The 51,310-nt window shown below is 72.2% G+C and carries 49 protein-coding genes and 1 pseudogene; 27 read left to right on the forward strand and 23 right to left on the reverse strand.

The annotated features are described in order from the left end of the window. The 3 genes from ABEA77_RS25490 to ABEA77_RS25500 all read left to right on the forward strand — a co-directional run. Positions 1–345: C40 family peptidase (locus ABEA77_RS25490; RefSeq protein ID WP_345652103.1), on the forward strand; the 345-nt coding region annotated here is incomplete at its 5' end. Positions 346–489: 144 nt separating this feature from the next. Next, positions 490–885 carry a hypothetical protein gene (locus ABEA77_RS25495; RefSeq protein WP_345652106.1) on the forward strand — a complete coding sequence of 132 codons (396 nt, stop codon included), beginning with the start codon at positions 490–492 and terminating at the stop codon, positions 883–885. A gap of 152 nt (positions 886–1,037) precedes the next feature. Beyond that, on the forward strand, positions 1,038–2,213 hold the full coding sequence (locus ABEA77_RS25500; protein WP_345652109.1) for an IS701 family transposase: 1,176 nt from the start codon (positions 1,038–1,040) through the stop codon (positions 2,211–2,213). Here the strand turns inward: ABEA77_RS25500 and ABEA77_RS25505 are convergent. Beyond that, the gene (locus ABEA77_RS25505; protein WP_345652112.1) at positions 2,189–4,165 is read right to left on the reverse strand and encodes a helix-turn-helix domain-containing protein; all 1,977 of its coding nucleotides are present in this window, start codon (positions 4,163–4,165) and stop codon (positions 2,189–2,191) included. The two genes, ABEA77_RS25500 and ABEA77_RS25505, sit on opposite strands and share 25 nt — an antisense overlap. Before the next feature lie 404 nt (positions 4,166–4,569). Here ABEA77_RS25505 and ABEA77_RS25510 point away from each other — a divergent pair, with 404 nt between their 5' ends. Continuing rightward, on the forward strand, positions 4,570–5,223 hold the full coding sequence (locus ABEA77_RS25510) for a methyltransferase (protein WP_345652115.1): 654 nt from the start codon (positions 4,570–4,572) through the stop codon (positions 5,221–5,223). Positions 5,224–5,307: 84 nt separating this feature from the next. Here ABEA77_RS25510 and ABEA77_RS25515 read toward each other — a convergent pair whose 3' ends face one another. After that, on the reverse strand, positions 5,308–6,423 hold the full coding sequence (locus tag ABEA77_RS25515; RefSeq protein ID WP_345652118.1) for a transaldolase family protein: 1,116 nt from the start codon (positions 6,421–6,423) through the stop codon (positions 5,308–5,310). A 309-nt stretch (positions 6,424–6,732) separates the two neighbouring features. Between ABEA77_RS25515 and ABEA77_RS25520 the strand changes: the two genes are divergently transcribed. The 11 genes and pseudogenes from ABEA77_RS25520 to ABEA77_RS25570 all read left to right on the forward strand — a co-directional run. Beyond that, positions 6,733–7,221 carry a cupin domain-containing protein gene (locus tag ABEA77_RS25520; protein WP_345652121.1) on the forward strand — a complete coding sequence of 163 codons (489 nt, stop codon included), beginning with the start codon at positions 6,733–6,735 and terminating at the stop codon, positions 7,219–7,221. A gap of 69 nt (positions 7,222–7,290) precedes the next feature. Beyond that, the gene (locus ABEA77_RS25525) at positions 7,291–8,952 is read left to right on the forward strand and encodes an FAD-binding oxidoreductase (RefSeq protein ID WP_345652124.1); all 1,662 of its coding nucleotides are present in this window, start codon (positions 7,291–7,293) and stop codon (positions 8,950–8,952) included. A gap of 8 nt (positions 8,953–8,960) precedes the next feature. Beyond that, positions 8,961–10,427 carry an MFS transporter gene (locus ABEA77_RS25530; RefSeq protein WP_425588386.1) on the forward strand — a complete coding sequence of 489 codons (1,467 nt, stop codon included), beginning with the start codon at positions 8,961–8,963 and terminating at the stop codon, positions 10,425–10,427. Between the two features lie 69 nt (positions 10,428–10,496). Further along, the gene (locus tag ABEA77_RS25535; RefSeq protein WP_345652126.1) at positions 10,497–11,258 is read left to right on the forward strand and encodes an SDR family NAD(P)-dependent oxidoreductase; all 762 of its coding nucleotides are present in this window, start codon (positions 10,497–10,499) and stop codon (positions 11,256–11,258) included. Between the two features lie 252 nt (positions 11,259–11,510). Next, positions 11,511–12,677, forward strand: coding sequence for a 3-deoxy-7-phosphoheptulonate synthase (locus tag ABEA77_RS25540; protein WP_345652130.1), 1,167 nt, complete (start codon positions 11,511–11,513; stop codon positions 12,675–12,677). A 17-nt stretch (positions 12,678–12,694) separates the two neighbouring features. Further along, a complete protein-coding gene (locus tag ABEA77_RS25545; RefSeq protein WP_345652133.1) occupies positions 12,695–13,465 on the forward strand; it encodes a 2,3-dihydro-2,3-dihydroxybenzoate dehydrogenase in 771 nt (256 codons plus the stop codon). 85 nt (positions 13,466–13,550) lie between these two features. Continuing rightward, positions 13,551–14,192 (forward strand): isochorismatase family protein, encoded by a 642-nt coding sequence (locus ABEA77_RS25550; protein WP_345652136.1) that lies wholly within the window; start codon positions 13,551–13,553, stop codon positions 14,190–14,192. Continuing rightward, positions 14,189–16,081, forward strand: a complete 1,893-nt coding sequence (locus tag ABEA77_RS25555) for an anthranilate synthase family protein (RefSeq protein ID WP_345652140.1) — start codon at positions 14,189–14,191, stop codon at positions 16,079–16,081. The genes ABEA77_RS25550 and ABEA77_RS25555 overlap by 4 nt, the downstream gene beginning before the upstream one ends. Beyond that, positions 16,078–16,410 carry a hypothetical protein gene (locus ABEA77_RS25560; RefSeq protein ID WP_345652143.1) on the forward strand — a complete coding sequence of 111 codons (333 nt, stop codon included), beginning with the start codon at positions 16,078–16,080 and terminating at the stop codon, positions 16,408–16,410. Before ABEA77_RS25555 ends, ABEA77_RS25560 begins: the two co-directional genes overlap by 4 nt. 48 nt (positions 16,411–16,458) lie before the next feature. Then, positions 16,459–17,646, forward strand: coding sequence for a 3-hydroxybenzoate 6-monooxygenase (locus tag ABEA77_RS25565; RefSeq protein WP_345652145.1), 1,188 nt, complete (start codon positions 16,459–16,461; stop codon positions 17,644–17,646). Between the two features lie 24 nt (positions 17,647–17,670). Next, a pseudogene (locus ABEA77_RS25570) lies at positions 17,671–18,120 on the forward strand (chorismate synthase); the annotation flags it as partial. Positions 18,121–18,146: 26 nt separating this feature from the next. Here the strand turns inward: ABEA77_RS25570 and ABEA77_RS25575 are convergent. The 5 genes from ABEA77_RS25575 to ABEA77_RS25595 form a co-directional block, all read right to left on the reverse strand. Continuing rightward, complete coding sequence (locus tag ABEA77_RS25575) at positions 18,147–19,220, reverse strand: glycoside hydrolase family 172 protein (RefSeq protein ID WP_345652151.1); 1,074 nt, start codon at positions 19,218–19,220, stop codon at positions 18,147–18,149. Between the two features lie 92 nt (positions 19,221–19,312). Beyond that, a complete protein-coding gene (locus tag ABEA77_RS25580; protein ID WP_345652246.1) occupies positions 19,313–20,098 on the reverse strand; it encodes a carbohydrate ABC transporter permease in 786 nt (261 codons plus the stop codon). 146 nt (positions 20,099–20,244) lie between these two features. Beyond that, positions 20,245–21,192, reverse strand: coding sequence for a carbohydrate ABC transporter permease (locus tag ABEA77_RS25585; RefSeq protein WP_345652154.1), 948 nt, complete (start codon positions 21,190–21,192; stop codon positions 20,245–20,247). Positions 21,193–21,336: 144 nt separating this feature from the next. Next, entirely contained in the window at positions 21,337–22,689 is a 1,353-nt protein-coding gene (locus ABEA77_RS25590; RefSeq protein WP_345652157.1) for an ABC transporter substrate-binding protein, read from the reverse strand. Positions 22,690–22,803: 114 nt separating this feature from the next. Next, positions 22,804–23,838: a LacI family DNA-binding transcriptional regulator gene (locus ABEA77_RS25595; protein WP_345652160.1), complete on the reverse strand. Its 1,035-nt coding sequence runs from the start codon at positions 23,836–23,838 to the stop codon at positions 22,804–22,806. A gap of 276 nt (positions 23,839–24,114) precedes the next feature. Here ABEA77_RS25595 and ABEA77_RS25600 point away from each other — a divergent pair, with 276 nt between their 5' ends. After that, positions 24,115–25,986: a sensor histidine kinase gene (locus tag ABEA77_RS25600; protein WP_345652162.1), complete on the forward strand. Its 1,872-nt coding sequence runs from the start codon at positions 24,115–24,117 to the stop codon at positions 25,984–25,986. A gap of 213 nt (positions 25,987–26,199) precedes the next feature. Here the strand turns inward: ABEA77_RS25600 and kdgD are convergent, their stop codons facing one another. Both kdgD and ABEA77_RS25610 read right to left on the reverse strand, forming a co-directional pair. Next, positions 26,200–27,129, reverse strand: coding sequence for a 5-dehydro-4-deoxyglucarate dehydratase (gene kdgD, locus ABEA77_RS25605; RefSeq protein ID WP_345652165.1), 930 nt, complete (start codon positions 27,127–27,129; stop codon positions 26,200–26,202). A gap of 209 nt (positions 27,130–27,338) precedes the next feature. Continuing rightward, positions 27,339–28,514, reverse strand: coding sequence for an L-talarate/galactarate dehydratase (locus ABEA77_RS25610; RefSeq protein ID WP_425588387.1), 1,176 nt, complete (start codon positions 28,512–28,514; stop codon positions 27,339–27,341). A gap of 200 nt (positions 28,515–28,714) precedes the next feature. Here ABEA77_RS25610 and ABEA77_RS25615 point away from each other — a divergent pair, with 200 nt between their 5' ends. Together ABEA77_RS25615 and ABEA77_RS25620 are read left to right on the forward strand one after the other, a co-directional pair. Continuing rightward, positions 28,715–29,590: a LysR substrate-binding domain-containing protein gene (locus tag ABEA77_RS25615; RefSeq protein ID WP_345652170.1), complete on the forward strand. Its 876-nt coding sequence runs from the start codon at positions 28,715–28,717 to the stop codon at positions 29,588–29,590. Between the two features lie 262 nt (positions 29,591–29,852). Next, positions 29,853–31,136 carry an MFS transporter gene (locus tag ABEA77_RS25620; protein ID WP_425588388.1) on the forward strand — a complete coding sequence of 428 codons (1,284 nt, stop codon included), beginning with the start codon at positions 29,853–29,855 and terminating at the stop codon, positions 31,134–31,136. 68 nt (positions 31,137–31,204) lie between these two features. On the opposite strand, the gene ABEA77_RS25625 is transcribed toward ABEA77_RS25620, so the two are convergent. From ABEA77_RS25625 to ABEA77_RS25645, 5 genes are all read right to left on the reverse strand, one after another. Further along, a complete protein-coding gene (locus tag ABEA77_RS25625) occupies positions 31,205–31,915 on the reverse strand; it encodes a response regulator (RefSeq protein ID WP_345652176.1) in 711 nt (236 codons plus the stop codon). Positions 31,916–32,033: 118 nt separating this feature from the next. After that, positions 32,034–32,900, reverse strand: coding sequence for a universal stress protein (locus ABEA77_RS25630; protein ID WP_345652179.1), 867 nt, complete (start codon positions 32,898–32,900; stop codon positions 32,034–32,036). Between the two features lie 37 nt (positions 32,901–32,937). Beyond that, positions 32,938–33,411 carry a universal stress protein gene (locus tag ABEA77_RS25635; RefSeq protein WP_345652182.1) on the reverse strand — a complete coding sequence of 158 codons (474 nt, stop codon included), beginning with the start codon at positions 33,409–33,411 and terminating at the stop codon, positions 32,938–32,940. Positions 33,412–33,494: 83 nt separating this feature from the next. After that, positions 33,495–33,737, reverse strand: coding sequence for a DUF397 domain-containing protein (locus tag ABEA77_RS25640; protein WP_345652185.1), 243 nt, complete (start codon positions 33,735–33,737; stop codon positions 33,495–33,497). Then, entirely contained in the window at positions 33,734–34,537 is an 804-nt protein-coding gene (locus tag ABEA77_RS25645) for a helix-turn-helix domain-containing protein (protein ID WP_345652188.1), read from the reverse strand. Before ABEA77_RS25645 ends, ABEA77_RS25640 begins: the two co-directional genes overlap by 4 nt. A 69-nt stretch (positions 34,538–34,606) precedes the next feature. On the opposite strand from ABEA77_RS25645, the gene ABEA77_RS25650 reads away from it, so the two are divergent. Then, entirely contained in the window at positions 34,607–35,074 is a 468-nt protein-coding gene (locus ABEA77_RS25650; protein ID WP_345652190.1) for an ATP-binding protein, read from the forward strand. Positions 35,075–35,076: 2 nt separating this feature from the next. Here the strand turns inward: ABEA77_RS25650 and ABEA77_RS25655 are convergent, their stop codons facing one another. The 4 genes from ABEA77_RS25655 to ABEA77_RS25670 form a co-directional block, all read right to left on the reverse strand. Further along, complete coding sequence (locus tag ABEA77_RS25655; protein WP_345652192.1) at positions 35,077–36,642, reverse strand: serine/threonine-protein kinase; 1,566 nt, start codon at positions 36,640–36,642, stop codon at positions 35,077–35,079. 118 nt (positions 36,643–36,760) lie between these two features. Further along, positions 36,761–37,177 carry a DUF3592 domain-containing protein gene (locus ABEA77_RS25660; RefSeq protein ID WP_345652194.1) on the reverse strand — a complete coding sequence of 139 codons (417 nt, stop codon included), beginning with the start codon at positions 37,175–37,177 and terminating at the stop codon, positions 36,761–36,763. A 67-nt stretch (positions 37,178–37,244) separates the two neighbouring features. Further along, on the reverse strand, positions 37,245–37,712 hold the full coding sequence (locus ABEA77_RS25665) for a hypothetical protein (RefSeq protein ID WP_345652196.1): 468 nt from the start codon (positions 37,710–37,712) through the stop codon (positions 37,245–37,247). Positions 37,713–37,954: 242 nt separating this feature from the next. Beyond that, the gene (locus tag ABEA77_RS25670; protein ID WP_345652199.1) at positions 37,955–38,572 is read right to left on the reverse strand and encodes a TetR/AcrR family transcriptional regulator; all 618 of its coding nucleotides are present in this window, start codon (positions 38,570–38,572) and stop codon (positions 37,955–37,957) included. 111 nt (positions 38,573–38,683) lie between these two features. Between ABEA77_RS25670 and ABEA77_RS25675 the strand changes: the two genes are divergently transcribed. Further along, positions 38,684–40,222 (forward strand): FAD-dependent oxidoreductase, encoded by a 1,539-nt coding sequence (locus ABEA77_RS25675; protein WP_345652202.1) that lies wholly within the window; start codon positions 38,684–38,686, stop codon positions 40,220–40,222. A 131-nt stretch (positions 40,223–40,353) separates the two neighbouring features. Beyond that, on the forward strand, positions 40,354–40,548 hold the full coding sequence (locus ABEA77_RS25680) for a hypothetical protein (protein WP_345652205.1): 195 nt from the start codon (positions 40,354–40,356) through the stop codon (positions 40,546–40,548). A gap of 101 nt (positions 40,549–40,649) precedes the next feature. Here ABEA77_RS25680 and ABEA77_RS25685 read toward each other — a convergent pair whose 3' ends face one another. After that, positions 40,650–41,342 carry a LuxR C-terminal-related transcriptional regulator gene (locus ABEA77_RS25685; protein ID WP_345652208.1) on the reverse strand — a complete coding sequence of 231 codons (693 nt, stop codon included), beginning with the start codon at positions 41,340–41,342 and terminating at the stop codon, positions 40,650–40,652. 97 nt (positions 41,343–41,439) lie between these two features. Continuing rightward, on the reverse strand, positions 41,440–42,768 hold the full coding sequence (locus ABEA77_RS25690; RefSeq protein ID WP_345652211.1) for a PspC domain-containing protein: 1,329 nt from the start codon (positions 42,766–42,768) through the stop codon (positions 41,440–41,442). A 136-nt stretch (positions 42,769–42,904) separates the two neighbouring features. Between ABEA77_RS25690 and ABEA77_RS25695 the strand changes: the two genes are divergently transcribed. Together ABEA77_RS25695 and ABEA77_RS25700 are read left to right on the forward strand one after the other, a co-directional pair. Then, entirely contained in the window at positions 42,905–44,515 is a 1,611-nt protein-coding gene (locus ABEA77_RS25695) for a PspC domain-containing protein (protein ID WP_345652214.1), read from the forward strand. Beyond that, on the forward strand, positions 44,502–44,765 hold the full coding sequence (locus ABEA77_RS25700; RefSeq protein ID WP_345652217.1) for a hypothetical protein: 264 nt from the start codon (positions 44,502–44,504) through the stop codon (positions 44,763–44,765). Before ABEA77_RS25695 ends, ABEA77_RS25700 begins: the two co-directional genes overlap by 14 nt. Here ABEA77_RS25700 and ABEA77_RS25705 read toward each other — a convergent pair. Further along, positions 44,672–45,202 carry a DoxX family protein gene (locus tag ABEA77_RS25705; RefSeq protein ID WP_345652220.1) on the reverse strand — a complete coding sequence of 177 codons (531 nt, stop codon included), beginning with the start codon at positions 45,200–45,202 and terminating at the stop codon, positions 44,672–44,674. The two genes, ABEA77_RS25700 and ABEA77_RS25705, sit on opposite strands and share 94 nt — an antisense overlap. Before the next feature lie 202 nt (positions 45,203–45,404). After that, a complete protein-coding gene (locus tag ABEA77_RS25710) occupies positions 45,405–46,328 on the reverse strand; it encodes an NADP-dependent oxidoreductase (protein WP_345652223.1) in 924 nt (307 codons plus the stop codon). 69 nt (positions 46,329–46,397) lie between these two features. Between ABEA77_RS25710 and ABEA77_RS25715 the strand changes: the two genes are divergently transcribed. Next, complete coding sequence (locus tag ABEA77_RS25715; RefSeq protein WP_345652226.1) at positions 46,398–46,973, forward strand: TetR/AcrR family transcriptional regulator; 576 nt, start codon at positions 46,398–46,400, stop codon at positions 46,971–46,973. Positions 46,974–47,036: 63 nt separating this feature from the next. Here ABEA77_RS25715 and ABEA77_RS25720 read toward each other — a convergent pair whose 3' ends face one another. Then, on the reverse strand, positions 47,037–48,311 hold the full coding sequence (locus ABEA77_RS25720) for a hypothetical protein (protein ID WP_345652233.1): 1,275 nt from the start codon (positions 48,309–48,311) through the stop codon (positions 47,037–47,039). 481 nt (positions 48,312–48,792) lie between these two features. On the opposite strand from ABEA77_RS25720, the gene ABEA77_RS25725 reads away from it, so the two are divergent. From ABEA77_RS25725 to ABEA77_RS25735, 3 genes are all read left to right on the forward strand, one after another. Continuing rightward, a complete protein-coding gene (locus tag ABEA77_RS25725; protein ID WP_345652235.1) occupies positions 48,793–49,140 on the forward strand; it encodes a MerR family transcriptional regulator in 348 nt (115 codons plus the stop codon). A 304-nt stretch (positions 49,141–49,444) separates the two neighbouring features. Next, entirely contained in the window at positions 49,445–49,648 is a 204-nt protein-coding gene (locus ABEA77_RS25730; protein WP_345652238.1) for a cold-shock protein, read from the forward strand. Between the two features lie 238 nt (positions 49,649–49,886). Next, the coding region (locus tag ABEA77_RS25735; RefSeq protein WP_345652240.1) for a DEAD/DEAH box helicase at positions 49,887–51,310 on the forward strand (1,424 nt) is incomplete at its 3' end.

The following is a 51,310-nucleotide window of genomic DNA, read 5'->3' on the forward strand; positions in this document are numbered from 1 at the left end:
CAGGCCGCGGCCGCCGTCGCCTTCGCGTACAGCGCGCTCGGCAAGCCGTACGTGTGGGGCGCGACCGGCCCGAACGCCTTCGACTGCTCAGGTCTGACGCAGGCCGCCTGGCGGGCGGCGGGCGTGTCGCTGCCGCGCACCACCTACACCCAGATCAACGTGGGGCGCCGCGTCGCGAAGTCCCAGCTCGCCCCGGGTGACCTGGTGTTCTTCTACTCCGGGATCAGCCATGTCGGGCTGTACGTCGGCGGCGGCAAGATGATCCACGCCCCGCACCCGGGCGCGCCGGTTCGGGTGGCACCGGTCGACGAGATGCCGTTCGCGGGCGCCGCCCGTCCGGCGTAGCCCGGGAGGCCGGTGCCCGGCGCCCGGGTCAGGATGGGCGCGGACACGCCGTCCGCGCGCCGGGCACCCGTCGGCGGGCGGCGCGTGCGAGCACCCGCACAGCCGCACAGCCGCACAGGGGGCCGGCCAGAAGGGACGACCGCCGTGAGACGAGCCACCGCCGTGCGAGTCGCCGGTGCCTGTCTGGCCGCCGGCTCCTTCCTCCTGCTGGCCCCGGTGGGCCCCACCCCGCGCGGCTGCGGCGACCTCGCTTCGGGCCGCCTGTGCATCGAGGGCCCGATCGGCGGCACCGGTGGCTTCACCACCCGGTACGTGCAGTACGACGGGCGTCCCGAGACCCGCGTACGCCTCGGCTACCAGCGCAGGGACCGCCGCCTCACGGCCTTCACCGACTGGTTCGGCACCAGTGCCACCACCCACGGCCGCGCCCAGCTCTCCGGCCACCTGGCCACGGCCCCCGACGAGTGCATCCGCGGCGTCCTCCTCGACGCCGCGGGCCGCGCCCACGCCACCCCCTGGCGCTGCGCCCCGGCGGCCTGACACGGGGCTGGAGGCGCGCCGTGCGGGCGGCGGGGCGCGGTGACGGCACAACCGTGTCCCGCCTCAGGTGTGTGCCCGGACGACCTCCCGCCTCGGCACCTGAACGGCCAGGGTTGGGCACAGCCGTGAACCAGGCCAACCGGGGGGAAGCCATGGAAGCTCACGTGGTGCACAGCCATCGCATACGAGAGGGAGCCCACGCCCGTTCGGGCGACGATTTCAGTGCGGTGCTGTTCGCGTCGCTGCGCCGCAGTGACCAGCGCCTGCGGGCGCGGCAATACCTGACGGGGCTGCTGACCGCGACGGGGCGCAGGTCGATCAGGAACATCGCCGCACTTGTCGGCGGCGACGCGGACGAGCAGGGCCTGCACCACTTCATCAGCAGCTCCACCTGGGACTGGCGGCCCATGCGCGCCGCGCTCGCCGGCCACGTCACCCGCACGCTGGCGCCCCAGGCGTGGCTGGTACGGCCCATATTCATCCCCAAGGCCGGCGAGCACTCGGTGGGCGTGGACAGGCAGCTCGTACCGGGATGCGGGCAGGTACTCAACGGCCAGTTGGCCTTCGGAACATGGGCCGCCACCGACGGAGCCGGCGTTCCGGTCCACTGGCGGCTGCATCTTCCCGAGTCGTGGCTCACGGACGGCCGCAGGCGTCGCAGGGCCGAGATACCCGAGAGCGCCGAGGCCGAGACCCCGGACGAATGCGCCATCACGGCCGCGCTGGCCGTGCTCGACCAGGCCCAGGTGCCGGGGCGCCCGGTCCTGCTCGACACGCACGTGCTGGGGCTCGACGCGCTCGTCAGACGCTTCGCCAAGGCACGTGTCCCGCTGCTGACCAGAGTGCACAGGAACACCCGGCTGCTGGTCGCGGACCCGGCGATGCCCGGCTACCGGGCCGGAGCGCTTCCGGCCCGCCACATCGTGGAGTCCGTGCGAAGCCTTCGGCGTCCGCTGGAGGCAGTCAGTGGGCCGACGCGGCGCACGGTGCTTGCGACGGCCGTCCGAGTGCGGCTGGCCCAGCCGGGCCCGCACCCTGAGCTGCTCCTGATCGGCGGGTGGCACGAACACGGGAAGTCGGCGACGGACCTCTGGCTCGCGGTTCCCGCGGCGGCGCCCGCGAGCGAGCTCGTGCGATGGACACGGCTCGCCGAGCGGGTCGCACGCGACGAGCGGCAGATCGCCGCGCACGTGGGGGTCAGGGACTTCGAGGGCCGCTCGTTCCGGGGCTGGCACCGGCACATGACCCTGGCCTCGGCGGCCCATACGGTCCTGGCGCTCCACGGCACGAACGGCCCCCGCTCCTACGGATGCAGGCTGTCCGCCTGACCGCCGGGCCCCCAGCCCTTTCGGCTGCCGGGGTCCTCGGCTCCCCCCTGACCGCCGGGGGCCGCTTGCCGGTGCCGCAGCGTCCGGCGGGTGCGGTGCAGGCGCAAAGCGAGTTGGATCTCCAGGGCGCGCTCAGGGTTCTGCCAGTCGGCTCCGAGGAGTTCCGTGATCCGTTCCAGCCGTCTGGACACGGTGTTCGGGTGCACATGGAGGTCCGACGCCGCGCGCGTCGGACTCGCGGAGGACGCGAAGTAGGCGTCGAGTGTGCGGGCCAGCTCGGTGAACCGGTGGGTGTCGTAGTCCAGCACGGGCCCGATCACCGACTCGACGTAGTCGTCGACGCCGTGTGTCTCGGAGAGCAGGACGCCGAGGAAGCCCATTTGCTGCGGAGTGGCGACACATCCCGTGTTGCCCAGCTCGGTGAGTGCCTCAAGGCAGCTGAGGGCCTCACGGTGGGCCCGGGAGACGCGGTCGGGTCCCGAGACGGGCCCCGCGGCCCCCACCGTGACGGGGGAGCCGACGAGCGGCGTGAGTTCCGCGGCTGCGGACGTGGCCGCGGCGAGGGCGTCCTCGCCGGGAACCAGCAGCGTCAGGCACCCGTCACGGCGCTTCGCAAGTCCCGACAGCCGGTGCGCGTACGACGAGGCCCAGGCGTCGGCACGCCCCTGGGGGCCTCCCTCGGGCCGAGCGACGATGACGACGTGCGGCTCGTCGACGGCGATGCCGAGCCTGTGCGCCCGCGAGACCAACTGCCGGGGCCGCGGCCCGATGTCCCCCAGCAGTTCCTCGAACAGTTCGTCGCGGATGCGGTCGTGGGCCACGGTCGCGGTGCGCTGCAGCAACAGGATGAGGGCGACCGCGCGGGCGGCGAGCTGAAGCAGCCGCACGCCGAAGCCGTCCGTGAGGGGTTCGTCGGGAATCAGCAGGGCGGCGCCGAGGTTCTCGCCGCCCGCTGTGACGGGGGCGACCCAGCCTCCCGCCGACATGGGCACCGGCCTGCCCGCGGCGTGCGCGTCGTAGGTCCATCTCAGGATGTCGTCCTCGTCGAGGTCGGGCGGCGTGCCCGTCACGACGACGGTGCGTCCGACGCAGTCGCGTACGACCAGCGTCCCCGAGAGTTCCGCGGCGGCCGCTTCGGCGAGGGTCCCCGGGTCGCAGCCGTCGAGCACCAGGTCGATCAGGCGGATGTAGGCGGCCTCGCCGCGGCGCTGCTCGTCGAGGCTGCTCCTGGCCCTGGACGTGTCGAGTTCCAGCTCGGTCACCTCGGCGCGGGTCTCCTCCAGCAGCCGCGCGCGCTCGATGGCGACACCCGCCAGCCTGCCGAGCGAGCGCAGGAGGCTGATCTCGTCGGGGGTGAAGTGCCGTACCTTCCGGTCGGCGGCGTAGAGGGTGCCGAACACCCTTGTGCCGTGGCCGAGCGGCACCGCGAGGATGGCGTGCAGCCCTTCCGCCCGCACGACGTCGTCGATCTCGGCCGAGTGCGGGAGGTCTCCGTCGGCCAGATAGTCGGGGCTCCAGGCCGGGGCCCTGGTCTGCTGGACCAGGCCGCCGAGGCCGAACTCCGCCGCGGTACGCAGGCCGACGCTGCGGGAGGTGGTCTCGCCCTCCGCCGCGCGGATGGTGGAGGCCCGACGCGCGTCGTCCGCGTCCCGCAGCCCGATGTAGGCCATGTCGATGTTGAGCAGTCTGCGCGCCCGCCGGGTGGTTTCGTGCAGCAGCGTCTCCATGTCGTGGACCAGGGTGAGGTCGTGGGCGGTGTCCACGAGCGCGGCGAGCCCGGCCTCGCGTTGCTGCGCGTGGCCGATCAGGGCACGGGCGCTGGAGGCGAGGCGGACGGCCCGATCGAGTTCCGCCAGCGCTCTGTCGGACACCTTGCCGCGTCGCGCGGTGGCCAGCAGTTCCTCGAACCGCGCGGGTGGCGCCCCTTCTGCGATCAGTTCCAGTACGGACATCACGTCCGGTGGAGCCTTTTCCGATACTCCCGTCATGTGGTCCCCCGTAGCTTTCCTGCTTCTCCTGGGTGATCAGGAAGTCGGTCCTCAGGAAGTCCAAGCAGCCTAGGCTGGGCGACTCGGCGGCGGCAACTGGCATCTGACGTGCGTATTTTGGGTGAATCCCGCCCCGCCCTGTGGCCTGGCCACCCTCTCCGCCGACCGACTGTGTGGCCGGCCCACCTGCCGTTCGCGCGGAGCTCCGCGAAAGAATCGGCCACCCAGTGTGCGCACGGGAACGCGTTCGGTGCACGCCGGCTGCGGCCGTGGACCCCACAGGAGCAGGGCAAAACAGGAGGGAACGTCGAGGCAGGATGTCCCACGTCAGGAGCTACCTACGTTCGCTCGGACGCAGCCGTGACTCCATGCGGCCTGAGCACCGTCCCGCGGCCTTCTCCCTGCGCGGCAGGCAATGGGACCTCCTCGAAACGGTGTTCGCGCCCCTCCACGCGGGGACCACCGAGATCGTCCTGGACCTGCTGGGCCTCACGGAGACCGAGCCACAGCCCTGGAGCGGCACGTTCCTTGAGATCGGCTGCGGCACCGGCGTGGTCGCGGTGACAGCGGCGCTCGCGGGCTGCGAGCGGGTCGTCGCCTCGGACATCAACGCCGAGGCCGTCGCGAACACGGCTCTGAACGCTCGGCGGCACGGGGTCGCGGACCGGGTGAGAGCGGTGCACAGCGACCTGTTCGCGGGGCTGCCCGACGGAGAGTTGTTCGACACCGTCATGTGGAGCTCCCCCTATGTGCGCGCACCGGACGGGTACCGCTTCACCACCCCGCTGGAACGGGCCTACGTGGACCCCGGTTACGCGGCGCACGAGCGGTACGTGGCCGAGGCACCGCGACGGCTGGCCCCCGGGGGCCGCGCCCTGCTCCACTTCAGCAGCAGGGGGGACCTGGCCCGGCTGCGACGGATCGCCGAGCGGGAAGGGCGGCAGTTGGAAGTGCTGAGACGGCATGCCGTCGTGGACAGGGGCGACCCGGTCGAGCACTTCCTGATCGACATCCGCTCGTGACCGGCGCCTCCGGGGCGCCTGGCCGCCGCCCGGACCGCGCCGTGTCCCCGGGACGGGTCGGCGGACCCCGGCACCCGGGGCGGGTCAGCGGACCTCGGCAGCCCTCAGAAGCGCCTGCCACGCCGTGCGTTCCCGTGCGGCGGCAGCCGACTCCAGGTCGCGGGCGAGCGCGTCGACGTCGACGCCGGCCCGTCCGAGGGCGTCCATCGTGCGGCAGGCCGACTCACGGGCGCCGGAGAGCATGTCGCCGCGGAAGGGCTCGCGGCGTTCCAGCGCTTCGAGCGCGGTCTGCGGGAGGGCGTGCAGGGTCATCCAGGCGACCAGCCCTTCCACCCGGTCGAGTGCGGCCCGCGGGCGTTCTCGCGGGTCGCTCCCGGTCCACAGCAGGCGCTGCGGCCGAGCGCCGCCGGCCACGAGGGAGCGCCAGCGGGAGGTGCCGAGGCTCTCCTCGTAGCGGTGGTAGACGAGGCGCGCGACGGCGGCCCCGGCGCGGCCACGCAGCCCGGCCGCGCCGGGAACCGCGGACCTGTCGAGCAGTTTGTCGACGCGGTCGGTCAAGCGGCCGGTGTCCAGCGACACGAGGGAGGTGACGGCGGACGGTGCGCGGCCGACGGTCAGAGCGCGCTCAAGGCCACGGAAGTAGGTGTCCGCTGCCTGGGCATAGCGATGGGTGGAGAAGACAGCGGTGAAGTGGACGTTGACCTGTTGGGCGAGCAGGTGTCCGGCCGCGGTGAGGCCCCGGCCCACAGCGGGGATCCGGATCAGCACATTGGGGCGATCCACCATCCGCGCGAGCCGCCGGGAGTGGTCGACCATGGCCCTGGCGTCCGCGTCCGGTCGGGGCGCGATACCGAGGGACACCCAGCCGTGCATGCCGGCAGTCGCCCGGAAGACCGGTTCCAGCACGGAGCCGGCCTCTCGGGCGTCCTCGGCGATGAGGGCGTAGGCGCGCTCCTCCGCGGAGACCGCCGCACCGGAGAACCCGTTCAGCTGCTTCCGGTAGACGGCGGTGCTGGTAATGGCGCGGGCGACGGCCGCCGGTCGGGAGACGACTCCTCGGACCAGCCCTGCGGCCACCATCCTCTCCAGGCTGCCGTCCACCAGACGGCCGCGGTGGTAGTCGTCGAGCCAGAGGCCGACCCCCTCGGCGGTGAGCTGGTCCAGGGCACGACTGCTCCCCGCATGCGACCACGTGGTCAAGGACCGCCTCCGCTCCAGCAGTCGAACGAGAGTTGAAGGAATGCCGCGATCCTACGGACGGGCACCTCCCATAAAGCCATCCCTCGATAACAGCGAAGTAACCGAACCATCACGTCGCGGAGACCTGACGAAGTAACGGAACGGACTTGCGTTCCCGCCCGCGACAATTCACGGAAGGCAGCTGGGCGGATCTTTCGGCACCCGTGAGCGACCTGACGGAATAACCCCCTCGGCATTGCGGACCGCGACGGCGGCGTGTGACGCTCCGGCGCACTGGTGAGTGAGGAATTTCTGGAGGGTGGAGGAACCTTGACCGCAGGGCTCGACGGAAGGCACCCGGTGGTCCGCCGCGACGGTGAGGGGGTCGCCCGGCTCTGGGGGAAGGGCTCGGTGGTCACCACGAAGCTCACTGCCGACGAGACGGGCGGGGCGTTGGGGGTCACCCACTTCGACGCCGTGCGAGGGGAACGGGCCCCCCGCCACACGCACACCCGCGAGGACGAGATCTTCATCATCGAGGGCGGGGAGGTCCACCTCACCGTCGGAGACGCCACCGAGACCGTGAGGGGCGCGGGGGTGCTGTTCCTGCCCCGCGGAATACCGCATTCGTATCTGGTGGAGAGCGAAACCGCCCGCTTCTACGTCATCACCACACCCGGCGGGTTCGAGAGATTCTTCTCGGAGACCGGCTATCCGGTCCGGCCTGGGCGCACCGCACCGGTCGGCGAGGCATGGTCGGTCAACCGCACCACGGAATTCGCCGAGCGGCTCGGCCTCGGCGTTGTCTGGGGAAAGTGAACACGCACCGCATGTCCGGAGCGCAGGAAAGACCGTGACGCCCGTACCGACAGAGAGAAAACACGTGCCATGAAGAGACGTAGCGTATTGACCGGCACCGCGGCGGCGATAGCGGCCACGACCCTGGAGGCGGGCCCCGCCGCTTCGGCCGCCACCGCGGCGACCACCGGCCCGGGGCCGGACGCCGTCTCCGTCCTGCCCGGCGACCCGCGCTACCCCGATCTCGTGGTGGGCAACAACTCGCGCTGGGTGGCCCACCCCGAGTCCGTACGGCTGGTCCGGACCACTGAGCAGGTGGTGCGGGCGGTCCAGGAAGCCGTCGACGGCAACAAGCGGATCTCCGTGCGCAGCGGCGGTCACTGCTACGCGGACTTCGTGTTCAACCCGGAGGTCCGGGTGGTCATCGACACCTCGATGCTCGACTCGGTCGCCTACGACGAGAAGATGCAAGCGTTCTCCGTGGGCGCGGGCTCGACCCTGCTGCACGCCTACGAGTCCCTCTTCCGCGGCTGGGGCGTCACCGTCCCGGGTGGCATGTGCTACTCGGTCGGCGCCGGCGGTCACATCAGCGGCGGCGGGTACGGAATGCTCTCGCGGAGGCACGGGCTGACCGTCGACCACCTGTACGCGGTCGAGGTGGTCGTCGTCGACACGCGGGGACGGGCCCGCAGCGTGGTGGCCACGCGGGAGGCCGACGACCCCGACCGCGACCTGTGGTGGGCCCACACGGGCGGCGGGGGCGGCAACTTCGGCGTCGTCACGCGGTACTGGTTCCGCAGCCCCGGCGCCACGGACACCGCCCCCTCCTCGCTGCTGCCACGGCCTCCGAAAGAGGTCCTCGTCAGCGCCTTGGCCCTGCCCTGGAGTGAGCTGGACAAGGACTCCTTCACCGCACTGGTCCGCGCGTTCGGCGAGTGGCACGAGAAGAACGGCGCCCCCGAGTCCACCGGCGCCTCCCTGTGCAGCTTCCTGATGATGAACCACAAGGCGAATGGCAGCATCGGGCTGCTCACCCAGATCGACGCCACCGTCCCCGGCGCCGAGAAGGCGCTCGACGAGTTCATCGCCGACGTCACCGCGTCGATGTCCGACGGGGCCCTGCGCCCCATGTCCGCGCCTGTCGGTGAACTAGGGCCGCTTCCCGACCTGTTCACGCCACAGCGCCTTTCATGGCTGCACTCGGTCAAGCTGCTGGGGACCAGCAACCCGACACTGACCAACCCGACGCTGCGCGGTCACCACAAGTCCGCCTACCTGAGAAAGAACGTCACCGAGGCGCAGGCGCAGGCGATGTACCGGCACCTCACCCGCACCGACCACGAGAACCCCCAGTCCATGGTCGTCCTGCTCTCCTACGGCGGGCGGATCAACACCGTACGGCCGGGCGACACGGCCTCCGCCCAGCGGGACTCGGTCTTCAAGGGTCTTTTCCAGAGCTTCTGGGCGGGCAGCGGTGACGACGCGGCGAACATCGGCTGGACGCGCGACGTCTTCGGCGAGGTCTTCTCGGCCACCGGCGGCTATCCCGTGCCCGGCCCCGCCACGGACGGCTGCTACATCAACTACCCGGACGCCGACATCACCGATACGGGCGTCAACACCACCGGCGTGCCCTGGTACACGCTCTACTACAAGGGCAACTACCCCCGGCTCCAGCAGATCAAGGCCACGTACGACCCTCGCAACACCTTCAGGCACTCACAGTCCATCACCCTTCCGAACCCCACGTGAGGCACGCAGTGCAGCAGCATGACGTCGCCGCCGCGAAGCGGACGACGCCCCCTACGAATGACGAGGCGTCGGGCGGACGCGGGAGAAGGAGCGCCGCGTTCACGCTCCTGGCATCGGTCCAGTTCGTCCTCATCCTTGCCATGAGTGTGCTCAACGTCGTCCTGCCCGACATCCAGCGGGAGTTCGGCCTCGACCGCGCCGAACTCGCCCTTCTCTCGGCGTCCTACGGCATGTCTTTCAGCGGGCTGCTGCTGCTGGGGGGCCGGCTGTCCGACCTCTACGGCAACCGCCGGGTCTTCCTCCTCGGCACCCTGGTGTTCGGGGCGAGTTCGGCGCTCGCAGGGATCTCCACAGGGATGTGGATGCTGCTGGCGGCCCGCTTCGTCCAGGGAGCGGGCGCTGCCCTGGCCGTGCCCGCCGCCATGGCGCTGGTGCGCCTCGTGCATCCGGACTCCGCACGGTACTCCCGTGCCATGGCGGTCTGGGGCGGGCTCGCCGCCTCCGGCGGCACCGCGGGCATGATCCTCTCCGGAGTGGTGGCTTCCTCGAACTCCTGGCGCTGGGCGTTCGCCGTGCCGGTAGCGGTGGCACTGGTGGCCCTCGCCGCCGCGCCGCAGCTGATCCCCCGGGACGCGGCCGGGCGGGGAGGCCGGCTCGACGTCCTCGGCGCGGTACTCGTCACCACGGGGGTCGCCCTGCTCAGCTACGGTCTCGCGGAGGCACCCGAGCGCGGATGGTCCTCCCCCGTGACCCTCGTCGCCCTTGCGGCCGGCTGCGCGCTGCTGGTGGGGTTCGCCGCCGCCGAGAGGCGGGTGGCGCGACCGCTTCTGCCGCTGTCCTTCCTCGCCTCGCCCCGCAGGGCAGTCGCGCTCCTCGCGGTCTTCCTGGGCGCCGCGGGCATCACCACGATCTTCTTCGTGTTCGCGCTGTACTTCCAGGAGGTTCGCGGCTACACGGCGCTCGAGACGTCGGCGGCGTTCCTCCCCTTCGGCCTGGCTCTGGTCATCGGCGGCCTGTGCGTCGGCAGGCTGGTGCAGCGCTTCGGGCCGCGTGTCGTGCTGGTCACGGGACTCGTGCTCGCCGGGCTCGGCTTGGCGGCGCTGAGCCGGATCGGCACGCATACCCCGTACGCAGGTGTCATCCTCGCCGGGTTGCTGCTCTTTCCCGCCGGCGCCGCGCTCGTGTTCGCGGGCTCGACCGTTACCGCGACGACCGACGTGCCCCAGGGACAGGCGGGTCTGGCCGGTGCCGTGGTGAACACGGCCCTGGAGGCGGGGCCGGCCCTCGGCCTGGTCGTGTTGGTGACGCTCGCCACCGGACACGCCACGGCCCTGGAACACGCGGGCAGGAACGCGGCAGCCGCCCAGACCAGCGGTTACGGCTTCGCGTTCGCCGTGGCGGCCGCGGCCTTCGCCGCCGCCGCGGTGTGCACGGCCCTCCTGCTGCGCCCACGCTCCCGCCATGACGGCGGCTGAACCTCCCCTCCCCCCTGCTCGGCTGAACCCGAGTTTCCCTTCCCCCGACAGCACCAAGGAGCACTGCCCATGACCGCCCGTTTCAAGGACAAGGTCGTCATCGTCACCGGAGCCGGCTCCGGCATCGGCCGAGCCAGCGCCAGGGCCTTCGCCCGGGAGGGCGCCACGGTGATCGCAGCCGGGGCCCGCCCGGAGTCCATCGAGGAGACCGTACGGCTCGTCGCCGAGGACGGCGGCACCGCCGACGCCGTCGTCGCCGATGTGACCAGGGTTCAGGACATGGAGAGCCTCGTGCGCACGACGGTGGAGCGCCATGGCGGCCTGCACGTGGCGCACAACAACGCAGGCGTCTTCGGCAAGCCCACGCCGGTCGGCGACCTCGACCTCGCCGCCTGGCAGGCTGTGCTCGACGTCAACCTGAACGGCGTCCTCATCGGCATGCAACAGGAAATCGCCCACATGCGGGCGCACGGCGGCGGCACCATCGTGAACACGGCGTCGAACATCGGCTACCACGGGCGCCGTCCCGGCATGGCCGCCTACGCCGCGTCCAAGGCCGCCGTGAGCACCCTCACCCGGGTCGCGGCCCTGGACCACATCAAGGACAACGTGCGCATCAACGCCGTGAGTCCCGGGGCCACCGACACCAGCATGTCTCTGCGTCCTGGGGAGACGGACGCGGACCGCGCGGCCCGACTCGCGACGACGGTGCCGATCGCCCGGGTCGGGACGACGAGCGAGATCGTCAACGCCGTGCTGTGGCTGGCGTCCGACGAGTCCAGCTTCGTCGTGGGTCACGACCTCGTCGTGGACGGCGGCGTCACCACCTGATCCCGTCCGCCTCCGCGCACTGTCCCGGTTCCGTGGCCACCCGCCGCGGGGCCGGGACTCGTGCTTTCCGGGGTATTGCCGCCTCGGCAGCACGAAAATGACAAATTTCCGGACGGTCAAATTCCACTCGGCCGGACATGACGAAGTAAGGATTTCCTCCTTCACCAAGGAGGCCGGATTGCCCAGAATCGATGAAAGCAACTCACGGGTTCAGCCGAAGGATCTCCCTTCATCCCCACGAGAGGAACAGAGTTGAACAGCGAGCTCGCTCACATCGAATCGCTTCCCGCTCTCCAACAGCCCGATTGGCGGCCTCTTCAGGAGACGGACCGGGCACGGCGGGAACTGGGCGCACTCCCGCCGCTCGTCGACGCCTCGGGCGTGTCCCAGTTGCACGGCCACCTCGGCGCCGTCGCCCGGGGCCAGGCCCACGTGGTCCAGGCCGGCGACTGCGCGGAGGACTGGAGCGAGACCGGCCCGGTGGACGTCGCACGCAAGGCGGCGGTGCTCGACCTCCTCGCAGGCGTCATGCGCGTCAACACGGGCAGGCCCGTGGTGCGCGTGGGCCGCCTCGCGGGCCAGTTCGCCAAGCCGCGCTCGAAGCCCACCGAGACGGTCCTCGGTGTCGAACTGCCCGTTTACCGCGGACACATGGTGAACGACCCCAACCCCGACCCGGAGCTGCGGCGCCCTGATCCCCGGCGCCTGCTCACCGGCTACCGGGCCGCGCGCGAGGTCATGGGGCACCTGGGCTGGGCCGACAGCACACCGCGGGCCCAGGCTCCTGTGTGGACGAGCCACGAGGCCCTGCTCCTCGACTACGAACTGCCCCTGGTACGCCGGCAGGACGACGGCAGCCTGCTGCTCACCTCGACGCACTGGCCCTGGATCGGTGAGCGCACCCGCCAGGTGGCCGGCGCCCATGTCGCCCTTCTGGCCGCGGTGTCGAACCCGGTGGCCTGCAAGGTCGGCCCCACCGTGACGCCAAAGGAACTGCTGCGCCTGTGCGAGCGGCTGGACCCCGGCAGGGTCCCCGGACGCCTGACACTCATCGCACGCATGGGCGTCGGCAGGGCACCGGGAAGGCTGCCTGCCCTGGTCACCGCCGTGCGGACGGCCGGCCACCCGGTGATCTGGATGACCGACCCGATGCACGGCAACACCGAGTGCGGACCCGACGGCCTCAAGACCCGGTACGTGAAGAACCTCGTACGCGAGGTCGAGGAATTCCAGGAGTCCGTATCGCTGGGCGGCGGAGTGCTCGGCGGCCTGCATCTGGAATGCACCCCGGACGAGGTGACGGAATGCATCAATGATTCTTCTCACCTGCACACGGTCGGGGACAAGTACACGAGTTTCTGCGACCCGCGACTCAATCCACGCCAGGCCGTCGAGGTCGCTTCCGCCTGGCGTCGCTGACAAGGAGACCCTTCACCATGCGCAAAGAAATCGCGTTGGTAACCGGAGCCGCAGGCGGCATAGGCGAGGCGGTTGTCCGTGCCCTCGGGGAGAGCGGGATCTCGGTCGCCGCCGCCGACAAGGACGGTGAGCGGCTGAAGTCGGTGGCCGGGAAGCTGGCCGCCGAGGGGCTGCCCGTACGGGCTTATGCCGCCGATGTGACCACGAGCGCCGGTGCCGAGCGCCTCGTGGCGGAGGTCGAGGACACTCTCGGCCCACTGGACCAACTGGTCAACGCGGCAGGCATCCTGAGGCTCGGCAAGGCACGGGACCTCAAGGACGAGGACTGGTCCGCGACGTTCGCGGTGAACACCACCGGGGTGTTCTTCATGTCGCGTGCAGCAGTCAACCGCATGGTGCAGCGGCGCTCGGGGGCCGTCGTCACCGTCGCCTCCAACGCGGCAGGCACGGCACGCGCGGAGATGGCCGCGTACGCGGCGTCCAAGGCCGCGGCGACCATGTTCACGAAGTGCCTCGGCCTCGAGGTCGCCGAGTACGGCATCCGCTGCAACGTGGTGGCCCCGGGCTCCACCGAGACGCCGATGCTCACGTCCATGTGGCACGACGACCACGGGCGCACCGCGACTCTCCAGGGCTCCCTCGACGCCTACCGCGTCGGCATACCACTCCGCAAGCTGGCACGGCCCTCGGACGTGGCGGACGCCGTGGCGTTCCTGCTCTCGGAGAGGGCCTCGCACATCACGATGCACGAACTCACCGTCGACGGCGGCGCGACTCTCGGCGTCTGACGCCGCAGGCAGCGCACACCACTGCGCCCGGACACGGGCGGCGCGCACCTCCGCGTCCGACATCCCATGCGAGACGAGGAAGACCATGCCCCAGATACCCTCCATTCAGCCCTACCCCATGCCCCAGGCCGGGAGCCTGCCCGCCAACACGGCGGCCTGGAAGGCCGATCCGGATCGTGCCGTCCTGCTCGTCCACGACATGCAGCGGTACTTCCTCCAGAAGTTCCCCCTGGACGAGGCACCGGTCACCGATCTGGTGCACAACGCCACCCGCCTGCGCGAACAAGCGGTCGCCTCCGGCATGCCCGTCGCCTACACCGCGCAGCCGGGTGGCATGACCGACGAGGAACGCGGCCTGCTCAAAGACTTCTGGGGGCCCGGCATGCGCGTCGACTCCGCCGACCGGGAGGTCGTGGCGCCGATCGCCCCGGGACCTGCCGACTGGCTGCTCACCAAGTGGCGCTACAGCGCGTTCTTCCGGTCGGACCTGCTGGAGCGGATGCGCGCCGCCGGGCGCGACCAGCTCGTCCTCTGCGGCGTGTACGCGCACATCGGGGTGCTGACCACCGCGGTAGAAGCCTTCACCAACGACATCCAGACCTTCCTGGTCGCCGACGCCGTCGCCGACTTCACCGAGGCTCACCACCGGATGGCCCTCGACTACGCCGCCGAGCGCTGCGCCGTGGTCACTACGGCGAAGTCCGTCGTCGAGGAACTCGGCCGATGAACGACAGGAGACCCGAGGCGGCGGACCTCCTCCGCCTGGTGCTCGGCCCCCGGCCGCCCGCCTTCGCCCTGCTGTACCGCCCGGAGACCGGCGGCCGGGACAGCATCGAGGTGCTGACGGGTACGGCGTCCACCGTGGCGGCCCTCGCCGACGTGCCCCTGAGCGAGACGCCCGGCCCCGGCGCCGCCGCACGGCACGAGCTGCTGGCGATCATTCCCTTCCGCCAGGTCACCGAGCGCGGTTACGCCTGCGTGGACGACGACGAGCCACTGGTGACGATCGCCGTGGAGGATCAGGCCGCCCTCCCGGTGGGCGAGACGCTGCGAGGACTGCCGGACGCAGCCGTCACGCTGGACGGCGGCACCTTCGATCTCGATGACGAGGAGTACGCCGGCATCGTCCGCAAGGTGATGGACGACGAGATCGGCATGGGCGAGGGAGCCAACTTCGTCATCAAGAGATCGTTCGTCGCGGACATCACCGACTACTCGGTCCACAGTGCCCTGGCGTTCTTCCGGCGGCTGCTCGAACGGGAACAGGGGGCTTACTGGACGTTCGTCGTGCACACCGGTGACCGCACCTTCGTCGGCGCCAGCCCTGAACGGCACGTGAGCCTGCACGGCGGCAGGGCAGTCATGAACCCGATCAGCGGCACCTACCGCTACCCGCCCTCCGGTCCCACGCTGCCCGGCGTACTGGACTTCCTCGCCGACCGCAAGGAGGCCGACGAGCTGTACATGGTCGTCGACGAGGAACTCAAGATGATGGCACGGGTGTGCGACCCGGCGCCCCGGGTCGTGGGGCCGTACCTGAAGGAGATGGCACGCCTCGCGCACACCGAGTACTTCATCGAGGGGGCCAGCGACCGCGACCCGCGGACCGTCCTGTGGGAGACGATGTTCGCGCCGACCGTGACGGGCAGCCCGCTGGAGAGCGCGTGCCGGGTGATCAGCCGTTACGAGCCTCGCGGACGGGGCTACTACGGCGGTGTCATCGCCCTCGCAGGAAGGGACGAACAGGGCCGGCGCACGCTGGACTCCTCGATCCTCATCCGCACCGCGGACATCGACATGACGGGCCGGCTGAGCATCGGCGTCGGGGCGACCCTGGTCCGCCACTCCGACCCGCGGTCGGAGGTGGCGGAGACCCGGGCCAAGGCGGCGGGCCTCCTCTCCGCGCTGGGTGCGGAGGGGCCCGCCCGCCTCGCCGAGCACCCACGGGTCCGCGAGGCCCTGGGACACCGCAACGACTCGGTCGCCGGGTTCTGGGTCGGTGGCCGCGCCCGCCGACTCGACCGGCGGCCGGAACTGGCCGGACGCCGGGTGCTCGTAGTGGACGCGGAGGACACCTTCACCTCCATGATCGGCCACCACCTGCGAGCCGTGGGGCTGCGCCCGACGGTCTGCCGTTTCGACGAGCCGTACGCACCGGACGACCACGACCTCGTGGTCATGGGCCCGGGCCCCGGCGATCCGCGTGCCGTCGACACGCTGAAGATCAGCCACCTGCGGGCCGCGGTCCTCGGACTGCTCGACGGGCGCACGCCGTTCGTCGCCGTCTGCCTGAGCCACCAGGTACTCAGCTCACTGCTCGGCCTCGAACTGGTGCGCCGGCCGGTGCCCAACCAGGGGTTGCAGCGGGAGATCGACCTGTTCGGCGCCCGTGAGCGCGTCGGCTTCTACAACACCTTCGCGGCCCACTGCGACCGGGACCGGTTCGAGGTGCCCGGGGTGGGGAGCGTCGAGGTGAGCAGAGACCAGGACACCGGCGAGGTCCACGCGCTGCGGGGGCCCGGCTTCGCCTCGATGCAGTTCCACGCCGAGTCGGTGCTCACCCTGGACGGCGTGCGCATCCTCGGCGACGCCCTGGCGGGGGTGTCGCGCCCATGAGAGTGGTGATCGCGTGGTGGGAACTCGACGGGTCGGGGCAGAGCATCGCGTCGCTGAGGCACTTCCTGCGTGACGAGGCCGTCGACCGGTTCTCCCAGGTACGCGGGTTGCGCCTCAAGGTGTGGATCTCGGACGAGGCCACCAACCGATGGGGCGCCGTCTTCCTGTGGGAGTCGGCGCGGGCCGCCGCAGCGCCGATCCCCGCGAGAGCCGCCGAACTCATCGGCCGCCCGCCGACCGCGCGGTACGCCTTCGACGTGGAGGCGACCGCGGAAGGTCGGTACGACACCGCTCAACTGGCCCGCCTGGGCCTCGCTTTCGGCATCTGAACCGAGTGGTTCCCGCCGGACCGGATCTCACATCGACCAAGGAGCACGATGAAGGTACTCATCGCCGGAGGTGGCATCGGCGGCCTCGCGGCGGCACTGGGCATCGCGCGCCACGGCCACCGGGCCGTCGTGCTGGAACGCAACGGTGCGTTCAGCGAGTTGGGCGCCGGGATCCAACTGGGCCCGAACGCGTTCCACGCCCTCGACCACCTCGGCGTCGGCGCCGAGGTGCGGCGGCAGGCGGTGCACATAGACGAGTTGCGGTTCATGGACGGCACCACGGGAGAGCGGGTCGCGAGCATGCCCCTCACGGGCGCGTACCGCGCGCGGTTCGGCAATCCGTACGCAGTCGTCCACCGCGGGGACCTCTACAAGGCACTCCTCGACGGCTGTCGTGCGCGGCCAGGCATCGAACTCGCCACCAACTCCCAGGTGACCTGGTACGAGCAGGAGCCGGACAGCGTGACGGCGATCACCGACACGGGGCGGCGGTTCACCGGAGAAGTCCTGGTCGGCGCGGACGGCATCCGCTCGGCCGTCCGTGGCCGGGTGGTGGGGGACGGCGCGCCGCGCGTGTCGGGCCACACGATCTACCGCGCGGTCATCCCCATGGACCGCGTCCCCGACGAGCTGCGCTGGAACACAGTCACCCTCTGGGCAGGGCCGAAGTGGCACTTTGTGCACTACCCCATCGCCGGCGGGAAGTTCCTCAACCTGGCGGTCACCCGCGACGACGGCGCCCGGGAGGTGGTGGCCGGCACACCCGCCGCACGGGAGCACGTGCTCTCCGAGTTCCCCGAGCTGGGCGAGACCGCACGACAGCTGCTTGAGCTGGGAACCGACTGGCGGCGATGGGTTTTGTGCGACAGGGATCCGGTCGGCCGCTGGACGGACGGCCGGGTCGCGCTGCTCGGCGACGCCGCACATCCGATGCTGCAGTACGCGGCCCAGGGTGCCTGCATGGCGCTGGAAGACGCTGTCGTCCTCGGCCAGTTGCTCGCCGAGGCCGGAGGGGACGTGCCCCAACGGCTGGAGAAGTACGGGGCCGAGCGCTACGAGCGTACGGCCAGGACGCAGCATGTGGCGCGCGCCATGGGTGAGCAGCTCTACCACCCGGCCGGGGACGCCGCCGCGGCGCGCAACGCCATGTTGTCCTCCTTCACTGCCGAGAAGCTGTACGAGAAGGTCGCGTGGCTGCACGGGGCCCGTGTCGGCGAGTCGGGCGGGCACCGGTGAGCAGGCTGCGCTGGCTCACTGCGGGCGAGTCCCACGGTCGGGCGCTCGTCGCCACGGTGGAAGGTCTGCCTGGCGTGCGCTCCGGCCGTGGCCGAGCCGACGCCGCCCGAGGTGCCCCGCCACCGTCTCCGTCGTGACCGGCACACCCCGGCGCCGCAGGGTGTCGGGCCGATGCCGGAGGACAGCGGGAGGCTGGACGCCGACCCGGTGCGCTGCCTGGACGCCGACGCGTCGAAGTCGATGCTCGCCGAGATCGACGGTGCTCAGCGGACCGGTGACACTCCGGGCGGCGTGGTCGGGGTGCCGGCCCACGGCGTGCCCGTGGGCCTCGGCTCACACGTGCCCGGGGGCATCGTCGCCGAGGCGATGGCGGCCCTGGTCCTCGCGGACGCCGTGGCGGAGAAGTTCGGTGGCGACAGCGTCCCCGAGGCCCGCCGCGACTGCGGTCCTGTCTCGCCGCGCTGCCGGTGTTGAGGGCGGACCGGCCCGTCTCCCCGCCCTCAGCGCGGCCGGCGGCCCCGGGCGTCGGGGAGCGGGGGGAAGGGGGTGTGGGGGGCGGTCTGGTACCAGTACGCGGTGGTGCAGATGTCGTCGCTGCGCTCGAAGAGGCCGTGGTCCCAGGCGCCGATCTGCTGGAGGGTGACGCGCAGACGCTCGGTGAAGACGACCGGGTCGGGCAGGTGCCAGCGGTAGAGGCCGTGCGTGGGGGGCATGGCGACGGCGAAGGGGGACGCCTTCGTCGTGTCGGTGTGCGCGCTGTGCGGGTAGCCGAAGTACGGGGCGCTGAACGGGATCGGCTGCGGCTCCGGGGTGTGCGCCAGTGCGTTCTGGAAGGCCCACGCGCCGCCCGCGTAGTCCTCAAGGCCCGTGCTGCACAGGGTCGGGTACTCCTCGTCGGCGTCGACGAAGAACTTCACCTCGCCCTCGCCCCACCAGTAGCGTTCGAGCGCGGTGAGGGCGATGTACGTGCCGACGTAGTGGCCGCCGCCCCGTACGCCGTCGAGGATGGTGTGGTCGGTGCCGGGCTCGCCGCCGCGGGTGCGGCGCCACTGGGCGTGGAACGTGGCGAGGCCGGCGGGCAGTTCGTCCCCGACCGTGTAGTCGACCTGGAAGAAGACGTGCTCCAGGTCGCCGGGGTGCTGGCTCTCCAGGGTGAGGCGCGCGCCCTCGCGGAACGGCATGGGGAAGTAGCAGTTCATGCCGCCGGTCGGCGCGACGGTGATCGGCAGGGAGGTGACCTGGGCCCGCGCGCCGAAGCCGTTGCAGAAGAAGTCGCCGAGCGGCACCTCGACCGCCGGGTTCACATCCCCGTCCCAGTGGGCCCGCAGCACCAGGTCGCGCAGGACGAAGGGGCCCGCGGGCGTGGTGTCGGCGACGGTGATCCAGATGTGCCTGATCACGCCGGGGCCCTCGATCTCGGCGAGCGTCAGGGTCTCGCCCGCGGGCAGCGGCAGGTACGCGCGGCCCTTGCGGCCGGGCCCGAGCGGCGATGCCTCCCGCGCCGCGGCGCCCGGGGCGCCGGTCGGGTTCTCTGCGTTGATCGACCGGCTGCGTACCGCGGTCGGGGCGGACATCAGACGGTTCCAGGAGACGTACACGGGGCTCGCTTTCGTGGTGCGGTGACGCGTGCAGTGCGCGTGATGCGTGCGTCGGGGTCTTGGGGGCCTTACTTCATCGCGCCCGCCGTCACCCCCCGGGTGAGCGTGCGCTGGAAGAGGAGGAAGAAGAGGAGGGTGGGCAGCAGCGAGAGCAGCGACCCGGCGTTGAGTTCGGTGATGTCGATCGTGTTCTGGCCCTTGAGCGTGGACAGCGCGATGGGCACGGTCTGCGAGCCGGGGTCGGTGAGCATCACCATGGGGATGTAGAACTCGTTCCACGTCCAGATGAAGAAGAAGACGAGCAGCACGCTGAGGGTGGGCCGCATCGCGGGCAGCACGATCCGCCACAGGATGCGGAAGCGGCCCGCGCCGTCCAGGGCCGCCGCCTCCAGCACGGAGCGCGGGAACGTCGAGAGCAGCGACGACAGCAGGTAGGTGCCGTACGCGCCCTGGAGCACGGTGAAGACGATCACCACGGACCAGATGGTGTTGCGCAGGCCGAGCGCCTGCGCGCCGCTGAACAGCGGGTAGAGCAGCGCCTCCTGGGGCAGCATCGTGGCGAACAGCAGCACGCCGGTGATCGCGGTCCTGCCCCGGATGCGGCCGATCCCGATGGCGTAGGCGGCGAGCAGGCCCACGGCGACGCCGAAGACCGCGACGAGCCCCGAGATCAGGACGGAGTTGACGAGCGCGGCGGGGTAGTCGACGTCGGCGATGTACGTGGACCAGGCGCCGAAGGAGAGCGAGGTGGGCCAGGAGAGCGGCCCGCCCCGCGCGTAACCCGCCTCGGTCTTCACCGAGTTGAGGATCAGCAGCAGGAACGGCGAGGCGACAAGCAGCGCCGCGAGCGACATCGCGGCGAGCACGAACCAGCGAGCGGGGCCCTGTTTGCGCCCGGTGCGGAAGCGCTCGGACCTGAACCGGTGCGGCCTCGGGCCCGGTGCCCGGCCGGCCGCGCGCGGCGGCGCGGCCTGGGCGGTGCCCGGGGTGACGGGGGCGGTCATGCTTCGTCCCTTCGCGCGGCGCGGCGCTGCCAGGCCAGCAGCAGCGTCGCCACCACCAGGATGAGCACGCTCATCACGGTCGCGATGGCGGCGCCGTAGCCGACGCGGGAGTACTCGAAGAAGTTGAGATAGGAGTAGTACGAGGGCACGTACGTGGAGTTCTGCGGCCCGCCCTGCGTGAGGATGAGGACCGGCGCGAACACCTTCAGCGCGCCGACCGTGGCGGTGAGCACCACGACGAAGACCTCGGGGCGGATCTGCGGCAGCGTGACGGCGAAGAACCGCCGCCACCAGCCCGCGCCGTCCACCTCCGCGGCCTCGTGGAGTTCGGGGTCGATCCGCTGGAGGGCCGCCATGAAGATCAGCACCGGGTAGCCGATCTGGAGCCAGACGAGCACCAGCATCACGGAGTAGACGGCGATGTGCGGGTCGCCGAGCCAGTCCGGGGTGTCGTGCGCGCCGAGCGCGCGCAGCACGGCGTTGACCGCGCCGTCGCGCTGGGCGAGTATCCAGCTCCAGAGCACGCCCGCGACGGCGATGGGCAGGATCTGCGGCAGGTAGAAGGTGGCGCGCAGCACGCTGACCACGCGGTCGCCGAAGCGCCGCCCGAGGTAGTCGAAGAGTACGGCCGCGATGACGAGCCCGATGACGGTGGGCACGACGACGACCGCGACGACCATGTAGACGCTGTTCTCGAAGGAGCGCCAGAAGGTCGCGTCGGTGAACAGGTCGCGGTAGTTGCCGAGACCGACGAAGTGCATCGGGGCGGCGCCGCCGAGCCAGGAGAACAGGCTGGTGACGACGTTGGCGACGAACGGCGCGAGCACGATGCCCGCGAAGCCGACCGCCATGGGAAGGACGTACCACCAGTAGCCGGAAGGCCCGCGGCGCGGCCGGGGCCTGGGCCGCGGGGGCGGCGCGGTGGTGTCGGGGAGGGTTGCCACGGTGGTTCTCCTGGGGGTGGGGCGTGTGAGGTGGATGGGGCCGGGGGCGGCAGGGCCGCGGGGTACGGAGGGGGCGCGGGAAGGTACAGAGGTGGGCGCGGTACACGGGGCGGGGGCCGGGCCCCCGGACGAGGAACCGGCCCGTCAGCGACCGAGCCGGGCCCGCCCGTCGTCGTAGAAGGCCTGGAGGTCGTGGTCGAAGCGGCTCGCGGAGACGTTTCCGCTCGCCAGGCCCTGGAGTTCGCTCTCCAGGAATTCGAGCAGCCCCGTGACCGGGTAGTCGGGGAAGTAGGCGAAGGCGTCGCGCTTCTTCAACGCGTCGAACTGCGCGGTGAAGCGCCGGGTGCGGGGGTCGGTGATGACGGCCGGGTCGGAGCGCAGCGGCAGCCCGCCCTCGCGGCCCACCGTGTCCTGCGCGGGCTTGGCGAGCACGTCGGTGATGAAGTCGTACGCGAGGTCCTTGTGGCGCGCCCGCGCGGGGACGCTGAGCAGCTGTCCTGTGAGGCCCTCGGTGAGCTGCGCGCCGGGGAAGGCGAAGGTGCCCCAGTCGAAGTCCGCGCTCTGGCCCACGGTGGAGAACACCGGTGAGTTGTCGGCCATGAGGGGGTACTTGCCCGCGAGGAACGCCGTCTCCATCTGGTTCTGTGTGAGCCCGCCGAGCTTCGTGCCGAGGTATCCGGCGCGCAGCCAGCGCACCAGCTCGCGGCCGGCCGTCGACCACGGCGGCTTGGTGAAGTCGGTGCGGCCGCGCAGGAACAGGTAGTTGTCGACCTGAGCGCGGTCGGCGTGCGCGACGACGAACTGGTACCACAGCTGGAGCAGGCCGAACTCGCCCGCGTTGCTGGAGATCGGGACCTGCCCCTTGGCCGTGAAGGCGCGCAGCGCGCTCATCAGCGAGGCGGTGTCGCGCGGTACGGGGACCCCGGCCTTCGCGAACAGGTCCTTGTTGTAGAAGAAGGTGAACTGCTGTCCCGAGGTGGGGACGCCGAACCACCGGCCGGAACCGGCGATGCCGTCCTTGTCGTAGCGCGCGAGGTTCTGCATCGAGCCGGTGACGACGTCGTCCCAGCCGCGGGCGCGCACCTGCGGGGTGAGGTCGGTGAGCAGTCCCTGCGCGGCGAGCTGCCCGCCGTCCGAGCTGCCCTTGTTGATCTCCATGACGTCGGGTACGTCGTCGCCGGTGAGCAGCATCTTGGCGTTCCTGCGGATGGAGTCGAAGCCCTGGGTGACGACCTCGACGCGGATGCCGGGGTGGTCGCGCTCGAAGACGCGTACCGCGGTCCGGAATCCGTCGTACGCTGCCGAGCCCTTGGTCTCGAACTGCCAGACGGTCAGCGTGTGGTCGTCCCCGCCGCGGCCGAGCCCGAGGCTGCCGCGCAGGTCGCTGCCGACGCCGCCGCAGCCGCCGAGCGTGAGGGCGGCGAGCGCCGTGAGCGCCGTGGCGAGGGCGCCGTGCCGCAGGGTGCGCCGGCGGGACGCGGTGCGCCTGGTGAACATCGTTGTTCCTCGTTCCTCTTGCAGGTGCCGGGCGTGTACGGGCCGGGCGCGGGGCGGGGCTTGTACGGGCCGGGCGCGGGGCCGGTGTCGGGGAGTCGGCGGGCCGGCCTGGGTTCAGCGCGTGTCCGGCGGCGGCGCCACCGAGTCGCGTTCGACCAGCGGGCAGGGCATGAGGTGGCCCTCGGGCGGCGCGTCGGCCGCCTCGCCCGTGATGCGCCGCAGCGCGCGGTGCGCCGCCCACGCGCCCATGGCGCCGTGCGGCAGCTGTACGGTCGTGAGCCCGGGGCTGAGCGCGTCGGCCACGTACTCCTGGTTGTCGAAGCCGACGACGGAGAGGTCGCGCGGCACGTCGAGGCCGCGGGCCCGCGCCGCCTGGTAGAAGCCCATGGCGATCTGGTCGCCGAAGCAGAAGACGGCGGTGGGGCGGTCGGGCCGGTCGAGCAGGCGCGCGGCCGGGGCGTCGGCGGCCCTGGTGTTCGCGTCCTCGGCCGCGGCCACGAGCGTCGGGTCGAGCGGGAGGCCGGCCGCGCGCAGCGCCTCCTCGTACCCCTGCCGCCTGAGCCGGGCGGCGACCGGATACGACGGCACGGTGCAGAACCCGATGCGCCGGTGCCCGGCCGCCACCAGCCGCGCGACCCCGGCGCGGGCGCCGGCCGCCTCGTCGGGCACGACGAAGTCGGCGCGGCTCGCCGGGTCGGAGGGGCGCCCGTCGAGGACGACGACGGGCACGCTGCGGGGCACTTCCGGCAGGTCCACGAGGCGGTGGTACGTGGTCGCGAAGACCAGCGCCTCGATGTTGCGCTGGAGCAGGGAGCGCACGGCGGGCCGCTGGAGCTCGTCGTTGCCCGCGGTGTCGATGAGCAGCAGGAGGTAGCCCTCGTCCCAGGCGGCCTGCTGGGCGCCGGCCAGCATGTGGCCGGAGAACGGGACGGTCGCGACGCGGTCGGAGACCAGCCCGATGGTGTGGGTCTGCCCCTTCTTCAGGCTGCGGGCGAGCTGGTTGGGCACGTAGCCGAGCTCACTCGCGGTGCGGCGGATCCGGGCGGCGGTGTCCGCGTTGACACGCCCCTCGTCGCGGTCGTTGAGCACGAGGGAGACGGTGGAGATGGACACACCGACATGGCCTGCTATGTCGCGGAGTGTGAGCATGTCGCACCATTTCGGTCAGTCAATCCTTGGACGGGTGGCGTCAAACGATTGATGACGGTAGGAACGTCAAACGTCTTGACGCAAGGGGTCGTCCGCGACGGGTTACCGTGGGCGGCCGGACGGCGGTTCCGCGACCGCCATGGGCGAGGCGTGGACGGTGGTCCTGTGAGCGCAGTGAGACGCCGTGCGGACGGCGGGTCCGGGGACGGGACGCCGGGCAGACCCGGGGGCGGATCCGGGTACGGGGCCCGGAGCGGGCCCTCGGGCGGATCCGGCGTGGGGTCCGCGAGCGGATCGGGACCCGGCACGGGGCTCCCGCGCGGATCCGGCGGCCGGCCCCCGGCCGGGCCCAGTGATGACCACCGCAGCCCCGCGGGAGCGGAGAACGGCGGCGACAAGCCCGCGGCGGAGGACAGCGGCCGCAGATCCGCGGAGGCGGAGAACAGCGACCGCGCACCCGCGCCGGAGGACAGCGGCGCCGGGCCCGCGGCGGGCAGGGCGCGGCGCGCGGCCCGCCGGAGCGGCGACGCCACGCCGCTGCCGAGTCAGGAGCTGCTCGACGCGGTGCTGGCCGTGGGCAAGGGGCTCGAACTCCCCCGCGTGCTGCACCAGATCGTCGAGGCGGCCGTGGACCTGGTGAACGCGGAGTACGGCGCGCTCGGCGTCATCGGCGAGGACCAGCGGCTCTCCGAGTTCGTGCCCGTGGGGCTCACCACGGGGCAGTACGCGGCGATCGGGCCGCTCCCCGAGGGTCACGGGCTGCTCGGCGAGCTGATCCGCCACCCGCGCACCCTCCGCCTCAGCGACCTCGCCGGGCACCCGTCCGCGACGGGCTTCCCGCCGCATCACCCGCCGATGCGCTCGTTCCTCGGCGTGCCGGTCAAGGTGCGCGGCGAGGTCTTCGGCAACCTCTACCTCACCGAGAAGCGCGGGCCCGGCGGCTTCACCCAGGAGGACGAGACCCTGCTCTCGACGCTCGCGGACGCCGCGGGCATCGCCATCGACAACGCCAGGCTCTACGAGCGCAGCCGCTCCCAGCGCAGCTGGATGGAGGCGAACGCGGAGATCGTCGCGGAACTGCTCTCGGGCGCCGACGACACCGCCGTGCTCGGGCTGATGCTGGAGCGCGCCAGGACGATCCTCGACGCGGACCTCGGGTCCGTGGCGCTGCCGGTGGCGGACTCCGACGACCTGCATGTCGCGCTGGCCTCGGGGCTCGACGCGGAGGAACACCAGGGGCTCGTGCTGCCCGTGCGCGACTCCTTCATGGGCGCCGCGGTCGGCGCCCCGGCCCCGGTGACCAGCACCGACGTCGAGCACGACGCCAGGGCGACGGAGGGCCCGCCCCGCTGGTCGGGGCTCGGGCCCGCCGTCGCGGTCCCGCTGGGCACGGGCGACTCGCCACGCGGGGTGATCCTGCTCGCCCGCAGGGCGCGCCGCGCCCCCTTCACCCGGCTGGAGACCGAGCCGCTGATGGCGTTCGCCGGGCAGGCGACGCTGGCGATGGAGCTGGCCGAGCGGCGCAGGGAGGCCGAGCAGCTGGCGCTGCTGCGGGACCGCGACCGGATCGCGAGGGACCTCCACGACCTCGCGATCCAGCGGCTGTTCGCGACGGGCATGACCGTGCAGAGCGCTCTGCGCTTCGTCGACCACCCGGAGGCCGCCGACCGGCTGGTGCGGGCCGTGGACGACCTGGACGAGACCGTCAAGATCATCCGTTCGACCATCTTCAGCCTGCGCTCGCGCGACCCGGCACGGCGGACGGGGCTGCGGGCCCGCACGGTCGCCCTGGTCGAACAGTCCGCCGCGTCTCTCGGCTTCCGCCCCTCGCTGCGCATGGAGGGCCTGATCGACACCGACGTGGCGGGCGGGGTCGCGGACGACGTCGTCGCCGTCCTGGGCGAGGCGCTGACCAACGTCGCCCGGCACGCCCACGCCTCCTCGGTCGACGTCTCCCTGGTCGTCCGCGCGAACACGCTCACCCTCACCGTCAGGGACGACGGCGCCGGCATCGTGGGCAGGGGCCGCCGCGGCGGCCTGCGCAACCTCGCGGAGCGCGCGGAGGAGCTGCACGGCGACCTGAGCGTGGACACCGCGCCGGGCAAGGGGACCTGCCTGGTCTGGCGGGTGCCGGCCCGGCCGGAGTGACGGAGGTGGTCAGCAGGTGGCGGATCTCCTGGTGGTCGAGGAGATCGGCTCGCTGCTGCGCACAGGGGTGGCGCGGGCCGGCTGGGAGCGGGGAGACGAGGGGCCGGCGTCGCCGCGCACCGTGCGCCTGCGGCCTCACCGGGGCCCGGATCAGCGGACACGTTCGAACCCCCTTCGCGCCGCTGCGAGGTGGTGTGGGGTGCCGCGGAGGCCTCAGACAAGCGGCCCCGGCAGCCCCTTGATGAGCGCTGCCAGTTCGGCGAGCTCGCCCTCGGTCAGGTCGGTCAGCGGCGGGCGGACAGGTCCGGCGCTGTGGCCGGTGGCGGTCATGCCTGCCTTGACGATGCTGACGGCGTATCCCTGGTGCCGGTTGCGTATCTCGGTGTACGGCAGTACGAAGTCGCCGAGCAGCTTGATGACGGTGTCCCGGCGGTGGTCGCGGACCGCCGCGTAGAACTCAAGGGCGAAGTCGGGCAGGAAGTTGAAGATCGCCGACGAGTAGGTGGTGACGCCGAGTTCGAGGTAGGGCAGGGCGAAGGTCTCGGCGGTGGGCAGGCCGCCGATGTAGGTGAGGCGGTCGCCGAGACGGGTGTGGATGCGGGTCATGGCGTCGATGTCGCCGATGCCGTCCTTGTATCCGATGAGGTTGGGGCAGCGCTCGGCGACGGTGGCGAGGGTGTCGGCGCTGTAGGTGGCGTTGGCGCGGCCGTACACCACGACGCCGAGGACGGTGGCCTTGCAGACGGCCTCGACGTGCTGGGCGAGACCGGCCTGGCCCGCCTCGGTGAGGTAGGGCGGGAACAGCAGGATGCCGTCCGCGCCCGCGCGTTCGGCGGCCTGCGCGTATGCGACGGCGGTACGGGTGCCGTAACCGGCCGGCGCGAGGATCGGGGTGTCGTCCGGAGCGGCCTGCACGGCGGCCGCGACGACCTGTTCGGTCTCGGCCGCGGTCAGCGAGAAGAACTCGCCGGTGCCGCCCGCGGCGAAGAGGCCGCCGACCTCGTACGTCGACAGGCGTTCGATGTTGGCCCGGTAGGCGGCCTCGTCGAAGGAGAGGTCATCCGCGGTGAAGTGCGTGACGGGGAAGGAGAGCAGCCCCGAGCCGATGCGCAGGCCGAGTTCGGTGGGGGTGAAGGAGGTCATGGGTGGTCTGCTCCGGTGAGACGGGGACGTGGTTCCCGACGCTACGAGCCGCCAGCCATGCCCGTCCAACACCGTTTTGGCATCCGTGAATACCTTTGCAGCATGGAGCGGTGTGTTCCGGTGGCTCCCCGCGTCGCTCAGGAGACCGGCGCGGGCCTCGCGCTGTCCGTCGGCGGGACCCGCGCCGGGGCTGGGGGCGGGGGAAAACGTCAGGGACGCGTTCCGACCTCGTGGGTGGCGACCGTCCAGGCGCGCGCCTGCTCGCTGAGGGAGACGCCGAGGCCGGGAAGGGAAGAGACCTGCATCCGGCCGTCGCGGATGGTCAGCCGCTCGTTGAACAGCGGCTCCAGCCAGTCGAAGTGCTCCACCCACGGCTCGATCGGGTAGGCGGCGGCGAGGTGGAGGTGAATCTCCATCGCGAAGTGCGGGGCCAGTTGCAGGTTGTTGTGCTCGGCCAGCGCGGTCAGCTTGAGGAACTGGGTGATGCCGCCGATGCGCGGGGCGTCGGGCTGGATGACGTCCGCCGCGCCGTGCCGTATGAGCTCGTAGTGCTCCGCCACACTGGCCAGCATCTCGCCGGTGGCGACGGGGGTGTCGAGCGAGGCGGCGAGCGCGGCGTGGCCCTGCGCGTCGTACGCGTCGAGCGGCTCCTCGATCCAGACGAGGCCGAACTCCTCCAGGGCGCGGCCCATGCGCTGCGCGGTGGGCCGGTCCCACTGCTGGTTGGCGTCGACCATCAGCGGGACGTCGTCGCCGATGTGCTCGCGGACGGCGCTGAGGCGGCGCAGGTCCTGCCGGGTGTCCGGGTGGCCGACCTTGATCTTGATGCCGCCGATGCCGCTGGCGATCGAGGCGGTGGCGTTGTCCAGCACCTCGCCGGTGGGGGTGTGCAGGAAACCGCCGGAGGTGTTGTAGCAGCGGACCGAGTCGCGGTGGGCGCCGAGCAGCTTGGCGAGCGGCAGCCCGGCCCGCTTGGCCTTCAGGTCCCACAGGGCGATGTCGAGCGCGGCGATGGCCTGCGTGGCGACCCCGCTGCGCCCGACGGAGGCACCGGCCCACACCAGCTTCGTCCACAGGCGGCCGATGTCGCTCGGGTCCTCGCCGATCAGGTTGTCGACGACTTCCTTCGCGTGGGCGAACTGGGCCGGTCCGCCCGCCCGCTTGGAATAGCTGAAGCCGATGCCCTCGTGCCCCTGCGCGGTCGCGACCTCGGCGAACAGGAACGCGACCTCGGTCATCGGCTTCTGCCGCCCGGTCAGCACCTTGGCGTCACTGATCGGCGTGGGCAGCGGGAGCGTGACGGAGGAGAGCTTGATCCAGGCGAGGGTGTCGAGCGTGGCCTCACCGTGCTGCACGGAGGCCGAGGCGCTGCGGGTCGTGGTCACCACTGGTTGTCCCTTGGGTGAGGAGGAGAAGGGGGACGCCGCGCGGCTCTGCGGGTGGCACCCCGCGGCAGGCGGCGCCGGAGGCGCGTCCCGCGAGGGGCGGACAGCTCCGGGGAGGCGAGGCCTCCGCCTGACGCTAAGGTCGCCTTTGATCCACGTCAAACATAGTTTTTGAATGATTCAATACCTGGAGGGCATCGTTGTTCACGCTCGCCCAGCTCACCAGCTTCATCGCGGTCGCCGAGGAACTCCACTTCACCCGGGCCGCCGAGCGACTCCGGATGACGCAGCCGCCGCTCAGCCGGCAGATCCAGCTTCTTGAGCACGAGTTGGGCGTCCAGCTCCTCAACCGCACGAACCGCGCGGTCCGCCTGACCCCGGCCGGGCGGGCCTTCCTCAACGAGGCCCGCGGCATCCTGCGCCAGGCCGAGACGGCCGCGCTCGCGGTCAAGCAGGTCTCACGGGGCGAGGCCGGGGCCATCGCCGTCGGATTCACGGCCGCCAGCGCCTACGCGGCCCTCGGCACCCTGCTGGAGGTCGCGGGCTCCGTGATGCCGCGCACCGAGATCGTCCTGCGCGAGCAGGTCACCAGGGACCAGTTGGAGGCCGTCACGGAGGGTGCGCTCGACCTCGGCATGGTCCGCCCGTCCAGCATCGGCCCCGAGCTGGCCGTGCGGCCGATGGTCCGCGAGAGCCTGCTGGCCGCCGTGCCGACCGGGCATCCCCTTGCCGAGGGGGACACGGCGCTGCCGGTCAGCGCATTCGACGGGCAGAAGATGCTCATGTACTCGCCGGTGGAGGCACGGTACTTCCACGAACTGCTGGTCAGCATCTTCCGTGCGGAGCGGGTGGCGCCGCACTTCACGCAGTACCTCAGCCAGGTGCACAGCCTGCTGGCCATGGTCAACGCGGGCTGGGGCATCGCGTTCGTCCCCGAGGCCGCGGCGCAGATGCGGTTCCCCGGCGTCGTGTTCCGGGCCCTCGACATCGCCGGGCCGGCACCGGTCGAGCTCCAGCTCGTATGGCGCAGAACCAATGACAACCCCGCCCTGCGCGCCCTCCTCCGACATCTGTGACATCCGCCCGCTACCCGGACGACACTCTCCCGTCATGCGAGAAAGGTATTGCAGCCTACAAAAATCAATGTGGACGGGGATCGGAAGCGACCCTACGGTCAACTCCAGCCACGGGTGCTGTGGCTCAGACCACACGCGGCGACGATGCCGCCACTCCCAGGTCCAGGAGGCCCCCGACATGACAGCCCTCGACCGACAGGACGAACCGGCCAAAACGGTTGCCCCCAGTAGCGCGGGCCGTCTCCGGTACGTGGTTCTGGCGATGCTCTTCGTCGTCACGACCGTCAACTACGCCGACCGGTCGACGCTTTCGATCGCCGGCGACGCGATGCAGAGCGACCTCGGCATCAGCTCGGGCGAGTTGGGCGTGCTGTTCTCCGCGTTCTCGTGGTCCTACCTCATCGCCCAGCTCCCGGGCGGCTGGCTGCTCGACCGCTTCGGCTCCAAGAAGGTCTACGGCCTCGCCATCTTCCTGTGGTCCTTGTTCACGATGGCGCAGGGCGCGATCGGGTTCTTCAGCGGCGCCGCGGTGGTGCTGATGTTCATCCTGCGGTTCGCCGTCGGCTTCGCCGAGGCTCCCTCGTTCCCCGGCAACTCCCGCATCGTGGCCGCCTGGTTCCCCACGAGGGAACGGGGCTTCGCCTCCGCGCTGTTCAACTCCGCCCAGTACTTCGCCACCGTCGCCTTCGCCCCACTCATGGGCTGGCTGGTCACCGCGCTCGGATGGGAGCACGTCTTCACCGTGATCGGAGGCGTCGGCGTCGTCCTCGCCCTGGTGTGGACCCGGGTCATCCACTCGCCGCGCACCCACCCGCGCATGGGGCGGGCCGAGCTCGACCACATCACCGAGGGCGGAGCACTCGTCGACCTGGACGCCCCTGGCTCCCCCTCCAGCGGGAGCGGCCGGCTGAGGCACCTCAAGACCCTGCTGACCAACCGGAACATGCTCGGCATCTTCATCGGCCAGTACTTCATCAACACCATCACCTGGTTCTTCCTCACCTGGTTCCCGGTCTACCTGGTGCAGGAGCGCGGCATGAGCATCCTGGAGGCGGGCTTCGTCGCGTCGCTGCCCGCGCTGTGCGGCTTCACCGGCGGCGTCCTCGGCGGCTACCTCTCCGACCTGCTCATCCGGCGCGGCGTCGGCCTGACCGCGGCCCGCAAGATACCGATCGTCGTCGGCCTGCTGCTGTCGACGAGCATCATCATCTGCAACTACGTCACCACGTCCGCGCTCGTCGTCCTCATCATGTCCCTCGCCTTCTTCGGCAAGGGCCTGGGCGCCCTCGGCTGGGCCGTCATGGCGGACGTGGCGCCCAAGACGGCCTCGGGTCTCGCCGGAGGCGTCTTCAACGCCTTCGGAGCGGTCGCGGGCATCGTCACGCCGCTCGTCGTCGGCTACATCATCGACGCGACCGGCTCCTTCGACCTGGCCCTCGCCTTCGTCAGCGTCTGCGCGGCCCTGGCGGTCCTGAGCTACACCGTCATCGTCAAGGACATCAGGCGCCTGCATCTGGACGACGAGCCGGCACCCGGCGCGGCCTGACCCGCTCCGCCACCCCGCCGGTGCGGATCCTCCCCTGGGGGTTCCGCTGCCGGCACCGTCCCCGACGCTTACGCCCGCTTCTCCACCCGCGTGGCGAGCATCGCGGCCTGGATGCGCCGCTCGACGCCGAGCTTGGCGAGCAGCCTGGAGATGTTGTTCTTGACGGTCTTCTCCGAGAGGAACAGCCGCTTGCCGATCTGCGCGTTGGTCAGCCCCTCCCCGATCAGGTCGAGGATCTCGCGCTCCCTGGGCGTCAGCGCGTCGAGCGCGTCGGGCTCCGCGGGAGCCTCCTGGCCCCCGCCGCGCAGGCTGCTCATCAGGCGCGCCGTGGTCGACGGGTCGAGCATCGACTTCCCGGAGGCGACCGTGCGCACGGCGGAGAGCAGGTCGGAGCCCTTGATGTCCTTGAGCACATAGCCCGCGGCGCCGGCCATGATCGCGTCGAGGAGCGCGTCGTCGTCGTCGAACGAGGTCAGCATCAGGCAGGCGAGGTCCGGCATCTTCGAGCGCAGCTCGCGGCAGACCGAGACGCCGTCGCCGTCCGGCAGCCGCACGTCGAGCACCGCGACGTCGGGGCGGAGCGCGGGCCCCCTGCCGAGGGCCTCGGCCATCGTGGTGGCCTCGCCGACCACCCGCAGGTCGTCCTCGGCGTCCAGCAGGTCCCGCAGCCCCCGCCTGACGACCTCGTGGTCGTCGAGCAGGAACACCCGCACGGGCTCCTCCCGTGACGCGCCCGGTCCTTCGGACCTCCGCGCACCGCTCGTGTCCCGCTGCTCCATCGTCGGCCTCCTGCCGCAGGGTGCGCGGACCCCGCGCGCCGCCTTCATCGTGCGTCCGGGCCCGCGGGGCCCGCCAGGGCCGTACGGGCCCACCGGCGGGACCGTACCGGCCCGGGTCTCAGGCGTGCGGTACGACGACGACCGGGCACGCCGCGTGGTGCATCACCCCGTGGTCCACGGCGCCCAGGTGCGGCCCGGGGCCGTGCGCCCTGATGCGGCGGCCGATCACGCACAGCGAGGCGCCGCGCGCCGCATCGAGCACCACAGGGGCCGCGTGGCCCGGCTCGGCGACCGGGCGCACGTCGATGTCGGGGTTCTTGCCCTGCCACGGGCGGAGCGCGTCGAGCAGCCGCTCGTACCGCTCCGCGAACAGGTCGGGCGTCGTCGCCGCGAGGCTCTCGCCCGGCGCGATGCCGTAGGGGGCGGGCACCGGGTAGGCGTGCACCACGGTCAGCCCGCAGTCCCGCGCACGCGCCGCCTCGAAGGCGTACGCGAACAGGGCGTCCGTGCCGTGGCCGAGGTCGACCCCGAGCACCACGTCCCGCGGGTCGGAGCCGTCGGGCACCGGCGAGTCGGCCCGTACGAGCGCGACCGGGCACGGCGCGGCGGCCACCACGCTCAGGGCCACGGACCCGACGAGGAAGCCCGCGACCGCGCCGAGCCCGCGCGAGCCGAGCACCAGCAGGTCCGCCTCGCGGGCCGCGCCGAGCAGGACCTCCGCCGCCGAGCCCGGCTGCTGCTCGGCGGCCACGTCGAGGCCGGGGAACCGCGCCTCGGCACGCCGTACGGCCTCCCGCAGGACGCTCCGACCCCAGTCGCGCCTGCTGTCGGCCGTGTGCGGCGAAGCGTGCGGACTGGGCGCGGCGGACCAGACGTGCAGGACGCGCAGCGCCTGCCGCCGCACGACCGCCTCGCCCGCCGCCCACTCCACCGCGGACAGGCTCTCCGGGGACCCGTCGACGCCGACCGTCACGGAACGCGCCATGATCCGTCCACCTCCTGGGCTCGTCAGGACCCGCCCCTCACTCCGAGGTGTGCGGGACCTTGCCGCGGATGATCACGACGGGGCACTCGGCGTGCGAGGCGCAGTGCTGGCCCACGGAGCCGAGCAGCGCACCGGTGAACCCGCCGTGCCCGCGGCTGCCCACGACCAGCAGCTCCGCGCCGCGCGACGCCTCGATCAGCACACTGGCGGCGTTGCCGAACTGCACGGATGTGCTGACCTCGACACCGGCCCTCGACCCCACGGCCTCCTCGACGCTCTCGTCCAGTGTCTGCTTGGCCCACTCCTCGAACTGCCCGTCCACGACGCCGGTGCTCCAGCCCGTCACCGGGAACTCCCAGGTGATGATGGCCTCGACCACTCCCCCGGTGATCTTCGCCTGGGCCACGGCCCATTTCAGGGCCTCCTTCGAGGTATCCGAACCGTCCACACCGACGACAACACGGTGATCCTGCGGTGACGTGCTCACCTGCTCCACCTCCTGGCTGACCATGTCTCCAGGGTGACGGAGGGAGTGCGCGGGCGGCAGGGCCGGTCGGCCCCCCGAAGGGGGCCGACCGGGCCGCGCCGCGCCGCTCAGCCGCGCCGCGCGAAGGCCACGAAGTCCGACCACGAGGCCGCGCGCAGGGCGAGCTGCCCGCCCTCGACCTGCTTCGAGTCGCGCACGTGTACGACGCCGGGGCAGGCTGCGACCTCGACGCACTCGCCACCGCCCGTGCTGCTGTACGTCGACTTGCGCCAGTCGAGGGCGACTTCGAGGCAGTTGCCGCCCGCGCTGTTGCTGTAGGTGGACTTGAACCAGGCCAGCCCGGTGTTCATAGCTCCTCCGCCAACTTCCTGATGAAATGGGCCGACTCATCCGGAGCGAGGGCCCGCCGCAGGATCATGGCATGACGCTGAGCAACGGTGAAAACCTGATTCGGATCCGCATACAGGACACCCGTCACCTGTCCTTCCTCGTAAACCAGTTGGTCATGGTCCTGCGTCTCCAACAGGGCGATGGGGCCATCGAGCCCCGGGTGGGGACCGCGCGCAGGGAGCACCTGGATCGCCACATTGCGCTGTTGTCCGATCTCCAGCAGGTACTCAAGCTGACGCCCGTGCTCGTCAGGGGGAAGCAGCGGGTAGCGCAGAGCGCCCTCAGCGATGACGAAGCTGAACGACCGCGTGAGCTTGGCAAGCAGCTTCTGCCTGTCCAAGCGACCCTCGATCCTCGCCTTGATCGTCTCATCGTCAAGCGGTGGCCAGTGATTGCCGAGCAACGCGCGCATCGTCGCTTCGGTCTGCAACAAGCCAGGAATCAGCAACGGTTCGTACGAGGACACGGCGATGGCCTCGGCCTCGTAGCGGACGAAGTCCTCCGCATACGAGACGTACTTCTCGGGCTGCAAATACTCCTGCGCAGCCAGAAGTAACCCACCCGCGCCGAACAACTCGTCCGCGACACGCAGCAGATGCAGCGTAGGGCGGCGGCGGCCTGTTTCCATCGACTTGACGTACTCGTACGAGCAGTTCGCCTCCGCGGCCAGTTTGTCGCGGGTCATGCCGGTGCGTTCGCGCCAGCGCTTGATCTGGTTGCCGCAGTACCGCCATGCCATGGGCGGCGGGGCGTTCTCCATGGGTACAACCACCCTCCGTACACAGGTCGTGACTGCTCCAGTCTGGCGTATTTCGGCAGCCTGCGGCTCATGAATCACGAGGTCGAGTGGCACTTCAACCGTAGTCCGCGCAGCGTCGCGCGCGCCCGGTCGTTGCTCTCCGTACAGGCGATGGAATGGAAAATCCCGGGCGAAATGGCCGAAACGTCGGTGTTGTTGTTGAGCGAACTGGTCACCAACACCCTGCGGCACGCCGGTTGTGCGCCGGGGCGCGAGATCTGGACCCGTGTGCTTCTGGACGGGCCGGTGGAGGGCGGGGGGCGGTTGCGCGTGGAGGTGTCGGACGCGTGCGACGCGCTGCCCCGCGTACGGCATCCGGCCTCGGACGAGGAGACGGGCCGCGGCCTCGCCCTCGTGGAGGCGCTCGCGCACCGCTGGGGCGCGGAGCCACGCGCGTGCGGCATCGGAAAGACGGTGTGGTTCGAGCTCGCCCCCGCGCCGGGACGGCCGGACGGTTTCGCCAGGCCAAGGCCTGCGGGGTCGGAGCCCGCGCCATAACGTCATCTGCGGGTCCAGGTCAGTCCGCCCCCGCTGTGGTCGGTCACCCTGCGCAGGGTGCCGTCCGACAGGAGCGTGAGTGTGCTGGACTCCCCCCGCGGGCAGTCGGCGGCCGGCTCGGCGACGATGGCGGCGGTCGGGCCGAAACGCACTGCATCACTGGAGTCCGGCGTTTCGCCCAGACTGCCGACGAATTCGCAGTGGTAGGTGCCGCCGCCGTCCTTTCGGGGGCCGTCGGTGACGAGGTGGAGGACCGTGTCGCCCACGTCCCCCTGACGGATGGTCATCAGCCGGGGATTCGGTCCGCCGTTCTTCCGGACGCTGGTGGTCCATGTGCCGAGGAACGCCGCCGGTACCACGCCGTCCCCCGGCCTGGCGCCTGCCGGAGGCGTCGCGGTGTCCGAGGGCGCACCGCCGGTGCGGTGGCCGTCCTCACCCCCCGTCAGGGTGGAGATCACGCCTCCTGCGCTCAGCGCCACGATCAGGGAGATGATCAGCATCGCGTAGCGCCCGCGCCGGGGAGAGGCGGGTTCCGCGTCCAAGGGCGCCGCCGGGGTGGGAGGCACCCCCGCGACCGGGGTCGCCTCCGGGGCCGACGCCTGCCCCGGAGGTGGGTCACGAGGGGGCGCAGGCTCCGGGGGCTGCGGATCCTCCGCGTTCAGAAGACTCACCGCGTGCCGGCCCAACTGGGCGACCAGGGGGGCGGGCAGCCACGGCTCCTTCGAGCCGGCGTCGGCGACCGTGTCCCGCGCGCCTGCACGGCGCAGCACCTCCCCGGGGCTCGGACGCGCCGCAGGGTTCTTGTCCAAGCAGGCCCTGATGAGGTGCGCGAGGGACTCAGGCACACCCTCCAGATCGGGCTCCTCGTACGCGATGCGGTACATGAGCACGTGGAAATCGGTCTGGGCCGTGCCCGTGCCGAAGGGCACCTTGCCGGTGGCGGCATAGGCGAGAACCGAACCGAGGCAGAAGATGTCGCAGGCAGGCGTGATCCGATCGCCGCGCACCTGCTCCGGCGCCATGAAACCCGGCGAACCGACGAGCGCGCCTGTCCGCGTGACGCGTCCGTCGGTCCCCGCGTCCAGGGCCCGTGCGATGCCGAAGTCGATGACCATGGGCCCGTCAAGGGTGACCAGGACGTTGGACGGCTTGAGATCACGGTGGACGAGCCCGGTGCCGTGGATGTCCCGCAGGGCATGGGCGAGGCCGGCGGCGAGCGCGCGTACCGAGCGCTCCGGCAGGGGGCCGTGGTCGCGCCCGACGACCTGCCGGAGGCTGGGGCCTGCGACATAGCCGGTGGCAACCCACGGCACGGCAGCCTCCGTGTCCGCATCCAGCACCGGCGCCGTCCAGCGTCCGCCGACCCGCCGCGCCGCCTCCACCTCGTACCTGAACCGTGCCCGGAACTCCTCCTGCACGGCCAGTTCCTCGCGCACCAGCTTGACGGCGACCGTACGCCCCCGGTCCGAGCGGGCGAGGTAGACGTCACCCATGCCGCCCGTGCCCAGCCGCCCCAGTAGTCGGTACCCGCCGATCCGCCTCGGCTCTGTGGCCCCGAGCCCCTGCATGTCGCGCCGCCCCCTGCCCGTGAGTCCGCGTGAACGACACAGCGAGAGTACTGCGGCACGTTCGCGCCGCAGCGTGAACAGGCCCACGGTCCAGCGCCCACGGTCCAGCGCCCACTGGTCAACGGCCGTGCGGGGTCCCCGAGCTGGTCCAGATCCCCGAATACACGAAAAACCCGACAAGGAAAAGCCAGGCCCCGGCAAAGAGAAGCAACCCGACTGCGAGAATCTTCCTCCCGGTGAGATCGATCCGCGCGACATCCGGTTCGGCGGGAGAATAGCGCACAGGAACTTCACCGCCCACGGGAAGTTTCCCGATTCCCGACGATCGGGACTGGAATGTATGCGTGATACCCCACGCATCGACGAATTCGACCACCGCGAAGGGTTCGCTGCCACCCCGAACGGAACTGCTGTTGTGGCGGACCACTAATCCCCTGGCACGCGCCCCGTCGCGTGTGAGGCGGCGCTGGACGAAAGCCTCGCGGATTCCGCTGCAGAAAATGATGAAACCGACTGCCATCTCTATCAAAGACACCGCTGTCTCCCTACCCGTGCCATGGACAGTTCTTCGGAGAGCTCATGTCGCAGGAGTGGAGGGCGCGTCACCTACGGGCGGGGCGCTGACCGGTGATCTTCAGATTGTCGACATGCCAGACGCCCACCCCCTCGGAGGTCAGCGTGCAGGTGTAGCCCTTGCGGACCTTGACACCGGGGGATGTGTGGTCGTAAGCGACACCGGTGACCCGGTACTGCCTGGTGTCGCTGTTAACCGTGGTCGTCGCGTGGCCGTCCTCGTGCTCGGCAGGGAACTCGGCCTCCAGAGGCGACGCGAACCTGCCGCTGACGACGAACTCGCAGAATTTCTCGGCATCCGAGTCGGTCGCTCCGCCACCGCTCCCGCCACCGCTCCCGCCTCCGCTGTCGGTGGCACTGCTGCCTGCGCTCCTGCCTCCGCCGTTGCTTCCGTGCCCGCCGCTGCTTTTACTGCTGCTTTTTCCGCTGCACGCGGTGAGCGCGGCGAGCGCGGCGACGAGCAGGAGTACACCGAGGCCGATCGTGATCGTACGCACAGGATCCTCCAAGACGTAGAGGCTGCCGAGGTTCCATCATTGGCGATCGCGGGTCTGCAAGGAAAGCGCTATGACGTTCTCGTGACATGCCTGTACCTCCGGTGTGGCCTAAGCGTACAGAACAAGCCGCGGGACGTTATCGGAAAAGACTTCGCAGCTCGGGGCCGGACGAATCGACGTATGAAAATGAGCCATATCCCATCCGGCTCGACGCGGCGGCCGGGAGCCGCGCCGCCCCGGTCTCAGCGCGGGGCCGCGGCGCGCACCAGGGGCAGGAAGAGTTCGTCGACGATCTGCCGGAGCCGGGCGGGGGACGGCGGTTCCAGGTCCATCAGCAGGTCGTGGCGCACCAGGTCGAACGGCAGGTCGAGCACCGCGGCGGAGATCCGCTCCAGGTCGATCTCCCCGCGCTCGTGGGCGCGCCGGTAGAGGGCCCGCCCGTGCGGCAGCAGCTGATCGCCCATGACCTTCTCCCGGACCTGCGCCGGGGTCAGGTCCGCGTCGCCGACCGCGAGGCCCGCGAAGGAGGCGGCCGCCGCGATGGCGAAGAGGGCGGCGCGGGCCTCGCCCACGGCCGCCAGATAGGCGAGCAGGTCACCGCGGAGGGTGCCGGTGTCGGACAGCTCGACCGGGTGGATGCGGCGGTAGTGCTCGATCGCGGCGAACACCAGCTCGTCCTTGTTGGCCCAGCGGCGGTAGAGCACGGCCTCGCTGGTGGCGGCGCGCACCGCGACGGACTCCATGGTCAGGCGGGCGTAACCGGCCTCGACCAGCTCGTCCCACGCGGCGCCGAGGAGCGCGGACTCCAGCTCCTTGCCGCGCCTGCGGCGGCGGACGGGTTCTGACGCATCGGTGACCACACCCCCCACCGTAGAAAGGTTTGCCTTTCTTATCAACCCACGCCTACGCTGATGGGAAAGGAATTCCTTCCTTGGGTGGGATGGCCGACGAGGTGGCGAGGTGACGGGGCGATGACCGGAGCGACACGGGCGCCGGAGAACGGACGACCGGCCCGGGGGCGGCCCGCGACGACGGTGCTGATCGCCGGCGCGGGCCCGACCGGCCTGACGCTGGCCTGCGAACTCGCCCGCAGGGGCGTCCCGTTCCGGCTGATCGAGGCCGCGCCGGGCCCGCAGCCCGGATCCCGCGGCAAGGGCGTGCAGCCGCGCTCGCTCGAAGTCTTCGACGACCTCGGCATCGTCGACCGCGTCCTCGCGCACGGCCGGATGGCGATGCCGATCCGCTCCACCGGCCCGGACGGGCGGGTGACGCCCGGCGGCACCGAGACGCTCGGGGACCGCCCCGACATCCCGTACCCGGCGAGCCTGATCACGCCCGAGTGGCGGATCGAGGAGGCGCTGCGGCTGCGCCTCGCCGAGCTGGGCGGCGAGGTCGAGTTCGGCACCGCGCTCGACGCCTTCCAGCAGTCGGACGAGGCCGTGACGGCGGTGCTCGTCAGGGACGGCGGGGCCGAGACGGTCACCGCGCGCCGGCTGGTCGGCTGCGACGGCGGCCACAGCACCGTGCGCAAGCAGGCCGGGATCGCCTTCGAGGGCGAGACCCGCGAGGAGGTGCGGATGATCGTCGCCGACGTGGAGGCCGAAGGGCTCGCGCCCGACGCCTGGCACATGTGGCGGCACGAGGAGGGCTTCGCCGCCCTCTGCCCGCTGCCCTCGACCGGGACGTTCCAGTACCAGGCGTCCATCGCGCCGGGACAGGACCCCGGCCTGGGCCTGGCCAACCTGCAGGCGATCCTCGACCGGCGGACCGGCCACGCCGGCATCCGGCTCCACGAGCCGACCTGGTCGTCCCTGTGGCGCGCCAACGTCCGCCTCGCCGACCGCTACCGCGCGGGCCGGGTGTTCCTCGCGGGCGACGCCGCGCACATCCACTCGCCCGCGGGCGGGCAGGGCATGAACACCGGAATCCAGGACGCCCACAACCTCGGCTGGAAGCTCGCGGCCGTCGCCGAGGGCGCGCCGCCCGCGCTGCTCGACACCTACGAAGCCGAGCGGCGGCCGGTCGCCGCGGGCGTGCTCGCCCTCTCGGACGCGCGCCTGCGCCAGATCGCGGAGGACCAGGGCCTGCCCGTACGCCGCGACGCGAGCACCACACAGCTCGGCGTCGGCTACCGCGGATCCGCCCTGGCGTGGGACGACCGCGACGAGGACGCGCCACTGCGCGCGGGCGACCGCGCCCCCGACGCCACCGGTCTGACCACGGTCGACGGCGAACGCCGGCTGTTCGACCTGACGCGCGGCGGCCATCTCACCCTGCTCGCCTTCGGCCCCGCGCCCGCCGCGCCGGGCGCCAGGATCCTGCGCGTCGTCGCGCACCCGAAAGCCCCGGGCGAACTCGCCGACACCGCCGGCCACCTGGCCCGCGCCTACGGCGCGACCGACCGCACCCTCGCGCTCATCCGCCCCGACGGCTACCTCGCCCTGCTCTCCGACACCCCCGGCCCGACCGCGCTCCCCGCCGCGCTCGCCGCGCTGGCGGGGGCGTCCTGAGGCTTGCGGGCTCTGCTGCGCGGGCCGCTTGAGCGACCTGCCGGAGGCCAGGCGGCCTGCCCGCGTCCCTGACACGGGACCTCCCGGTCTGAACCATTGGCAGGGCCGTACGAGCCGGCAGTGGAGGGGACATGATCATTCTGGTGCTGATCGGTGTTCTGGTACTGGTTGCCGGCGGGTGCGTGTGTGCGGTGCGGGCGGCGCATGGCGGGCCCCGCCCGGCCCGCGCCGCGGCGATGGTGACGCTTGCATCGGGCGAGATGGCGCGCCGCTCCGGTGCGGACCGGCGGCGCGGCACGAACGAGTCCCAAGGCGCCGACGGCTGAAGCGTCTTACGGAAGGCCGTGTTCCGGAAGCCGGCACGCCCCCCGGAGGAGCGGGCGGTACAGGGCGCGGGGCGCGCCGCCGCCCGCCCGCGCGGCGGGGCTCAGACCAGGCGGCGCGCCGTCGCCCAGCGGGTCAGCTCGTGGCGGTTGGAGAGCTGGAGCTTGCGCAGGACCGCGGAGACATGGGACTCGACGGTCTTCACCGAGATGAACAGCTGCTTCGCGATCTCCTTGTACGCGTAGCCGCGGGCGATCAGGCGCAGCACCTCGCGCTCGCGCTGGGTGAGGCGGTCGAGGTCCTCGTCGACCGGGGGCGCGTCGGTGGAGGCGAAGGCGTCGAGCACGAAGCCCGCGAGGCGCGGCGAGAACACGGCGTCGCCCTCCTGGACGCGGAAGACGGAGTCCACGAGGTCGGTACCGGTGATCGTCTTCGTCACGTAGCCGCGCGCGCCGCCCCTGATGACGCCGATGACGTCCTCGGCCGCGTCGGACACGGAGAGCGCGAGGAAGCGCACGGGGTCCTCGGACGCGGCCATCAGGGGCGCGCAGCGGCGCAGCACCTCGACGCCGCCGCCGCCCGGCAGGTGGACGTCGAGGAGGACGACCTCGGGGCGGGTCGCGGTGATGACCGCGACGGCCTGGTCCACGTCCGCGGCCTCGCCGACCACCTCGACGCCGGTCTCCTCGGTGCGGCCGATCTCGGCCTGCACGCCCGTGCGGAACATCCGGTGGTCGTCCACCAGCACGACCCGCGCGTGGCGTCCCTGCGGTGTCCCGTCGCTGCTCATGTCCATCCGTCCGTTCCTCGGTGGTGTGGTGCGTGACTTCTCGGTCGTGCGGCCCGCGGGTCGTCCCGTACGGCCGACCGTACGGGCCGGGCCGCGGGCGGGCTCACGGCGCGTGCTCCTCGTCGCCGCGGGTGCCTGCGGCAGCGGGTGCGTCGGGGGCCCGGTCCATCTCCAGCTCGACCACCGTGCCGCCCTCGGGCGCGGAGCGCAGCCGCGCGGTGCCGCCGTTGCGCCGCATCCTGCCGATGATGGACCCCCGGACGCCCATCCGGTCCTCGGGCACCGCGTCCAGGTCGAAGCCGGGGCCGCGGTCCCGTACGGAAACGAAGACCGAACGCCCCTCCACCTCCGCGTACACCTGGACCGCACCGCCGGAGCCGCCGTACTTCGCCGCGTTGACCATCGCCTCGCGCGCCGCCTGGAGCTGCGCGCCGAGCCCCTCGTCCAGCGGGCAGTCGCCGACGACGACCACCTCGATCGGCACCCCGTGGTGGTCCTCCACCTCGGCCGCCGTCTTCCGCACCGCCTCGGCGAGCGTGTCGGGCGCCTCGGCCTCGTCCTTGCCCGTGCCCTCCGGGCGGTAGAGCCAGGCGCGCAGCTCGCGCTCCTGGGCGCGGGCGAGGCGCCGCACCTCGCCGCCGTCGTCGGCGTTGCGCTGGATCAGGGTGAGGGTGTGCAGCACGGAGTCGTGCACATGGGCTGCGACCTCGGCGCGCTCCTGCGCCCTGATGCGCATCGTCCGCTCCTCGGACAGGTCCTGCGTCATCCGCACGAGCCAGGGCCCGACGAGCAGCCCGACGCCCGCGACCACGGCGATCGACGCCGTGAGCACATTGCCGAACTGGGCGGCCGAGCCGCGCACCGCGACGAACACCGTGAGCCCGAGCCCGACGAGCGCCACCCCCGCGACGCCGCGCGCCAGCTGCACCACCCTGCGGCGGCGGCCGATCTCCGTCCACCGGGCGCGGCGCGCGTTGTCCGCCTGGCGCCACACCAGCACGAGCCCGACGCCGATCAGCAGCATCGGCCAGATGTACGTGCTGGTGCCTGCGAGGCCCATGTTGACGTTGGCGACGAAGATGACCGCGCCGACAACCAGCGCGATCAGCGCGAAGACCTGGCCCTTGTCGGGCTTGCGCAGCCTGCGTCTGCCGTCCGGCAGCGTCTCGAACAGCGGCTTCGGCTGGGCGGACGACCTGCCGCCCACGCCGAGCGGCACGACGATCCAGAACACCGCGTACAGCAGGGCGCCGAGGCCCTGCGCGAAGAACAGCGCGAGGAACGCGAGCCGCACCCAGACCACCGGCAGCCCGAGATGGCCCGCGAGCCCGCGCGCGACGCCGCCGAGGAGCCGCCCGTCCACGCTGCGGTACAGCTTGCGCGGGGTCGGCTCCTGGGGCGCGGCGGCTCGGGGCGGGGCGGCGGCTGGCATGTGTCCGATGGTCACACGGGCCGGGCCCGGCGGGCACGGGTTGGCGCCGATATCAGGGACGTCGGGGGTCGATATCAGGGATGGCCCAGGGTCGCAGCCGGTAGAGGCAGGGCCGCGTGGCAGCGACCATGGAGCCATGACGACCCCGCGAGACCCCGAGGCCCCGGGCGGGCAGGACAGACCGCCCGGCGGCGGAGGCATGCCCGGCGGGGTCCCGCCCGCAGCGGACGGCGCAGACGGCACCCGCGGCGGGGACGGCGTGCGGGGCGCCCGGAGCCAAGGCCGCGCCGAGGGCAAGGGCGGCGTGGACGGCGGGAGCGCCGACGGGCGCAAGCAGCTGACGCGCAGCCCGCGCGGGAAGCTCGTCGGCGGCGTGTGCTCGGGTCTCGGCCGCTACTGCGACGTGGATCCGGTGATCTTCCGCATCGTCATCGGCGTCCTCGGCGTCGCGGGCGGGCTCGGGCTGATCTTCTACGGGTTCGCGTGGCTGCTGATCCCGCTGGAGGGCGAGGAGGAGAACGAGGGGCGCAGGATGCTCTCCGGCCGGGTGGAGGGGTCCGCGCTGATCGCGGTCCTCTTCGCGCTGGTCGGCTGCGGCCTCTTCCTCTCGATGCTGGGCAATGGCGGCACGCTGAGCTTCGCCGTGATGCTGGCGTGCGCGGCCGTCGCCTCCGCCGTCTGGTCCAAGCACCGGCGCGAGACGGGCGCGGGCGGCCCTTCCGACCCGGCCGGGGCGCACGGCGTGTCCGACGCTCCGCCGGAGACCAAGGCGCCGCCCGTGCCCGGCGGCAGCCCGTCCTGGTGGCGTGACCCCCTCGCCAAGGACGGCGCGGGCGGCCATCGCGCGACGACCTATCTGTGGGGGCCCGCGGAGGAGCCGCCCGCCCGCCGCAGGGGCGCCACCCGAGGCCGGGACCGGCACCGCACCCGGGCCACCGCCTGGGGTCAGGGCGCGTCCGCCGGAGCCCACTCGGCCGGGACCAACACGTCCGGGGCGGATTCGGCCGGGGCGGGCGCAGGCGCGGCCGTCCCGCCCTGGGCGGACCCGGCCGCCGCGTGGCGCGAGCCGCGGCAGCAGCAGGACATCGGCGGCGCGATCTTCCTCGTGGCGCTGATCGCGGGCGCAGTCTGCGCGTACCTCGCCTGGGACTCGCACCCCCTGGCGGGCGCGCTCCAGATCGCGCTGGTCGCGGTGGTGGCCGTGCTGGGGCTCGGGCTCGTCGTGACGTCGTTCCTCGGCCGCGCCCGCTTCGGCACGGTGGTCCTGACGGTGATCGCGACACTGCTGCTCGCGGCGGCCACCGCCCTGCCGGACGACGCCACAGCGCACTGGAGCAGGCAGACCTGGCGACCCGCGAGCGCCGCCGCCGTGCAGGGCGCGTACCGGCTGGGCACGGGCGTCGGCACGCTCGACCTGCGGGGCCTCGCGATACCGGCGGGCACCACACTGCACACGACGGCGCACGTGGGCGGCGGGCAGCTCAGGGTGCTGGTCCCGGCGGGCGCCGCGCTCGACGTGCGGGCGTCGACCACCGCCGGTGCCGTCCGGCTGCCCGGGGACGCGCCCGACGAGCTGCGCATCGCCCCCGACCAGCGCCTGCACAGGACGTATCCGCCGCCTCCCGGGCCCGCGGCCCGGCAGCGGCGGGACGCGCGGCCGGCCCTGCCGTTCTCGCGGCCCCCGGTGCTCGCCCTCACGCTGGACGTCGGACTCGGAGAGGTGGAGGTGACCCGTGGCGCACCGTGAGGCGAGGCCGGGACGGCTGGTCGTGGGGCTCGCGGCCCTGGCCACCGCCGTGCTGTACGGGGGCGACGCGGCGGGCTCCTGGCACACCCGGTGGTACACGGCGCTGCCGCTGCTCGCCGCCGCCCTGGCGCTGGCCGCGGTCGTCGGGATCGTGGGTCACGCCGCCCGGCGCCGGCGGCCGGGCAGGAGCGAGTCGAAGGACAGCACGGGCGCGCCGACGACGACCAGCGGCAGCCAGGCCATGAGGTAGGCCAGGTCGTTGCCGTAGTAGTACGGCGTGGACTGCCAGCTGACGGTGAGCCACAGGCTCAGCGAGATCAGCGCGCCGCCCGCCGCCGCGACCCGGCCGAGGATGCCGAGGAGGGTGCCGATCCCGACCGCGAGCTCGCCGAGCGCGATCGCGAGGCCGAAGCCGCCGGGGCTCTTGAGCGCCAGGTCGACCAGCGCGGGGACGGCGGCGCTGTCGCGCACGCCCCGCATCATGTCGCCGATCGAGCCGGGCCCGCTGGAGTCGAAGAAGCCGTGGGTGGTGAGCTTGTCGATGCCCGCGTAGACGAAAGTGACGCCGAGGAACACGCGCAGCGGGAGCAGCCCGTACACGGCGGGTATGCCCCGCAGGCCGCGGGGCCTGTCCCCGCCGCCGTCGTGCACCGTCCCCAAGCCGGTCGTCCGAAAGCCCTGTGCCATGGCGGTCTGCCTCCCTGTCCGCGCGGTTGCCCGCGAGCCGGTCCCGCCCGCGCGCTTCATTAGTGCATACGCGCCCGACGCGCCGGGCGCTCACCCCGGCCACGGAAACCCCGCATTCTCAGCCGCCTCTCACAATCCCCGCCCGCGCGGACCCGGCCCCGCGCGGGCGGGCCCCGCGCGGGCCCGGTGGCGCCCCTCCCCCTCAGGCCTCGGCCGGATCGGACCCGAGATCCCCGGGAACGATGACCCGGCGCCCCCGGGTGTGGCCGGCGCGGCTGTCGGCGTGCGCCGCCGCCGCCTCGGTGAGCGGGTACGACTTCTCGACGGGGATGTGGAGCCTGCCCCTAGCGATGAGGTCGACGGCCTCCGCGAGCGCGTCCTGCACGCTCCCGGCCACACCCGAGAACCGGACGCCCCACTGCGGCGCGCCGAGGTCGGCGATGGAGACGACCTTGCGCGCGTCCCCCGTCAGCCCGACGAGTTCGCGGACCACTCCGGAGCCCGCCAGGTCGAGGGCCGCGTCGACCCGGCCCAGGCGCCGCACCCGTTCGACCCAGCCCTCGCCGTAGGTCGTGGCGAGAGCGCCGAGACCGCGCAGGTAGTCCAGGTTCGCGGCCCCTGCCGTGCCGATCACCGCGATGCCGCGCTCGCGGGCGATCTGCAGCACCGCCGATCCGACACCGCCGGACGCGCCGCTGACCAGCAGCGTCTGACCGGGCCGCACGCCGACCTCGCCGATGACGCGGAGCGCGGTCTCCACCACCGACGGGTAGCCGGCCGCCTCGTCGAAAGCCAGCCCCGCGGGCATGCGGGCCCAGGCCGACAACACGGCGAACTCGGCGTACGTGTCGGCGCCTTCGCCGAACACACGGTCGCCGATCTCCACCCCCTCGACCCCCTCGCCGACCTCGTCCACCACACCGGCGGCATCCAGTCCGAGCCCGGCGGGCAGCTCGACCGGATGGGCTCCCAGCACCTGGCCCTCCCGAATCCGCCAGTCGGCGGGGTTGACACCCGCCGCCCGCACGGCGACGCGTATCTGGCCGGGGCCCGCGTGGGGCTCCTCGGCTTCCACCAGGCGCAGGACCTCGGGACCGCCGAACTCGGCGAAGCAGATCTTTCTCATGCGGCGAACGTAACCCTAACAGTTAGGTTTTCGCAACGGTTAGCAATTCGCATCTGATAGCGTCAGCGCATGACCGAGCCGTCAGGGCGCCGGGAGCGCAAGAAGGCCGCGACCCGGCAGAGGATCGCCGACACCGCACTGCGGCTTTTCCTTGAGCGCGGCTACGACGCCGTGGGCATCCGTGACGTGGCCGCCGCATCCGACGTGGCCGTCACCACGGTCTTCTCCCACTTCGCCTCGAAAGAGGCCCTGGTGTTCGAGCGCGACCAGGACTTCGAGCAGCGCCTCACCCGGGCGGTCGCGGAACGGCCCCCGCACGAGCCGCTCATCCCCGCGCTGCACCGCGAGGTCCAGGCCCTGGTACGGCACTGCCTGGCGGAGGGCAGCGCACCCGTCCGGCGCATGATCGAGGGATCGCCCGCCCTGCGGGAGTACGAGGAGTCGATGAGCCTGCGGCACGCGCAGGCTCTGGCGGCGGCCCTCGCCGCCGACCCCCGACTGCCCCGGAGCGTCACGGCCTGCCGGGCGACCGCGCGGTTCACCATCGACGCCTACGCCCTGGCCTGCCAGGCGGAGGACCCCGAGGCCACGGTGGACGAAATCTTCCGGATGATCACGGCAGCCTGGGAGGCCACCGCGCCCTGAGCCGGGACCTGCCGCGCCACGGCCCCCAGGCGCGCCGCCCTGCCGCACACACGATCGGGGGAGCTAGTCGCAGACCTCGACCGTGACGCTGTTGGTCTCGACGCCGGCCGCCGTGACGACCTGGACCGTCACCGGGCCGGGCTCGACCTCCACGGGGACGGGAACGGTCAGGAGGGCGTCGGAGGGGTTGGCGAAGCCGCCGGGGACGGGGACCAGCGGGACGTGGACATGGACGGCCCCTATCCGTACGACCATGCCGGCGAGCCGGTCCGGGGCCGCGGCGCCCGGCGGTACGAAGCCCGCGCCGCGGATCTCGATGTCGTCGCCCGTCCTAATCGGCGCGTCCAGGTCGCCCGCCTCCCGGGAACGCACCACGGAGAGCACGACGGGCCTGGTGCCGTCGGCGAACCTGCCCGCGAGATACGTGGCGGCCGAGACCGCGACGAGCAGGGCGAGGGCCCAGGGCAGGTCGGGGAGCCGATCGGGGCGCCTGGCGAGCCGCACCGCGCAGAAGACGACGGCGGCCGCGTTGACGAACACGTACTGCACGTCGGTGAAGCTGCCGCGGCGGTCGTCGTCGCAGAGCAGGTCGGCGAGGCGCGGCCGGTCGGCGCGCACCTTCTGGAGGGTGCGGGCGGCGACCCGTGCCGCGACGACCTTGCGGACGGCGACGGCGACCGCGCACACCACGGCGAGGACCGTCAGCAGCCCGGCGCCGCGCGCCAGCGCGAGCCCGGAGACCAGCGCGTCGCGGTCGCCGTGCCGGGACGCGCCCGCGAGCTGGAGCGCGAGGACGAGCACCGAGAAGACGGCGAGCAGCAGCCACGCGGACGCGACCGTGCGGGAGGTCGACAGCCGGTTGTCCTCGCCGACGAGCGGCGCGAGCAGGCCGCCCCTGCCGCGGTGCAGGGTGGCCGCGGCGGTCAGCAGCCCGCCGAGTACGGCCGCGGCGACGAGGCCCGCCGTGCGGGCCGTGCTCCACCCGGCGCCCACCGCGGTGAGCGCCTGGCCGAGGAGCAGGACGACGAATCCGCCCCACACCGCGCACAGGGTGACGCGCCAGACGGACAGCAGCCAGGCGCGGCCCGCCTCGCGGGCCCGCTCCGCGACGGTGCGCGCGGTCTGCGTCAGCTCGTCCGACACCCACTGGCGCGAGGCGCTCGCGGAGTGCTGTACGGCGGCGGGCAGGCCGCAGCCCGCGGCGAAGGCGTCCCGCTTCTCGGCGAACGCGGCGACAGCGCGCCGGTACCCCTCGCGCGCGCCGTGCGGGCAGTCACCGCAGGTGCACCCGCCCTCGTGCGCCGCGCCGGCACGCTCCGCACCCTCCCGCACCGCCACGCCGAACGCCGCCTTCCCCACCCCGTCGCCCGAGGCGCGCGGACCCGCTGGTGGACCCCCGCGCCTCGGACACTGAACTTCCGTGTGATGAGAGGGAATTCTGCCGTACATACCGCACGGCTCCGGCCGGTTCGGCCGTCCTGGGGGTGACGACCCCGTCACGATCCGGAAGCGGCCGCCCACGCCGCGCGGCTCCCGCACGGCCGGGACACGGCGGGACACGGCGGGACGCGGCGGGACGCGGCGGGACACGGCGGGACACGGCCGGACACGGCGGGGACATCCGCGGGGACGCGACGCGGACGCGACGGCACGGGGCGCGGCAAAGAGATGCGGCAAAGCTGTCGCGACCGTTGGAGACATGCTCGGGTCACCGGCTAGAGTTCATTGCGGGTCGCAGCGGCCGGCAGTACGCCCGGCGCCCGACCGCCCCGGCCGCACCGTCGGCCGCTGCGCCCTGGCACTTCCGGAAGAGGTACGCATGCCCCAAGAAGCCAGGCCCCGCGCGGCGGACCGGCTCGACGACGACGACTACCCGGCCTTCACCATGGGCCGCGCGGCGGAGATGATCGGCGCCACCCCGGCGTTCCTCCGTTCGCTCGGCGAGGCCAGACTGATCGAACCGCTCCGCTCGGAGGGCGGCCACCGCAGGTACTCCCGCTACCAGCTGCGCATCGCGGCCCGCGCGCGCGAGCTGGTCGACGGCGGCACACCCATCGAGGCCGCCTGCCGCATCATCATCCTGGAGGACCAGCTCGAAGAGGCCCTCAAGCTCAACGAGGCGCTGCGCCGCGAGACGGGCGACGACGGCGGGCCCGCCGGAGCGTGACCGACCGCTCACGGAAATCTATTGCGGCGAGTGCAGAATGTAGCGCGGCCCGCCGGGAAATTTCATGTGGCCGACAGGCGAACAGAAATCTTTCCGCGCACATTCAGGGCCACCATGCTAAGCTCGGTGGCAGTTGCAGTTGTGGTTCCCAAAACTTCGAGTGCGCTTACCGGATCGTCTTCCGGCAGGTGCACTTTCGTTTTTACCGGACCCCCCGTTCACGCGGGAGGCCCTGGCGGGGCAATCACCGGCAACACGGAATCGCACAGGGCGGTTCCGACATTGCCCCGGAATGGAGAATGTTATGGCCACCGGAACCGTGAAGTGGTTCAACTCGGAAAAGGGCTTCGGCTTCATCGAGCAGGACGGCGGCGGCGCCGACGTCTTCGCCCACTACTCGAACATCAACGCCCAGGGCTACCGTGAGCTCCAGGAGGGCCAGAAGGTCAGCTTCGACGTCACGCAGGGCCAGAAGGGCCCGCAGGCGGAGAACATCGTCCCCGCCTGACCCCCGGCCCACACGGGCACTGGAGCCGGGGTTTCGGCCTTCCGCCGGAACCCCGGCTCCGTCGTGTCCGCCCTCCGGGTGCGGAATTCCCACCGCACCGGCAAGAATGCGGCCCGGCCGAAACAGAGGCCGCTCACCGCTGCATCCCCGGCCCGTTCCAGCGAATCTTCGCACCGTTCAGCGATACCCACGGTGCCGGGAATTCCTTGACACGTGCCGCATCAAGGAAGGTTCAGCCTTGAACCGATCGCCCGGCACAGACAACCAGTCCTCCCGTTCCTACCGCGGCGCGTCCGCGCGCCGCTCAGGCTCCGCGGGCTCCGGCGGCCGCAGGGGCGGCCCACGACGCGGTGGAGGCGGCGGCGGCCGGGGCGGCTCAGTCGCCCAGCCGCGCGCCTTCGCGGCCCCCGAGCCCCTCACCCCCGCGCTGCCGCCCGCCGAGACCTTCGAGGAGGCGGGCCTGCCCGCCCCGCTGCTCGACGCGCTGGCCGCCGAGGGCGTCACCGTTCCCTTCCCCGTACAGGCCGCGACGCTGCCCAACTCGCTCGCGGGCCGCGACGTGCTCGGCCGCGGCAGGACGGGCTCGGGCAAGACCCTCGCGTTCGGCCTCAGCATGCTCGCCCGCACGGCGGGCAGGCGCGCGGCACCGCGGCGCCCGCTGGCCCTGGTCCTGGTGCCGACCCGGGAGCTCGCGCAGCAGGTCGAGGCCGCGCTCACCCCGTACGCGAAGGTCCTGCGGCTGCGCACGGCGACCGTCGTCGGCGGTCTTTCCCTCGGCAGGCAGGCGGACGCGCTGCGCGCGGGCGCCGAGATCGTCGTGGCGACGCCGGGACGGCTGCGCGACCTCGTGGAACGCGGCGACTGCGTGCTCTCCGACGTGACGATCAGCGTCCTCGACGAGGCCGACCAGATGGCCGACATGGGCTTCATGCCGCAGGTCACCGCGCTGGTCGACCAGGTCGCGCCGGACGCGCAGCACATGCTGTTCTCCGCCACGCTCGACGCCAACATCGACCGTCTCGTACGGCGCTACCTCACCGATCCTGTGGTGCACATCGGCGACCCGGAGGACGGCGTCGTCAGCACGATGGAGCACCACGTGCTGCACGTGCGCGACCTGGACAAGCAGGCCGTGACCGTGGAGATCGCGGCCCGCGAGGGCCGGGTGCTGATGTTCCTCGACACCAAGCACGCGGCGGACCGGCTGGCCAAGAACCTGCTCAAGCAGGGCGTACGGGCCGCGGCCCTGCACGGCGGCAAGTCCCAGTCGCAGCGCACCAGGACCCTGACGCAGTTCAAGGACGGCCTGGTCAACGTGCTGGTCGCCACGAACGTCGCCGCCCGCGGCATCCACGTCGACCAGCTCGACCTGGTCGTCAACGTCGACCCGCCCGCCGACCACAAGGACTACCTGCACCGGGGCGGCCGCACGGCGCGCGCCGGCGAGTCCGGCCTCGTCGTCACGCTCGCCCTGCCCGATCAGCGGCGCGAGGTGGCCAGGCTGGTCACCGCGGCCGGCATCACCGCGCAGACCACGCAGGTCGCCTCGGGCGGCGAGGAACTGGGCCGGATCACCGGCGCGCGGCAGCCCTCGGGCGTACCCGTCGTCATCACCCCGCCGCAGGCACCGGCCGCGCGTGCCGCCGGCTCGTCCTCCCGGGG

It is taken from the genome of Streptomyces tremellae (assembly GCF_039540215.1).
GTDB classification, from domain to species: Bacteria; Actinomycetota; Actinomycetes; order Streptomycetales; family Streptomycetaceae; genus Streptomyces; species Streptomyces tremellae.

Excerpts from the sequence above, each read along its gene's own strand:
- ABEA77_RS25655 (WP_345652192.1), bottom strand. The coding sequence starts at position 36,642 with ATGCAGGGGCTCGGGGCCACAGAGCCGAGGCGGATCGGCGGGTACCGA.
- ABEA77_RS25575 (WP_345652151.1), bottom strand. The coding sequence starts at position 19,220 with ATGTCCGCCCCGACCGCGGTACGCAGCCGGTCGATCAACGCAGAGAAC.
- ABEA77_RS25590 (WP_345652157.1), bottom strand. The coding sequence starts at position 22,689 with ATGTTCACCAGGCGCACCGCGTCCCGCCGGCGCACCCTGCGGCACGGC.
- ABEA77_RS25535 (WP_345652126.1), top strand. The coding sequence starts at position 10,497 with ATGACCGCCCGTTTCAAGGACAAGGTCGTCATCGTCACCGGAGCCGGC.
- ABEA77_RS25565 (WP_345652145.1), top strand. The coding sequence starts at position 16,459 with ATGAAGGTACTCATCGCCGGAGGTGGCATCGGCGGCCTCGCGGCGGCA.
- ABEA77_RS25690 (WP_345652211.1), bottom strand. The coding sequence starts at position 42,768 with ATGCCAGCCGCCGCCCCGCCCCGAGCCGCCGCGCCCCAGGAGCCGACC.
- ABEA77_RS25620 (WP_425588388.1), top strand. The coding sequence starts at position 29,853 with ATGCTCTTCGTCGTCACGACCGTCAACTACGCCGACCGGTCGACGCTT.
- ABEA77_RS25510 (WP_345652115.1), top strand. The coding sequence starts at position 4,570 with ATGCGGCCTGAGCACCGTCCCGCGGCCTTCTCCCTGCGCGGCAGGCAA.
- ABEA77_RS25645 (WP_345652188.1), bottom strand. The coding sequence starts at position 34,537 with ATGGAGAACGCCCCGCCGCCCATGGCATGGCGGTACTGCGGCAACCAG.
- ABEA77_RS25550 (WP_345652136.1), top strand. The coding sequence starts at position 13,551 with ATGCCCCAGATACCCTCCATTCAGCCCTACCCCATGCCCCAGGCCGGG.
- ABEA77_RS25705 (WP_345652220.1), bottom strand. The coding sequence starts at position 45,202 with ATGGCACAGGGCTTTCGGACGACCGGCTTGGGGACGGTGCACGACGGC.
- ABEA77_RS25710 (WP_345652223.1), bottom strand. The coding sequence starts at position 46,328 with ATGAGAAAGATCTGCTTCGCCGAGTTCGGCGGTCCCGAGGTCCTGCGC.
- ABEA77_RS25625 (WP_345652176.1), bottom strand. The coding sequence starts at position 31,915 with ATGGAGCAGCGGGACACGAGCGGTGCGCGGAGGTCCGAAGGACCGGGC.
- ABEA77_RS25595 (WP_345652160.1), bottom strand. The coding sequence starts at position 23,838 with ATGCTCACACTCCGCGACATAGCAGGCCATGTCGGTGTGTCCATCTCC.
- ABEA77_RS25580 (WP_345652246.1), bottom strand. The coding sequence starts at position 20,098 with ATGTCGCTCGCGGCGCTGCTTGTCGCCTCGCCGTTCCTGCTGCTGATC.
- ABEA77_RS25630 (WP_345652179.1), bottom strand. The coding sequence starts at position 32,900 with ATGGCGCGTTCCGTGACGGTCGGCGTCGACGGGTCCCCGGAGAGCCTG.
- ABEA77_RS25725 (WP_345652235.1), top strand. The coding sequence starts at position 48,793 with ATGCCCCAAGAAGCCAGGCCCCGCGCGGCGGACCGGCTCGACGACGAC.
- ABEA77_RS25650 (WP_345652190.1), top strand. The coding sequence starts at position 34,607 with ATGAATCACGAGGTCGAGTGGCACTTCAACCGTAGTCCGCGCAGCGTC.
- ABEA77_RS25715 (WP_345652226.1), top strand. The coding sequence starts at position 46,398 with ATGACCGAGCCGTCAGGGCGCCGGGAGCGCAAGAAGGCCGCGACCCGG.
- ABEA77_RS25680 (WP_345652205.1), top strand. The coding sequence starts at position 40,354 with ATGATCATTCTGGTGCTGATCGGTGTTCTGGTACTGGTTGCCGGCGGG.
- ABEA77_RS25635 (WP_345652182.1), bottom strand. The coding sequence starts at position 33,411 with ATGGTCAGCCAGGAGGTGGAGCAGGTGAGCACGTCACCGCAGGATCAC.
- ABEA77_RS25640 (WP_345652185.1), bottom strand. The coding sequence starts at position 33,737 with ATGAACACCGGGCTGGCCTGGTTCAAGTCCACCTACAGCAACAGCGCG.
- ABEA77_RS25555 (WP_345652140.1), top strand. The coding sequence starts at position 14,189 with ATGAACGACAGGAGACCCGAGGCGGCGGACCTCCTCCGCCTGGTGCTC.
- ABEA77_RS25505 (WP_345652112.1), bottom strand. The coding sequence starts at position 4,165 with ATGTCCGTACTGGAACTGATCGCAGAAGGGGCGCCACCCGCGCGGTTC.
- ABEA77_RS25525 (WP_345652124.1), top strand. The coding sequence starts at position 7,291 with ATGAAGAGACGTAGCGTATTGACCGGCACCGCGGCGGCGATAGCGGCC.
- ABEA77_RS25545 (WP_345652133.1), top strand. The coding sequence starts at position 12,695 with ATGCGCAAAGAAATCGCGTTGGTAACCGGAGCCGCAGGCGGCATAGGC.
- ABEA77_RS25560 (WP_345652143.1), top strand. The coding sequence starts at position 16,078 with ATGAGAGTGGTGATCGCGTGGTGGGAACTCGACGGGTCGGGGCAGAGC.
- ABEA77_RS25730 (WP_345652238.1), top strand. The coding sequence starts at position 49,445 with ATGGCCACCGGAACCGTGAAGTGGTTCAACTCGGAAAAGGGCTTCGGC.
- ABEA77_RS25675 (WP_345652202.1), top strand. The coding sequence starts at position 38,684 with ATGACCGGAGCGACACGGGCGCCGGAGAACGGACGACCGGCCCGGGGG.
- kdgD (WP_345652165.1), bottom strand. The coding sequence starts at position 27,129 with ATGACCTCCTTCACCCCCACCGAACTCGGCCTGCGCATCGGCTCGGGG.
- ABEA77_RS25500 (WP_345652109.1), top strand. The coding sequence starts at position 1,038 with ATGGAAGCTCACGTGGTGCACAGCCATCGCATACGAGAGGGAGCCCAC.
- ABEA77_RS25685 (WP_345652208.1), bottom strand. The coding sequence starts at position 41,342 with ATGGACATGAGCAGCGACGGGACACCGCAGGGACGCCACGCGCGGGTC.
- ABEA77_RS25695 (WP_345652214.1), top strand. The coding sequence starts at position 42,905 with ATGACGACCCCGCGAGACCCCGAGGCCCCGGGCGGGCAGGACAGACCG.